56 protein-coding genes and 1 pseudogene (1 of these 57 running past the window's edge) are annotated in these 57,053 nt (G+C 54.5%); 30 read left to right on the forward strand and 27 right to left on the reverse strand.

The genetic code is table 11. The features are described from left to right. The 3 genes and pseudogenes from TH25_RS25120 to TH25_RS19785 form a co-directional block, all read left to right on the forward strand. Positions 1–374 (forward strand): annotated as a pseudogene (locus TH25_RS25120) (methyl-accepting chemotaxis protein); the annotation flags it as partial. Between the two features lie 182 nt (positions 375–556). Continuing rightward, positions 557–1,528 (forward strand): SPFH domain-containing protein, encoded by a 972-nt coding sequence (locus TH25_RS19780; protein ID WP_114090027.1) that lies wholly within the window; start codon positions 557–559, stop codon positions 1,526–1,528. 82 nt (positions 1,529–1,610) lie between these two features. Continuing rightward, positions 1,611–2,090 (forward strand): NfeD family protein, encoded by a 480-nt coding sequence (locus TH25_RS19785; protein ID WP_147253055.1) that lies wholly within the window; start codon positions 1,611–1,613, stop codon positions 2,088–2,090. 13 nt (positions 2,091–2,103) lie between these two features. Here the strand turns inward: TH25_RS19785 and TH25_RS19790 are convergent, their stop codons facing one another. From TH25_RS19790 to TH25_RS19815, 6 genes are all read right to left on the reverse strand, one after another. Then, entirely contained in the window at positions 2,104–3,003 is a 900-nt protein-coding gene (locus TH25_RS19790) for an SDH family Clp fold serine proteinase (protein ID WP_114090029.1), read from the reverse strand. 28 nt (positions 3,004–3,031) lie between these two features. Continuing rightward, entirely contained in the window at positions 3,032–3,235 is a 204-nt protein-coding gene (locus tag TH25_RS19795; RefSeq protein ID WP_114090030.1) for a hypothetical protein, read from the reverse strand. A 224-nt stretch (positions 3,236–3,459) separates the two neighbouring features. Next, on the reverse strand, positions 3,460–4,185 hold the full coding sequence (locus tag TH25_RS19800) for an LrgB family protein (RefSeq protein ID WP_114090031.1): 726 nt from the start codon (positions 4,183–4,185) through the stop codon (positions 3,460–3,462). Further along, on the reverse strand, positions 4,185–4,562 hold the full coding sequence (locus TH25_RS19805; RefSeq protein WP_114090032.1) for a CidA/LrgA family protein: 378 nt from the start codon (positions 4,560–4,562) through the stop codon (positions 4,185–4,187). The genes TH25_RS19800 and TH25_RS19805 overlap by 1 nt, the downstream gene beginning before the upstream one ends. Positions 4,563–4,725: 163 nt before the next feature. Further along, positions 4,726–5,061, reverse strand: coding sequence for an arsenate reductase (glutaredoxin) (gene arsC / locus TH25_RS19810; protein ID WP_114090033.1), 336 nt, complete (start codon positions 5,059–5,061; stop codon positions 4,726–4,728). A gap of 58 nt (positions 5,062–5,119) precedes the next feature. Then, positions 5,120–5,851 (reverse strand): regulatory protein RecX, encoded by a 732-nt coding sequence (locus TH25_RS19815; RefSeq protein ID WP_258549236.1) that lies wholly within the window; start codon positions 5,849–5,851, stop codon positions 5,120–5,122. A gap of 84 nt (positions 5,852–5,935) precedes the next feature. Here TH25_RS19815 and TH25_RS19820 point away from each other — a divergent pair, with 84 nt between their 5' ends. The 6 genes from TH25_RS19820 to TH25_RS19845 all read left to right on the forward strand — a co-directional run bounded on the left by TH25_RS19820 (position 5,936) and on the right by TH25_RS19845 (position 12,076). Beyond that, the gene (locus TH25_RS19820; RefSeq protein WP_258549237.1) at positions 5,936–6,730 is read left to right on the forward strand and encodes an ABC transporter permease; all 795 of its coding nucleotides are present in this window, start codon (positions 5,936–5,938) and stop codon (positions 6,728–6,730) included. A 218-nt stretch (positions 6,731–6,948) separates the two neighbouring features. Then, a complete protein-coding gene (locus TH25_RS19825; protein WP_309471291.1) occupies positions 6,949–8,121 on the forward strand; it encodes an aspartate aminotransferase family protein in 1,173 nt (390 codons plus the stop codon). Positions 8,122–8,132: 11 nt separating this feature from the next. Beyond that, entirely contained in the window at positions 8,133–9,050 is a 918-nt protein-coding gene (argF, locus tag TH25_RS19830; protein WP_114090036.1) for an ornithine carbamoyltransferase, read from the forward strand. Between the two features lie 94 nt (positions 9,051–9,144). Beyond that, positions 9,145–10,125, forward strand: coding sequence for an Hsp33 family molecular chaperone HslO (gene hslO, locus TH25_RS19835; RefSeq protein WP_114090037.1), 981 nt, complete (start codon positions 9,145–9,147; stop codon positions 10,123–10,125). 137 nt (positions 10,126–10,262) lie between these two features. Next, complete coding sequence (locus TH25_RS19840) at positions 10,263–10,859, forward strand: hypothetical protein (protein ID WP_114090038.1); 597 nt, start codon at positions 10,263–10,265, stop codon at positions 10,857–10,859. Between the two features lie 104 nt (positions 10,860–10,963). After that, positions 10,964–12,076: a helix-turn-helix transcriptional regulator gene (locus TH25_RS19845; RefSeq protein ID WP_114090039.1), complete on the forward strand. Its 1,113-nt coding sequence runs from the start codon at positions 10,964–10,966 to the stop codon at positions 12,074–12,076. On the opposite strand, the gene TH25_RS19850 is transcribed toward TH25_RS19845, so the two are convergent. The 4 genes from TH25_RS19850 to acs form a co-directional block, all read right to left on the reverse strand. After that, positions 12,039–13,103: an alpha/beta hydrolase family protein gene (locus TH25_RS19850; RefSeq protein WP_114090040.1), complete on the reverse strand. Its 1,065-nt coding sequence runs from the start codon at positions 13,101–13,103 to the stop codon at positions 12,039–12,041. The two genes, TH25_RS19845 and TH25_RS19850, sit on opposite strands and share 38 nt — an antisense overlap. Positions 13,104–13,270: 167 nt before the next feature. Next, entirely contained in the window at positions 13,271–14,125 is an 855-nt protein-coding gene (locus tag TH25_RS19855; RefSeq protein WP_114090041.1) for a universal stress protein, read from the reverse strand. 17 nt (positions 14,126–14,142) lie between these two features. Then, the gene (locus tag TH25_RS19860) at positions 14,143–15,633 is read right to left on the reverse strand and encodes a SulP family inorganic anion transporter (RefSeq protein ID WP_114090042.1); all 1,491 of its coding nucleotides are present in this window, start codon (positions 15,631–15,633) and stop codon (positions 14,143–14,145) included. 376 nt (positions 15,634–16,009) lie between these two features. Continuing rightward, on the reverse strand, positions 16,010–17,953 hold the full coding sequence (acs, locus tag TH25_RS19870; RefSeq protein WP_114090044.1) for an acetate--CoA ligase: 1,944 nt from the start codon (positions 17,951–17,953) through the stop codon (positions 16,010–16,012). A gap of 482 nt (positions 17,954–18,435) precedes the next feature. On the opposite strand from acs, the gene TH25_RS19875 reads away from it, so the two are divergent. The 3 genes from TH25_RS19875 (at position 18,436) to def (ending at position 21,494) form a co-directional block, all read left to right on the forward strand. Continuing rightward, the gene (locus tag TH25_RS19875) at positions 18,436–19,227 is read left to right on the forward strand and encodes a glutamate racemase (RefSeq protein ID WP_114090045.1); all 792 of its coding nucleotides are present in this window, start codon (positions 18,436–18,438) and stop codon (positions 19,225–19,227) included. 89 nt (positions 19,228–19,316) lie between these two features. Beyond that, a complete protein-coding gene (locus TH25_RS19880; RefSeq protein ID WP_114090046.1) occupies positions 19,317–20,816 on the forward strand; it encodes a DNA recombination protein RmuC in 1,500 nt (499 codons plus the stop codon). 159 nt (positions 20,817–20,975) lie between these two features. Next, a complete protein-coding gene (def, locus tag TH25_RS19885) occupies positions 20,976–21,494 on the forward strand; it encodes a peptide deformylase (RefSeq protein WP_114090047.1) in 519 nt (172 codons plus the stop codon). Positions 21,495–21,602: 108 nt separating this feature from the next. Here def and TH25_RS19890 read toward each other — a convergent pair whose 3' ends face one another. Continuing rightward, the gene (locus TH25_RS19890; RefSeq protein WP_114090048.1) at positions 21,603–21,920 is read right to left on the reverse strand and encodes an XRE family transcriptional regulator; all 318 of its coding nucleotides are present in this window, start codon (positions 21,918–21,920) and stop codon (positions 21,603–21,605) included. Positions 21,921–21,965: 45 nt separating this feature from the next. Next, complete coding sequence (locus tag TH25_RS19895) at positions 21,966–22,310, reverse strand: type II toxin-antitoxin system RelE/ParE family toxin (RefSeq protein ID WP_114090049.1); 345 nt, start codon at positions 22,308–22,310, stop codon at positions 21,966–21,968. Between the two features lie 211 nt (positions 22,311–22,521). Between TH25_RS19895 and fmt the strand changes: the two genes are divergently transcribed. Further along, positions 22,522–23,454 (forward strand): methionyl-tRNA formyltransferase, encoded by a 933-nt coding sequence (gene fmt, locus TH25_RS19900; RefSeq protein WP_114090050.1) that lies wholly within the window; start codon positions 22,522–22,524, stop codon positions 23,452–23,454. Positions 23,455–23,523: 69 nt separating this feature from the next. After that, on the forward strand, positions 23,524–24,042 hold the full coding sequence (locus TH25_RS19905) for a GNAT family N-acetyltransferase (RefSeq protein WP_114090051.1): 519 nt from the start codon (positions 23,524–23,526) through the stop codon (positions 24,040–24,042). A gap of 33 nt (positions 24,043–24,075) precedes the next feature. Here the strand turns inward: TH25_RS19905 and TH25_RS19910 are convergent, their stop codons facing one another. Beyond that, positions 24,076–25,080, reverse strand: coding sequence for a LysR family transcriptional regulator (locus tag TH25_RS19910; protein WP_258549238.1), 1,005 nt, complete (start codon positions 25,078–25,080; stop codon positions 24,076–24,078). A gap of 154 nt (positions 25,081–25,234) precedes the next feature. On the opposite strand from TH25_RS19910, the gene TH25_RS19915 reads away from it, so the two are divergent. After that, positions 25,235–25,420: a hypothetical protein gene (locus tag TH25_RS19915; RefSeq protein ID WP_114090052.1), complete on the forward strand. Its 186-nt coding sequence runs from the start codon at positions 25,235–25,237 to the stop codon at positions 25,418–25,420. Positions 25,421–25,599: 179 nt separating this feature from the next. Here TH25_RS19915 and TH25_RS19920 read toward each other — a convergent pair whose 3' ends face one another. The 4 genes from TH25_RS19920 to TH25_RS19935 form a co-directional block, all read right to left on the reverse strand. Continuing rightward, positions 25,600–26,880 carry an MFS transporter gene (locus tag TH25_RS19920; RefSeq protein ID WP_258549239.1) on the reverse strand — a complete coding sequence of 427 codons (1,281 nt, stop codon included), beginning with the start codon at positions 26,878–26,880 and terminating at the stop codon, positions 25,600–25,602. 164 nt (positions 26,881–27,044) lie between these two features. Next, entirely contained in the window at positions 27,045–27,452 is a 408-nt protein-coding gene (locus TH25_RS19925; protein ID WP_114090054.1) for a DUF1850 domain-containing protein, read from the reverse strand. 4 nt (positions 27,453–27,456) lie between these two features. Continuing rightward, a complete protein-coding gene (locus tag TH25_RS19930) occupies positions 27,457–29,568 on the reverse strand; it encodes a TRAP transporter permease (RefSeq protein ID WP_114090055.1) in 2,112 nt (703 codons plus the stop codon). Between the two features lie 150 nt (positions 29,569–29,718). Continuing rightward, complete coding sequence (locus TH25_RS19935) at positions 29,719–30,678, reverse strand: TAXI family TRAP transporter solute-binding subunit (protein WP_114090056.1); 960 nt, start codon at positions 30,676–30,678, stop codon at positions 29,719–29,721. Between the two features lie 306 nt (positions 30,679–30,984). Here TH25_RS19935 and TH25_RS19940 point away from each other — a divergent pair, with 306 nt between their 5' ends. The 9 genes from TH25_RS19940 (at position 30,985) to TH25_RS19980 (ending at position 39,617) form a co-directional block, all read left to right on the forward strand. After that, on the forward strand, positions 30,985–31,725 hold the full coding sequence (locus TH25_RS19940) for a response regulator transcription factor (protein WP_114090057.1): 741 nt from the start codon (positions 30,985–30,987) through the stop codon (positions 31,723–31,725). Positions 31,726–31,784: 59 nt separating this feature from the next. Then, a complete protein-coding gene (locus TH25_RS19945) occupies positions 31,785–33,461 on the forward strand; it encodes a sensor histidine kinase (RefSeq protein WP_258549240.1) in 1,677 nt (558 codons plus the stop codon). A gap of 89 nt (positions 33,462–33,550) precedes the next feature. Then, a complete protein-coding gene (locus tag TH25_RS19950) occupies positions 33,551–33,997 on the forward strand; it encodes an HPr kinase/phosphorylase (RefSeq protein ID WP_181847731.1) in 447 nt (148 codons plus the stop codon). Beyond that, positions 33,994–34,983: an RNase adapter RapZ gene (gene rapZ, locus TH25_RS19955; RefSeq protein WP_258549241.1), complete on the forward strand. Its 990-nt coding sequence runs from the start codon at positions 33,994–33,996 to the stop codon at positions 34,981–34,983. Before TH25_RS19950 ends, rapZ begins: the two co-directional genes overlap by 4 nt. Before the next feature lie 13 nt (positions 34,984–34,996). Then, positions 34,997–35,401, forward strand: a complete 405-nt coding sequence (locus tag TH25_RS19960; RefSeq protein WP_073957045.1) for a PTS sugar transporter subunit IIA — start codon at positions 34,997–34,999, stop codon at positions 35,399–35,401. Between the two features lie 56 nt (positions 35,402–35,457). Then, the gene (locus TH25_RS19965) at positions 35,458–35,733 is read left to right on the forward strand and encodes an HPr family phosphocarrier protein (protein WP_114090059.1); all 276 of its coding nucleotides are present in this window, start codon (positions 35,458–35,460) and stop codon (positions 35,731–35,733) included. A 24-nt stretch (positions 35,734–35,757) separates the two neighbouring features. Further along, entirely contained in the window at positions 35,758–37,554 is a 1,797-nt protein-coding gene (ptsP, locus tag TH25_RS19970; protein ID WP_258549242.1) for a phosphoenolpyruvate--protein phosphotransferase, read from the forward strand. Positions 37,555–37,832: 278 nt separating this feature from the next. Continuing rightward, positions 37,833–39,128, forward strand: coding sequence for an adenosylhomocysteinase (gene ahcY, locus TH25_RS19975; RefSeq protein WP_114090097.1), 1,296 nt, complete (start codon positions 37,833–37,835; stop codon positions 39,126–39,128). A 126-nt stretch (positions 39,129–39,254) separates the two neighbouring features. Next, the gene (locus tag TH25_RS19980) at positions 39,255–39,617 is read left to right on the forward strand and encodes a 5-carboxymethyl-2-hydroxymuconate Delta-isomerase (protein WP_114090061.1); all 363 of its coding nucleotides are present in this window, start codon (positions 39,255–39,257) and stop codon (positions 39,615–39,617) included. Positions 39,618–39,626: 9 nt separating this feature from the next. On the opposite strand, the gene TH25_RS19985 is transcribed toward TH25_RS19980, so the two are convergent. Further along, on the reverse strand, positions 39,627–40,310 hold the full coding sequence (locus TH25_RS19985; RefSeq protein WP_114090062.1) for a metallophosphoesterase family protein: 684 nt from the start codon (positions 40,308–40,310) through the stop codon (positions 39,627–39,629). Between the two features lie 3 nt (positions 40,311–40,313). Beyond that, complete coding sequence (locus TH25_RS19990; RefSeq protein ID WP_114090063.1) at positions 40,314–41,153, reverse strand: DMT family transporter; 840 nt, start codon at positions 41,151–41,153, stop codon at positions 40,314–40,316. 94 nt (positions 41,154–41,247) lie between these two features. On the opposite strand from TH25_RS19990, the gene TH25_RS19995 reads away from it, so the two are divergent. Further along, positions 41,248–42,213 carry a LysR family transcriptional regulator gene (locus TH25_RS19995; RefSeq protein ID WP_114090064.1) on the forward strand — a complete coding sequence of 322 codons (966 nt, stop codon included), beginning with the start codon at positions 41,248–41,250 and terminating at the stop codon, positions 42,211–42,213. Here the strand turns inward: TH25_RS19995 and TH25_RS20000 are convergent. Further along, on the reverse strand, positions 42,152–43,180 hold the full coding sequence (locus tag TH25_RS20000) for a DUF294 nucleotidyltransferase-like domain-containing protein (protein WP_220151465.1): 1,029 nt from the start codon (positions 43,178–43,180) through the stop codon (positions 42,152–42,154). The two genes, TH25_RS19995 and TH25_RS20000, sit on opposite strands and share 62 nt — an antisense overlap. 175 nt (positions 43,181–43,355) lie before the next feature. Between TH25_RS20000 and TH25_RS20005 the strand changes: the two genes are divergently transcribed. Beyond that, positions 43,356–43,916, forward strand: coding sequence for a hypothetical protein (locus TH25_RS20005; protein WP_114090065.1), 561 nt, complete (start codon positions 43,356–43,358; stop codon positions 43,914–43,916). A 166-nt stretch (positions 43,917–44,082) separates the two neighbouring features. Here the strand turns inward: TH25_RS20005 and TH25_RS20010 are convergent, their stop codons facing one another. Beyond that, positions 44,083–45,285 carry an MFS transporter gene (locus tag TH25_RS20010; RefSeq protein WP_114090066.1) on the reverse strand — a complete coding sequence of 401 codons (1,203 nt, stop codon included), beginning with the start codon at positions 45,283–45,285 and terminating at the stop codon, positions 44,083–44,085. A gap of 93 nt (positions 45,286–45,378) precedes the next feature. Here TH25_RS20010 and TH25_RS20015 point away from each other — a divergent pair, with 93 nt between their 5' ends. The 3 genes from TH25_RS20015 (at position 45,379) to TH25_RS20025 (ending at position 48,312) form a co-directional block, all read left to right on the forward strand. Next, positions 45,379–45,942, forward strand: a complete 564-nt coding sequence (locus tag TH25_RS20015) for a TetR/AcrR family transcriptional regulator (RefSeq protein ID WP_114090067.1) — start codon at positions 45,379–45,381, stop codon at positions 45,940–45,942. 165 nt (positions 45,943–46,107) lie between these two features. Further along, complete coding sequence (locus TH25_RS20020; protein WP_114090068.1) at positions 46,108–47,676, forward strand: hypothetical protein; 1,569 nt, start codon at positions 46,108–46,110, stop codon at positions 47,674–47,676. A 57-nt stretch (positions 47,677–47,733) separates the two neighbouring features. Next, on the forward strand, positions 47,734–48,312 hold the full coding sequence (locus TH25_RS20025; RefSeq protein WP_220151466.1) for a GNAT family N-acetyltransferase: 579 nt from the start codon (positions 47,734–47,736) through the stop codon (positions 48,310–48,312). A 13-nt stretch (positions 48,313–48,325) separates the two neighbouring features. Here the strand turns inward: TH25_RS20025 and TH25_RS20030 are convergent, their stop codons facing one another. The 3 genes from TH25_RS20030 to TH25_RS20040 all read right to left on the reverse strand — a co-directional run bounded on the left by TH25_RS20030 (position 48,326) and on the right by TH25_RS20040 (position 51,782). After that, positions 48,326–49,666, reverse strand: coding sequence for a TrkH family potassium uptake protein (locus TH25_RS20030; RefSeq protein WP_114090069.1), 1,341 nt, complete (start codon positions 49,664–49,666; stop codon positions 48,326–48,328). A 45-nt stretch (positions 49,667–49,711) separates the two neighbouring features. Then, on the reverse strand, positions 49,712–50,383 hold the full coding sequence (locus tag TH25_RS20035; protein WP_114090070.1) for a potassium channel family protein: 672 nt from the start codon (positions 50,381–50,383) through the stop codon (positions 49,712–49,714). A 157-nt stretch (positions 50,384–50,540) separates the two neighbouring features. Further along, the gene (locus tag TH25_RS20040; RefSeq protein WP_114090071.1) at positions 50,541–51,782 is read right to left on the reverse strand and encodes an HD domain-containing protein; all 1,242 of its coding nucleotides are present in this window, start codon (positions 51,780–51,782) and stop codon (positions 50,541–50,543) included. A 466-nt stretch (positions 51,783–52,248) separates the two neighbouring features. Between TH25_RS20040 and TH25_RS20045 the strand changes: the two genes are divergently transcribed. After that, positions 52,249–54,810 carry a PAS domain-containing sensor histidine kinase gene (locus TH25_RS20045; RefSeq protein ID WP_258549243.1) on the forward strand — a complete coding sequence of 854 codons (2,562 nt, stop codon included), beginning with the start codon at positions 52,249–52,251 and terminating at the stop codon, positions 54,808–54,810. Positions 54,811–54,880: 70 nt separating this feature from the next. Here TH25_RS20045 and TH25_RS20050 read toward each other — a convergent pair whose 3' ends face one another. The 3 genes from TH25_RS20050 to TH25_RS20060 all read right to left on the reverse strand — a co-directional run. Continuing rightward, complete coding sequence (locus tag TH25_RS20050) at positions 54,881–55,846, reverse strand: 2-hydroxyacid dehydrogenase (RefSeq protein ID WP_114090073.1); 966 nt, start codon at positions 55,844–55,846, stop codon at positions 54,881–54,883. A gap of 136 nt (positions 55,847–55,982) precedes the next feature. Beyond that, positions 55,983–56,558, reverse strand: coding sequence for a hypothetical protein (locus TH25_RS20055; RefSeq protein WP_114090074.1), 576 nt, complete (start codon positions 56,556–56,558; stop codon positions 55,983–55,985). A 218-nt stretch (positions 56,559–56,776) separates the two neighbouring features. Then, a protein-coding gene (locus TH25_RS20060) for a DUF4139 domain-containing protein (RefSeq protein WP_114090075.1) crosses the window boundary here: on the reverse strand, positions 56,777–57,053 show its end. Its footprint extends 1,196 nt past the window's final position; the window shows 277 of its 1,473 coding nt (coding positions 1,197–1,473); its start codon lies off the right edge, out of view — the gene reads right to left on this strand; it ends in the stop codon at positions 56,777–56,779.

A 57,053-nucleotide genomic window follows, 5' to 3' on the forward strand; every position in this document is an offset into this window, starting at 1 on the left:
ACGCGATAGGTTTTTGCGGGTGTCCAGATGAAATTGCCCAGCAGATTGGCTCGATCCAAAGCGAAACACATTTAACGGTCGAGGCGATTGAAAAGGTGACACGGACCATTTCCTCGATCAGCGGCATTACTGATGGCATTGCATCGGCGGTTGCCGAACAGAATGCCGCCGTGAACGAAATTGCCTCAAGTGCGCAAAATGCCTCAAGCGGAACAACCGAAGTTGTTAATACGATTGATGATGTGTTGCATGCCGTAAGCGATGGCGGTACAGCGGCAGGTGAACTTGAACAGTCGATGACAGAGCTTTCGGGCCGTATTGAAACGCTTCAAGGCAAGGTGTCGGCCTTTTTGGTGCGGCTGCGCAAAGAATAGAAATTCTGGTGCGGCGGTTTGTTGCCGGGTCGGTGGCATTATGCTACCGGCCCTTTTTTGGGTTTACGGCTTTGTGAAAACAGCCCTGACCGCACCGATTGGCAAATAACAGTTGTGGATGGTGTTGCACGGTTCTATTGCTGTTTGGAAGGTCGGCGTAACCATTGCAGGGACATATCCATATGCCATTTGATTTTCCGATTTTTGCCGGTGTCGTGGCGATATTGGCGGTTTTCATTGTTTTGCAGGCGGTGAAAATCGTGCCGCAGGGCTATCAATATACCCTGGAACGGTTTGGCCGCTATACCCGTAGTCTGAAACCCGGCCTGCATATCATCGTGCCATTGATCGACCGTATCGGGCGTAAAATGAACATGATGGAAAGTGTTCTTGATGTGCCCTCGCAGGAAGTGATCACGTCGGACAATGCGATGGTGACGGTGGATGGTGTGGTGTTTTATCAGGTAATTGATGCCGCCCGTGCCGCCTATGAGGTCAACCGCCTTGAAGTGGCGATCCTTAACCTGTCGATGACCAATGTGCGTACCGTGGTCGGGTCGATGGATCTTGATCATTTGCTTTCGCAGCGCGACCAGATCAATGAACGCCTGTTATCGGTGGTCGATAGCGCAACCGACCCCTGGGGCCTTAAAATTACCCGTGTCGAGATCAAGGATATTTCCCCGCCGAATGACCTTGTGGAATCGATGGGCCGCCAGATGAAGGCGGAACGTGAAAAACGCGCCCAGATCCTGGAAGCCCAGGGGGCCCGCGAAGCCGCCATTTTGCGGGCCGAAGGTGAAAAACAGTCCAAGATTCTCGAGGCCGAAGGCCGCCGCGAAGCAGCCTTTCGCGATGCGGAAGCCCGTGAACGGGCAGCCCAGGCCGAAGCCGAAGCCACGATGGTGGTATCGAAGGCCATTGCCGAAGGCGACATTAACGCGATTAACTATTTCGTCGCGCAGAAATATGTCGACTCCCTTGGTGATATTGCCAGCAGTTCCAACAGCAAACTTGTTTTCATGCCGCTTGATGCGTCCGGCGTTGTCGGGTCCATTGGCGGTGTTGCCGAACTGATCCGTAATCTTGGCGGGGAGGGCAAGGGAGGCGGTGGAACAACAGCGGGCCGAAAAGGACCGTGGAGCAACGGCTGATGGCTGTGCCGGATTGGGTGTATCATTACGGCATGGCCGTGCCGTTTGATGTGATGCTGTGAATTTTGAAAGGCCGGATGACGTGGATTTTCTGTTTTCAGCAGGCATGACCTATTGGCACTGGTGGAGCCTGGCAGCGGTGTTGCTGGTGCTGGAAATAACCGCACCGGGGGTTTTCTTTTTGTGGCTGGCCTTTGCGGCGGCCCTTACCGGCTTTGCCAAACTGTTTTTTGCCGGTTTGAGCCTTGAAATCCAGTTGCTGGTGTTTGCCCTGTGCGGTGTGGTGGCAACCTTTGCCGGGCGGCGGTGGCTGGTACGCAGGACTGGCCAGGGCCCCGATGACGAACAGGTCGAAGACCTGGCCTTAAACCAGCGCGAAGCCCAGTTGCGTGGCCGCATCATTACCCTGCCCCATGATGTTTCGGGGGGTGAAACCCGCGTGATGCTGGATGGTACAACCTGGCGGCTGCATGTGGAACAGCCGCTTCCGGCCGGGCAGAAAGTGCGTATTACAGCGATTAAAGGCACGGTTTTGCAGGGTGAAACGGTGGAAAAAGCATAGTCTTTCGTCTGAATTATGCCGTGCTTCTTATTAATTGAATGGCAGCAATTCTGTTCTGGTTTTCAATTATTTTTATTGCATTTGAATTGGCCAAGGTGTGCATGTAAGAGTGATGCACTGTCAGAACTAAATCTTGAAATTCTTGATCATCTTCCAACTGTGTGACATTTAACCCCATATCTTGGGCATCTTTTAGATGTATATGGCGCTCGTGTGTTTTAGTGTCATTATGATTGTTCAGCTTTTTTACAATTTCTTCGGATATTTTTTCTGCTTCGGGACTGTCTTTAAACATTCCTGTTGAAAGCCATTCTTGAACTACCGTAGAAGAGAGGTCAATAGCGTGCTGGCACTCGGTTAGAAAAGTGGGATGATATTTCCCGACTATTGTTTGCCATAATGGGATTGATGCAGGATTTTTTTGAATTCCTTCAATAGCTTCTTTGAACTCTTGTAAAACACCGTGGGCTGGTATGCCGTTAAATTGTGGGTCAATCGGGCCAAGGTTAGATTGTTTTCCCATAATTATTTCTTTGCAGGAACAGGCAATCATGGTACCAGCAGACATGGCAATTTGAGGGATAATGGCGCGTATATTTGTCCCGAAAATACTTCTCAAATAATTGACTATTGATTCAGTCGCAGCAATGTTACCTCCGGGTGTATGAAGTATTAGGTCCAATCCAATACTTTTGTCTAGCCCGTGTATTGTTGCCATCAGACCATTTTTGTCATCGTCGTTTATGCTTGATTGGTACGATCCTGGTTTTTGAAGCCAGCCAGAATAATAGCAAATAACATTTCTTCCAGTTTTTTCATGTAGGCTGTTTATGTACTTCCTACGAACTTGGTCTAATGGGTTTGGGGGAGTGCATCCATTAATTTCACTTAAAACTTCATTCCAACTAGGCATACATCTCCCCCATTTTCTTCTTTGAAATTTAATATTCGTAGTATTTTTCTTTGTTTATTTGGGTCTTGTGACCAAAAGGGACAGCATTAGAATGGGATGAATGTACGACGCTGTGATTGTTCAGCATTGAACATTTCTCAAATTTTTTTGCAAATTCTTCGGCTCCTTTGTATTCTTTGGGTGTGCCTGTGGATAAGCCCATCAACCTAAAGCCCTCTTGAAAATCTTCCATCTCAAGCCCTCCTACTGCGAAATAAAATCAACATATAGTTCCTTTTTATTGCGCTATACTACATGTTGTGTTTTTTTTGAGATTTTCCCATTTTTTAAGATTTGATGTAAAAAATCTTTTCTAAAAAATAATACTTTTTATAAAAGATTGCAATATTTTTCCTGTCTTATGTGTTTTCCTTGAAATAGAGAATTAAGTGTTTGATCTGACTCGTTATTTGCGCCTTACCTAAACAGCCAGTGCCACAAAAACGGCACGGTCAGGGCGGTGGCGATGGTGTTTAACCCCATCGACAGGCCGGAAAAGGCCCCGGCGGTGTGGTTCACCTGAAAGGCGCGCGCCGTGCCAATGCCATGCGCGCCAACCCCCATTGCAAAGCCGCGCGCCCGCCAGTCGGTCAGGCCGATAATATTCATGACAGCCGGGCCAAGGGTTGCCCCGACAATGCCGGTGACGATCACACATACTGCCGTTAAGGCCGGAACACCGCCAATTTCCCTGGCAATGCCCATTGCGACGGGGGTTGTCACGGATTTTGGCGCAAGGGATGCCAGGGTTTCCATGCTTGCCCCCAGGAAATAGGCGATTGTGATGGTACTGGCTGTTGCCATGAGCGAGCCAAACAGAACCCCGAAGATAATAACCGGCAGGGCCCGTTTCAGGGTTTCAAGCTGGCGAAACAGCGGCACGGCAAGGGCAACGGTGGCCGGGCCCAACAGGAAGTGAACAAATTGCGCCCCGTCGAAATAAACCGAATAGGGGGTTTTGGTGACATGCAGGATGGCGGCGATGATGGCAATGGCGATCACCACCGGATTGCAAACCGGGTTGCGGTTGCTTTTCTGATACAGCCAAAAGCCGATGCTATAGGCCACCAGCGTGATGGTCAGCCCGGTGAGCGGTTTGGTGGAAAGATAGACCCATAATTGTGTCAGATCTGCCGGTTGCATTATTTCGCCCCTTCATCGCGGGTGCTGCCTGCGTCGGCGGGGGCCTTTGGCAGCAGTTTGGACATTAAAAATGCGGTGGCGGCGATGGTCAGCAGGGTTGAAATCACCAGCGACGCCAAAATCGGCAGCCAGTCGCTTTTGACCCGGTCAATTTGCGTAATCACCCCGACACCGGCGGGTACAAATAACAGCGAAAAATGGATCAAAAGGTTATCGGCGGCATCTGTCAGTTCCTTGGGCGGTTTGCGTTTGACCAGCAGGCCGATAAACAGCAAACCCAGACCGATCACCGGGCCGGGCACAGGCAGGCTGAACAGTTCGGATAAAACTTCGCCAAAAAGCTGGCAAACAAGGATCAGGGCGAATGCGGCAATCATATTGGCCTCCCGACGGGTCGTTTTTTGTGATCGCGGTCACGTTTGGTGATCTCTTACTGTGACATACCCTGCTTTGCCGCCGATAACTTTTATTAATTATGAAAAACGCCCGTGCATGTTTGGCACAGGCGTTTTTTAGGCACAGTCGGCGAGGTGACAGGGCTTACAAAATTGCCAGAACATCCTCGGGCGGGCGGCCAAGGGCGGCCTTGTTGCCATTGATGACGATGGGTCTTTCGATGGCGCGGGGATGGGCGCACAGGGCGCTTATCAGGTCATCCCCGGTTAAATCGGCAATGCCTTCCTCGCGGGCTTCCTTCTTGCGCATGATCTGTTCCGGGCTTTTACCCAGCTTTGTCAGAATATCGCTCAGTTCGGCCACACTGGGCGGCGTGTTCAGATACTCGATGATGGTGGGCGTGATCCCCTTTTCCTCGATCAGGGCCAGGGTCTGACGCGATTTGGAACAGCGTGGATTGTGATAAATGGTGACGCTCATGGAAAGGTCCTGTGTTTGGGGCGGTTCGTCAAACCCGTATGCGGGTGAAGATGGCAGGTTACAGGCCATCGATGATTTGCAAAAGGTCTTCAAGCTCGTCGGCATCGGCATCGATAATGCGCAGCGCAATATCATAGGAAAAACCCTGCCGGGCGAGGGCGGCCAGGTCCTTGTCGCGTTTTTCATCGCGCTGGTCGGGGCGGCGAAACGGACCAAGGCGACGGCGCCGGGCATAGGCTGCGGCTGCGGCCCGGTTCGGGTCGGTGCCGCGCATATTATTGCGGGCCGCGTCATCGGCCTCGCTGCGCAAGGTGACGATGGTATCGTCCACCAGATGCGATGAAATGCCGCGTGCATTCAAATCCGCCCCGATCACCCGCAGGGCCTTGCCCTTGCGCATCATGGACCGCGCCCGGCCCAAGGCATAGGCCTCGTCATTGATGAAGCCCGCCTTTTCGCAGGCATTCAAAACGCTTTTCATCCAGTCTTCGGCTTCTTGCGGGTCGGTGCCATATTCGGCAATGGAAAGCCGGATTTTACCGCGCATCAGTTTTTCCAGCCGGGCACGTGACGCGGTAAAACGTTCCAGATACCAGGTGGCATAATTCATTAAATAGTCCCGCGTCACCCGGCGCGGTTTTTTCGGCCCCTGCTGTGCCATGTCTTTTTTGTCACGGCCTTTTGTTCTGCGCTGTTTTGCCGGGGAACCGGCAAAATCCCGGGCCGGGTCGTTGGCATCACCGGCTGGTATTTCAGGGGCGCTTTGGGATGAAAGTTTTGCGTCTGACATAATCTCTTTGTCGGCCGGGCTTGCGTTTAAGGGGTAACTGTCCCTATTTTACCGGCAATTGTCTGTAAATTTCGAGGAAAACCAATGCAAGAGCTTGCTCCGCGTCCGATGGGCGCGATTAACTGGCTCGGCCTGTGGACGCTTTATGCCAAGGAAGTGCGACGTTTTTTGAACGTGCATCTTCAAACTGTTGGCGCGCCGGTCGTAACCAGTCTTCTGTTTCTGGCGGTGTTCCTTCTGGCCCTGGGACGGGCTGTTGAAACCGTCAATGGTGTCTCTTTTGCCACGTTTCTGGCACCGGGTCTGGTCATGATGACGATGGCGCAGAACTCCTTTGCCAATACCTCCAGCTCGATTCTGATTTCCAAGGTACAGGGGAATATTGTCGATGTTTTGATGCCGCCGCTATCCGCCCTTGAATTGGTGGCCGGTTTTGCCCTTGGGGCGGTGACACGCGGTATTATGGTGGGCGTTGCCACCATCATTGCAATGGCCTTTTTTGTCGATGTGCAAATCCATAATATCTGGGCCATTCTTTATTTTGGCGTTTCCGCGTCGCTCATGCTCTCGCTGTTGGGTATTGCCGGGGGTGTGTGGTCTGAAAAGTTCGATCATATCGCCGTTGTGACCAACTTTGTCATTACGCCGTTATCGTTTCTGTCGGGCACGTTTTACAGTGCCGAACATCTGCCCGAAGCAGGCCGGGTCCTGGCGCATTTCAATCCGTTTTTCTACATGATTGACGGGTTCCGTTATGGCTTTATCGGTATTTCTGATGGTTCGGTGATGACCGGTGTGTTTGTGCTGTTGGGGGTGAATATCTTTTTATCGATCCTGTGTTATCGCATGATCAAAACCGGCTATAAACTGAAAGCCTGACTTGGCTGTAAACCATCAATTCCAGCATTAAATTCGGTTTTCGGGCAGCATTCCATATTGGATGCTGCCCCATTTATTTGTGCGCTGCATCGAAAACCGTATTTTGCCGCATTGACAGAGGGCGGGAATCTCTTGATACTCCGCAGCTTTCCGGTATTCTGCCGGTGCTGACCATGTGGTCAGAAATGGAATTTTACCCTTAATCGAGGAATTGAACTGTGATTACACCCGTCATGCCGACTTATGCGCGGGCCGATTTGGCCTTTGAGAAAGGTGAAGGACCTTATCTCTATGCGCAGGACGGTCGACGATTCCTTGATTTCGGGTCCGGTGTTGCCGTGAACTGCCTGGGTCATGCGCATCCGCACCTGATTGCCGCCCTGACCGAGCAGGCGGGCAAGGTCTGGCATACATCGAATCTGTATCGGGTTCCGGGCCAGGAAAAACTGGCAAAGCGGCTGGTTGAACATACCTTTGCCGATACCGTGTTTTTCTGCAATTCCGGTGCGGAAGCCAATGAAGCGGGCCTTAAAATGCTGCGCCGCTATCAATATGTCAGCGGCAATGCCGAAAAGAACCGCATTCTGGTGGCGAGCAATGCCTTTCATGGCAGAACCATTGGCACCCTGACGGCCGGGGCCAGCGACAAATACCGCGAAGGTTTTGGCCCGATGCCCGAAGGGTTTGACCGGGTGGCATTTGGCAATTTGAACGAATTGCGCAACGCCATTACCGAAAAAACCGCCGGTATCCTGGTGGAGCCGGTTCAGGGTGAAGGCGGTATTATGCCCGCCCCCGAAGGTTATCTTGAAGGGCTGCGCCAGGCGGCGGATGAATATGGCCTGCTGGTGATGTTTGACGAAATCCAGACCGGTATTGGCCGGACCGGCAAGCTGTTTGCCTATGAATGGACCGATATGGTGCCGGATATTATTTCGTCGGCCAAGGGGCTTGGCGGGGGATTCCCCGTTGGCGCACTTCTGGCCAATGAAAAGGCGGCAGCGGCCTTAACGCCGGGCATGCACGGGTCCACCTTTGGGGGGAACCCGCTGGCAATGGCGGCGGCCAATGCGGTGCTGGACGAAGTTTTAAAGCCGGGATTTTTTGATAATGTTCTGGCCATGAGCAAATTGCTGCGTAATGGGCTGGCTGCACTTTCTGCCAAACATCCGGGCTTCATTGAAGAAGTGCGTGGCAAAGGTCTGCTTTTGGGCATGAAGATGGTCCCGAACAATGGTGATGTGGTGGCAAAACTGCGCGAACAGAACCTGCTGACCGTTCCGGCAGGGGACAATGTTGTGCGTCTGCTGCCGCCGCTGAACATCACAAAAACCCAGGTAGACGAGGCGCTGGCGGCAATTGATGCCGCTGCGGCTGCCTTTACCTCGTAAGGAATGAATTAATGACGGATATCAGACATTTTCTGGATATCGAGGGCATGTCTGCCGAGGCATTGCACGATATCCTTTCATTGGGAGACAATGAAAAGGCGGGCAAGGCCCCCTTTGGTGCCAAACCGCTGGCCGGTAAAACCCTGGCGCTGATTTTTGAAAAACCCTCGACGCGAACCCGCGTGTCGTTTGAAGTGGGCATGCGCCAGTTGGGCGGTGATGTGGTGGTGCTTGATGCCGCCAGCAGCCAGCTTGGCCGGGGCGAAACCATTGCCGATACCGCGCGTGTTCTCTCGCGCTATGTCGATGCCATTATGATTCGCACCACCGATGAATCCAAATTGCTGGAACTGGCGGAATATGCCACCGTTCCGGTGATCAACGGGTTGACCGATCAAAGCCATCCCTGCCAGATCATGGCGGATCTGATGACGGTGCGCGAACATAAAGGCAAGCTGGAAGGGCTTAAATTTGCCTGGGTTGGCGATGGCAACAATGTTTCGACATCGATGATTCATGCGACGTCGAAATTTGGCTTCTCGCTCGATATGGCCTGCCCGGTGGGCTTTCGCCCGCAACAGGGCCTGATCGAGGCCGCCAATGCCGCCGGTGGCAAAGTCCGCCTGGCTGAATTTGACGATGCCCTTTCGGGTGCTGATGTGGTTGTGACCGATTGCTGGGTATCGATGGGCGACAAGGATGCCGATGCCCGCATGAAGGCCCTGGCCCCCTATCAGGTCAATGCCGCCGCAATGGCAAAGGCCAACAAGGATGCGCTGTTCATGCACTGCCTGCCCGCCCACCGTAACGAAGAAGTCACCGACGAGGTGATTGACGGGCCGCAGTCGGTTGTTTTTGATGAAGCCGAAAATCGCCTGCATGCGCAGAAAGGCATTCTGCTATACTGTTTTAATGGCTTGCCTGCATAAAATTTCTGCCTAGATTAGGGCCAGATTTTGGGGCGAACAGCAATGTTCGCCCCTTTGGCATTTGAAATGAACTTTCAACCATCGGAAGCTGATCATGCAAGTTGCTGTCGATTTTTGTCAGCCCTTTACGCTGGAACATTCCAATATCCGGGGCCGCTTTACGCGCCTGGGGCCGACAGTGCAAACCATTGTCGGGCAACATAATTATCCGCCGCTGGCAAATGACCTGCTGGCTGAAATCATTGCGCTGGCGGTTTTGCTGTCTTCGGCCCTGAAATATGACGGGCTGTTTACGCTGCAAACATCGTCAGACGGGCCGATCAGCATGCTGGTGGTCGATGTGGATAGCGATGGCAATGTCCGTGCCTGCCTGCGGGTGGATGAAGACCGCCTGAACGCCATGATTGCGGCCGAAGAGGGCGGCGAGGATGCCCTGCGCGGCAACGTGCACAAGCTGATGGGGCATGGTCATATCGCTTTCACGGTTGATCAGGGCGATGATCATGAACGTTATCAGGGCATTGTTTCGCTGGAAGGGGAAACCCTGTCGGAATGTGCGGAAGCGTATTTTCGCCAGTCCGAACAGCTTGAAACCGCGTTCAAGATCGAGGTGCATCGTGGTGAAACCGACCGTGACTGGTGGGTGGGCGGCATGTTTGTCCAGCGTTTGCCTGGCAGTGCGTCGGGCGATGCCCTCACCCCGGAACAGGATGCCGAATGGCAGGATAACTGGCGGCGCGCCAAAATATTGATGGACAGTGCCACCGAAAATGAACTGGTCGATATTTCCCTGGGCGCGCATGATTTGATCTGGCGGTTGTTCCATGACGAAGAACCGCGTGTGTTTGAACAAAACCAGTTGCAGTTCAAATGCCGCTGTTCGCGCCAGAAAATCGAAGGGGCGCTGGCGGCCTATCCACTCGATGAATTGCTGGCCATGCGCGAGGCGCACACCGGCGAGGTTGGCGTAACCTGTCAGTTCTGCAATACGCATTACGGCTTTAACGAGGCTGATTTGCGGTTTCTCAAGGCGGGCGACGCCACAGCGGATGATGCGGCAACGGACGGAGCCTGAAATCCGATAAGCCTTTGATGTGGCTAAGGTCGTCACAGGCTTGCCTTAATCCTTGTGCATCGTCACCATGACAGTTGGCAGAACCGGGGATCGTCCCCGGTTCCTTTTGTGATGATTATATTCGGGAGAACGGGGTCATGATGGGGTTGTCTTTGCGTGGCGTCAGCCTGGCAGTGGCAGGGGGTATGGCACTATTGGTGGCGGCCTGTACAACGGCACCGGTGCAAACATTTCCGGATGTTACGTGGCGTCATCTTTCTCCGATTGAATTTTCGGCAGGGCCGATTGAAAAAGTTGCGGCTTATGGCGTGCCTGCCGCCAATGATTTGCAGCCCGATTTGCCTTTTAATCTGGGCCGTATGGCCATGAAATGGCCCGACGATCGCCTTGAAACGGCAGGGACCAGCGATATTTTACGCTATAGTGTTACCGATGCGTCTATCACGACCGAGGATTTGAAAACGACGGGCGGTATCTCGGGCATGTTCACCGATGACCAGTCCCAGAAGGTGGATTTGAAGGTGGGGGCGAAACTGGAACTGCTTACCCAGGACGGTACCCAAAAAGCCGAGGTATCCGCCGTTGTTGAACGTAGTCGCACGCTTTCGGAATCGATGTCGGTTGCGGAACGTGAAAAAGCGATTTATGACGAAACCGCTGCCCTGTTGATGGATCTGGATCGTGAACTTGATAAGCAGATCCATCAGAATATGGGACGTTATGTTTTGAATTAACCGGTCACGGGGCACATCGCCCGTGATATGCTGCCGTGCTGTGGATAGCCCTGTGATGCCAGGGGGATGCCTGATACCATTGCCGGCACAACGGGAACAGGTCGATGATTGCGCTGCCCCTGCCATTTGTTGTTGCCCTGGTTTTGGGGATTTATGCCTTGCGGCTGTGCACGCGCTGGCGGATGGACCCGCGCGTGCGACGCCCGGTATTATTTGCCTTTTCCTGTGCGGTTCTGCTGTTGTCTGTCGGGTTGCGCTGGCAGTTCGACAGTGCTTTTTTCCGCTTCCTGCAACCGGTTGTGGCATCCATGTTGCCGGTTATTGCCTGGTTTTGTTTTGCCCGTTTTGATGGCCCGCTGATTACAGTGCCGCGCCTGGCGCTGCATGGCCTGTTTGTGGTGCTGGTTTTTCTGTGTTCGCTCACATGGCCCTATTGGCACCCGCCGATTGATTTTTTGCTCTGCGGGCAGTTTCTGGTTTATGGCGGGCTGCTGTTGCGTCGCGCGATTGCCGGGGACGCGTCGTTTTACGGGGATATTTGCATTGGCGATATCGGGGCGGCCCGCAAGATTGTCGCCGTGGTCGGAGGCATGCTGGTTCTGTCGGCCCTGATTGATGCCGCCATTGCCCTGGATTTTGCCTGGCAACGGGGCCTGCATGCCCGTGAAATTGTTGCCAGTGGCAATACGGTGATGCTGGCCCTTTGTGTGTTTTTGCTGGTGCGTCTTGGGAACTATGTCGCACCAGAGGATCAAACCGCGATGGTAACGGATCAGGTGTCGGTCCCTGTGCGACACCAGCAGCGCGTTGCCGAGGGGGAATCTGACCGGGAAATTGCGGCTGCGATTGACCAGGTGATGCAAAGCCGCAAGCTCTATCGTGATCCCGATTTGACACTGGACCGTCTGGCGCGCCGGGCGGTTATCCCGGCACGCACGATTTCACTGGCGATCAATCGTTATTACGGTCGCAATATTTCCTGCATTATTAATGAATATCGCATTGCCGAGGCGATGTATTTATTGGCCGATACCACCAAAACCGTCACCGACATCCAGTTTGATTGCGGCTTTCACAGCAAATCAAACTTTAACCGGGAATTTCGCCGGGTGGCGGGCATGAGCCCGCGTGATTACCGCAGCCAAAATGCCAATATACCCGCCAGATGGATTACCCCGTTTAATGCCGGGCCAGAAACGCCAGAACCTGTTGCGTGATTTCCTGATGAATTTGCCGGCGGTCGCCCTTGAGGCCATCTTTGCAAATGATGCCATCGCCGGGTTTTTCGGCTTCAAGCAGGTTAATGGCGTTGGGCTTGCATGTTTGTAAAAAGCTGAAATGGGCGGCGTTTTCCTGCACGGTCAAGGTACGATATTTGGCCGGTAAATGATCAAACAGATAGCGTGATTCAAGCTTTGCCGGGAGTTTGGGATTGGGACTGCCTGCTGCGATGACCAGGGTTGGAATGGTGATGTGCGCGAGGCTATCGTTGCTAAAGCCGCGTGCCAGGCCAAGATCCAGCGAGATCACCCGTTTGATGCGCGGATCGCGTAAATCCTGTTTCAGTTTGCGACGATCCGTTGCGGTTTTGCCAACCGCAAAGTCGCGGACGACGTCGCAAGCGGCCAATTCGGGGTGATGCTGGCAATCTTGCGCCATTTTGTCGGCATCCATGCGCGCACCTGCCAGTTCCATAACGGTCCATCCGCCCAGTGAATGCCCGATGGCTGAAATGTCAGACGTATCAATATGCGCACCCCATTGGGTATTCCGCTCCAGCGCGGTAATAAGGTGCGAAATATCGGCAGGGCGCTGCCACAAGCGGGCCCCTTTAACCGGTTCAAGGTCGCGGCTGGTGGTGCCGGGATGGTTGATGGCGGCGACAATATATCCGGCCTGAACCAGCGAAGTTGCCAGCCAGATCTGGTTGCGCCAGTTGCCGCCAAAACCGTGCGACAGCACAACAAGGGGATGCGGTGGCGCATCGGTGGCGGCATCCATAATGACTTCCTCGCCAACAAAGGCGGCATTATCCGCGATCAGGGTCGCTGCTGTGTGGCTTCCATTTTCGGTTGGATACCAGATTGCTCCCGATAGTGCCCGGCCCTGGTCACTGGCCGGAATTTCCAGTTTTTGAAACCCGGTTTTATGGCGGGGCTGGTCAGCGTGTGCCTGGGTGCAGGATAGGGCAGATATGCCCAGGATTAGCAGGGCGAGAAAAGGGATTTGGGAATGGTGTAACATAAAAGCAGGACCTTTGACTGGTGGAGGTGAAGTCCTTTTGTGCGCCAGACTGCCAGATTGCGCGTCCTTGATCGCGATCAAGGTCCTTTTGGGGGCGATAAAAAGCAAAAAGGCGCACAAACCAGAACGGTCGTGCGCCTTTTGCGGAAGTGTTCAGGGACTACGAATTAGCGAAACAGCATCACCGGCACATGGCAGGACCGCACCATTTCGGTGGTGGTGCTGCCGATAATCAGGTTGCGAATGCGCGAATGTCCATAAGCCCCCATTACCAGAAGATCGAACTTGTCGTTTTCGATGCGGGTTTTGATCACGGTTTCGGCATCGCCCTTTTCCGTGGCACTTTCGGCCTTGATCCCGGCACTATTCAGGATGGCAACCGCATCTTCCAGCGACTGGCGGGCATCTTTGTGAAGCTCGCCCGCTGCCAGAAGCAGGCAGGACAGGCCGCTAAACAGCTTGCTTTGCGCGATGTGATTAACGGCCTTCATCACACTGGGGCCGCCATCAAAGGCGATGACGAATTTTTCAATCGGTTTAAAGGCACGCGATGTGACCAGAACCGGTTTGGTTGCCCCGCGGACCACACGCTCCAGGTTCGACCCCAAATGGTTTTTGGCAAAATCGGCCGCTTCGCCGCGTTTGCCAATAATGATCAGATCGGCATCCTGCTCGAATTCCTCGATGGTTTCGATCAAATCGCCGTGGCGGAGTTTGGTATCGACCTCAATCGCACTGTGTTCGCGGATATGCTCGCTGGCCTCGGTCAGCAGCAAGCGGCCATGTTGCAGGGCCAGTTTGCTTTTTTGCGCATCAAGGTCGGCCAGTTCCTGCAACAGCGCACTGCGCGCGCCCAGTTTCAGGTTGCCGGAAAAATCGGCCTGTTCGCCTGTGGCATGGCGGCGGCCGAGCACATGCACCAGCGATAACGACGCATCAATGCGCTCGGCAATCCAGGCGGCGTGGTCACACACGCTGTTGGAATAGATTGAACCGTCAATCAGGGCGATAAGCTTGGTCATGATGGTTGCGTCCTTCCCTAGTGGCCTGCAAGGCGTTCAAACGCGCCTGGCTTGTCATGGATGGCAAGTTTGTCCACGATTGTTTCGCTTGCTTCATTGAGGCCGATCAATTCAACCTCTGCCCCTTCGCGGCGGAATTTCATCACCACCATGTCCAGCGCCGAAACGCTGGAAATATCCCAGATATGGGCGTGGGTGACATCGATAATGACTTTATCAAGGGCCTCGCGGAAGTCAAAAGCCCTGGAAAAACGTTCGACCGAGGCAAAGAAGATTTGCCCTTCGACATGATAGGTGCGGGTGGCGCCATCAGCCGAAAGTTCGCTGCGCACCCGGAAGATTTGCGAGATTTTCCAGGCAAAGAAAATACCCGACAGCAAAACACCGACCAGAACGCCAATCGCCAGGTTATGGGTCGCCACCACAACCACCACGGTTGCCAGCATCACGACGGAAGAGCTGCGCGGATGTGTTTTCAGGCTTTTGATCGAGGACCAGCTAAAAGTGCCGATCGAAACCATGATCATGATGGCAACCAGGGCGGCCATCGGAATGATGCGGACAAAATCGCCCAGAACCACCACCAGGATCAGCAGGAAGATACCCGCCAGCAGGGTGGAAAGGCGGGTACGACCACCCGATTTGATGTTGATCACCGACTGGCCGATCATGGCGCAACCGGCCATGCCGCCGATAAAACCGGTGAAAAAGTTGGCAATGCCCTGGCCGTAACATTCGCGAATACGGTTGGAGGATGTATCGGTTAAATCATCGACGATGGAGGCCGTCATCAGCGATTCCAAAAGACCGACAGCAGCCACCCCGGCGGAATAGGGCAGAATGATCATCAAGGTATCGAGGTTGAACGGCACATTGGGAATGCCAAAGGCCGGGAAGGCATCGGGCAAGGCGCCCATATCGCCAACGGTATGGAAATCGGCATCAATGAACAGCGAGGCGGTGGTCAGCACGACAATGGAGACCAGCGGCGAAGGAATGGCCTTGGTAAGGCGCGGGAACAGATAAATGATGGCAAGGCCCCCGGCCACCATCACATATGTCACCCAGGGCACATTGATCAGTTCGGGCAACTGGGCCATGAAAATCAGGATCGCAAGCGCGTTGACAAAACCGGTCATCACGGATTTGGAGACAAACTGCATTAAATTGCCCAGCCGCAGCAGCCCTGCCAGCATTTGCAGGATACCGGCCAGCACCGTGGCGGCCAGCAGATAATCCAGCCCGTGTTCGCGCACAAGCGAGCCCATCAAAACGGCGGTAGCGGCAGTTGCGGCCGAAATCATGCCGGGGCGGCCGCCAAAAATGGCGGTAATCACGGCAATAGAGAATGACGCATACAGGCCAACCTTGGGGTCAACCCCGGCAATGATGGAAAAGGCGATGGCCTCGGGAATCAGGGCCAGACCCACAACCATTGCGGATAATACGTCATTGCGAATATTGCCCAGCCACTCGGCGCGCAATTTCGGAAGAAAATCGGTGTTCACAGGAATATCTCCAGTCGTCCCCCGCCCCGCGTCGATAAGCGCGGGTCGTCTTGTAACGGAATTTGCGAAAATCCGGAATGATCGGTTGATCAGGTGCCGTCATGCCCAGAACAGAAAAGGCGCCGGGCATAAACTTCCGTCGCACTTGCTGGGCAGTCATCAAACGGGCGGCATCCTACATCGAACCAAAATCCATAATTATTCAAATCACATGCTGCATCGCAGCGGCTTGTACCTACCCCAATTTCGCCCAAAACACAACCTTGCCGGCCTTTCCCTTGCCGGTGACAAGCATGAAACAGATATGAAAAGGGCGGCATCGCAAAACGATGCCGCCCTTTGTGAAAGGATGGTGAAACCGTGACGAAAACCGGGATTAACGGTTTTGGCGGTTATCGATCAGGTCATTGACCACACCCGGATCGGCGAGGGTGGAAGTATCGCCAAGCTGGTCATATTCGTTTGCCGCGATCTTGCGCAGGATACGGCGCATGATTTTGCCCGAACGGGTTTTCGGCAGGCCCGGCGACCATTGCAGGTAATCGGGGCTGGCAATCGGGCCAATTTCCTTGCGCACCCATTTTACCAGTTCGGCCCGCAATTCATCACTCGGTTCTTCATCGGCGTTCAGGGTGACATAGGCATAAATGCCCTGGCCCTTAATGTCGTGCGGAACACCGACAACGGCGGCCTCGGCTACTTTCGGGTGGGCAACCAGCGCGCTTTCAACTTCGGCGGTGCCCATGCGATGGCCCGAAACGTTGATCACGTCATCGACACGGCCGGTGATCCAGTAATAGCCATCTTCATCACGGCGTGCGCCATCCCCGGTGGTGTATACCCCGGCAAAGGTCGAGAAATAGGTCTGGATGAAGCGTTCATGATCGCCATAAACCGTGCGCATCTGGCCCGGCCAGCTATATTTGATCACCAGGCTGCCTTCGGTTGCCCCTTCCAGTTCGTTGCCTTCATGGTCCAAAAGGGCCGGTTCAACACCAAAGAAGGGCAGGGTGGCGGAACCCGGTTTCAAATCGGTCGCACCGGGCAATGGCGAAATCAGGATGCCGCCGGTTTCGGTCTGCCACCAGGTATCAACAATCGGGCATTTCCGCTTGCCCACATGCTCGTGATACCATTCCCAGGCTTCCGGGTTGATCGGCTCACCCACCGAGCCGAGAATGCGTAGCGAGGACAGGTCGGCTTTTTCCACCCATTCGGCCCCTTCGCGCATCAGGGCACGAATGGCGGTGGGGGCGGTATAGAAAATATTGACCTTGTGCTTTTCGCACACCTTCCAGAAACGCGAGGCATCCGGGTAGCTGGGCACACCTTCAAACATCAGGGTGGTGGCCCCGTTTGCCAGCGGTCCATACACGATATAGCTGTGGCCCGTGACCCAGCCCACATCGGCCGTGCACCAGTAAACATCGCCTTCATGGTAATCAAAGACGTACTGATGCGTCATGGACGCATAAACCAGATAGCCGCCCGATGTATGCAAAACGCCCTTGGGTTTGCCGGTGGAGCCGGATGTGTAAAGCACAAAAAGCGGGTCTTCGGCATTAACCTCGGTCGGGGGGCAGTCCGGCGATGCGGCATCGCAAATGTCCTGGTACCAGACATCGCGGGCATCGTTCCAGGGAATGTCCTTGCCGGTATGTTTGACCACCACCAGCTTTTCAACCGATTTGACACCGGCATGGGACAGGGCCTCGTCGGCATTGCGTTTCAGGGCAACGCCACGGCCACCCCGCAGGCCTTCGTCAGCAGTGATCACGACCTTTGCGCCGCAATCCTCGATCCGGCCCGCCAGGGCCTCGGGCGAGAAACCGCCAAACACGATGGAATGGATGGCACCGATGCGTGCGCAGGCCAGCATGGAAACGGCGGCGGCCGGGATCATCGGCAGATAAATGACAACACGGTCGCCCTTGTTCACACCCAGCGATTTCAGGGCATTGGCAAAACGCGAAACCCGTTCATGCAGGTCTTTATAGGTAATGTGTTCGGAAACCGACGGGTCATCGCCTTCAAAAATGATGGCGGTCTGGTCGCCGCGCTTTTCAAGGTGGCGGTCCAGACAGTTGGCCGACACGTTCAGCGTGCCGTCTTCATACCATTTGATATAAAGATTGTGCGGATCATAGCTGACATTTTTGACCTTGGTGAAAGGCTTGATCCAGTCAATGCGTTTGCCATGTTCGCCCCAGAAACCTTCCGGATCCTCGACCGATTGTTTGTACATGGCATCGTATTTGGCCTTGTCGATCAAAGCACCTTTGGCGATTTCATCGGAGACGGGATAAACGTTCGCAGACATTGTTAAGCCTCTTGTTCGTTTCCTGTTGTCTATGCGTTCACACCGCATACCCGCCCGCAAAGACCAGGGTATGTGCACCGGTGTGAAAATTCGGTGCGGTTCAGTTTCCCGCCTGGCTGTGCCTGAAGGCTTTTCGGTGCGAAAAGCCGGTCAAACGAGACCTGTCGCGTGCGCCCTATGCTAGTGCGCAGAACATATTCAGGGAATACAACTTAAGACGGGGGCCGCAAGACAGCGAAGCTGCCTTAAGCTCGGGAATAAGATTGTGATGACGCCGTTTGGATGGACGCCAGGAGCGTTTTGCATCCGTTGGCGGTTGTTGTTTTTAAAAAGCCGCTTCCTGAATAGATGCTTGAAGCATAGTCATAATTTTCCGGTTTCGCCAGTGGCACAGGCAAAATTGGCATTATTTTCCTTTTCCTGTCGCAAATCGTATGTGCTCTGCGTTAAACCACAGATCGTCTCGTAAACAGGGTTTGATCATGATACCGGAACTTGTTGCGCCGGTTGCCGTATTTGATGCGGGAATCGGCAGTTATTCAATTGTTGCGAAGATTCGCGAAAAATGGCCGCAAAAGGATATCGTGTATTTTGCCGACCGCGCCAGTTTTCCCTATGGTCGCAAAAATGCGGCAGCGTTGCTGGCGGTCATGCGCCAGACCATTGATTATTTGAATGATTTTAACCCGTCGGGCATTGTTATTGCGTCCAATGCCCCCTCGATCATGGTGTTAAACGATGTGCAAGACCTGACATCAACACCGGTGAGCGGGGTTTTGCCACCCGTGCAGGCCGCTATTGCGGCATCGGCGAGCGGGCATGTTGCGGTGATGGGGGTGGCATCGTTAATTGATAGCGACATGTTTGCACAGTTTGTGGCGCCATTTGCCGGGCAGGCGACGGTGACGGGCTTTAACGCATCGGGCGCGATTGACCATGTTGAAAATGGTGATTTCCTGTTTAAACCTGATGAAACCCGCGCCACCGTTGAAAAACTGATGGCTGATATTTTGACCGTCGACCCGGAAATTGATGTGCTGACCCTTTCAAGCACCCATTTGCCGTGGCTGCGTCGATATTTCGAGGAAGCAGTCCCGAATTGCACCTTCCTGGACCCGGCTGATGACGTGGTAAATGCCCTTGATATTGGCCCGATGGGCAAGGGCATTACCTATGGCGTGGCAACCGAAGCCCCCGGTTTTGAAATTGCCGAATTTGAAAAGATGTTGCGCCAGATCGGCGTGGATTTGCCCATTCATAAAGCCGTCTTTTGACGGCTTTATCGGCCCTGCTGTTTGCGTGGCTGGATTTATAAGAACAAAACAGATACAACCGAATTGTCCTGTAATCAGATGGTGTGAATATGGATCCGGTTTCTTTGGCCGTTGGCGGTGTTGTAGTTTTGGTGGTGTCGCTGGTTTTCAGTGCGCAACTGGTCAAACGGGCGCGGGAATCCGCCCGGGCGGAAGCGGAATCGCATCAGGCGCTATTGGCGGCCCAGCTTGAACAGGCCGAAGCCACCCGCCGGGATTTGGCAAGTGAACTGGCGCAACTGCGCGACCGGTTTGATGTGGTTTCTGAAAAACGTGCCATTGCCGAAACCACGGCCAACCGGGTACCGGGGCTGGAAACAGAAATTCGTGAATTGCGCACATCGCTGGAACATTGGCGGGAAAAAGGGGCGGAGCTGGAAACCGCGCTCGAAAAGGAACGCGAAGCTGCCGAGGAAAAGCTTCAGATGCTCGATGATGCGCGGGTCAAGCTGCTTGATAGTTTCAAGGCGCTGTCATCGGATGCCCTGAAGGTCAATAACGACGAATTCATGAAAATGGCCCGCGAAAGTTTCTCGCGCCTGCAGGAAGGGGCCAAGGGCGACCTTGAAAAACGCCAGCAGGCGATTGATGGCCTGGTGAAGCCGATCAAAGAGCGGCTGGAGGCCTTTGACGTCAAGGTCAATGAACTTGAAAATTCCCGCAAGCAGGCATATGGCGAGTTGCGTGAACAGGTGGGCTCGCTGGTGGTATCCCAGCAGCGCCTGTCGCGCGAAACGCAAACGCTAAGTTCCGCGCTGCGCTCCAGCTCGTCGGTATCGGGCAAGTGGGGTGAATTGCAGCTTAAACGCATTGTCGAACTGGCCGGGATGCTCAACCATTGTGACTTTGAAGAACAGTTTCACCTGAAAACCGACGAGGGCGATCAGAAGCCCGATATGGTCATTCATTTGCCCGGCGGCAAAAACATTGTCGTGGATGCCAAGGCCCCGACATCGGCCTATCTTGAGGCGATTGAGGAAAAATATGACGATGACCGCCGCGAAGCCCTGATGGGGACCTATGTGACCAATGTGCGCAAGGTGATTGCCGGTCTTTCCAAGAAATCTTACTGGAAGTCTGTCAATTCACCAGAATTTGTTGTGTTGTTTTTGCCAGGTGAAAGCTTTTTTTCCGCCGCGCTGGAGCGTGACCCCAGCCTGATCGAGGACAGTTTCCGCGACGGGGTGATTTTGGCAACACCCACAACCTTGCTGGGCCTGCTTAAGGCGGTGGCCTATGGCTGGCGGCAGGAGGCCCTGGCTGATAATGCTCGCGAGATCAGCGAAATTGGTCAGCAATTGTTTGACCGGCTTGGCACGCTTGCCAAAAACTTTACCGCAATGGGCAAGTCGCTGGAAGGGACGGTCAAGCATTACAACAAAACGCTGGGATCGCTTGAAAGTTCGGTGCTGGTATCGGCCAAGCGATTGAAGGAAAAGCAGATTGTAGCCGATGACCGCGAGATTGACCAGCCCGCCCAGTCCGAAACCCATGTGCGCCAGCTTAGCAAGCCGGAACTGACCGCCCATATGCTTGAAGACAAGAGCTAACGCCAATCGGGCGGTTGGGCGACGGATTTCTTGACTCCCTCAACGTGCGGTCTTATCTCCAAGGCCAACTTATATTATATTGAAATCCTTCCAGCCGTGTTCCTGTGCCTTGCGCGGGCCGGTTTGGACGGTTTCCTGTTTTGACCCGGAAAATCTGACATGGCCTTGCGCGAAATTCTTATCGTTCCTGATCCCCGTTTAAAACAGGAATGCGAACCGGTATCCGAGGTGAATGACGAGATTCGCCAGATTCTGGATGATATGCTCGAAACCATGTATGACGCGCCGGGCATTGGCCTCGCCGGTCCGCAGATTGGCGTGATGAAACGGGTCATTGTGCTTGATGTTTCCGATGACAAGGAAAAACCTGCGCCGATGAAAATGGTCAACCCGGAAATCATCTGGGAGTCCGAGGATGTCTCGGTTTATCAGGAAGGCTGCCTGTCGATCCCGGAGCAATATGCCGATGTCGAACGCCCGGTCGAAGTCGGCGTGCGTTACCTTGATGAAAATGGCAAAGAACATGAAATCGAGGCCGATGGCCTGCTGGCAACCTGCATCCAGCATGAAATTGATCATCTCGATGGTGTGCTGTTTACCGATTATCTGAGTGCGCTGAAACGCAATATGATCCTGAAAAAGGTCATGAAATTGCAGAAGGCCAAGAAATCGGCCTGATCCTTCAGGCACTGTCCGGCAGAATACCGGTGTGTATCTGGAGAGGGAAAAAACCCCGAAGTTGATGTTCAACTTTCGGGGGCAGTTCAAGTTGCAGGGACGTCTTTGTCAGCTATCGGATAAAGATTTGAGACGTAGTGGTGTTTTGTGTTCGGGAAACTTGACTGTAAGCTCCAGTTCTCCACCGCAGGCTTCGACGAAATTCCGTAAAGTCGAGAGATACATATCAGTCTGGCGTTCCATCTTGGAAACGGAGGCCTGTTGAATGTTCAAGTGCCTGGCAATGTCATTTTGCACCAAGCCTCTTAGTTTTCTTAGTTTTTCAAGATTGCTGACTTCTTCCAGGAATGCGTCAGCGCGGGATTCGATGAGCTCGCGGCGTTCTTCGGGGAGCTTCTGTAAAATCTCACCCAGTTTGCGTGCCATTGTCTTTACTTCCTCGGTGTCTCAGTTTGTGCAGTGCTGCATAAACTATGATGATAAATAGTTGTCATAACGTTGATCGGCTGTTGCGATCAATTTTTTGTAAAATCTGTTCTGATTGGTACCGGTCTTGTTGCCTGCTACCAGAATTATGGCGTTGCGTTGTGGATCAAACGCGAATGCAACTCGCCATGTGCCGCCTTGATAACTGAAGCGGAGCTCTTTCATGTTCGAGTGTTTTGAGCCATTCAGTGTGTCTACATAAGGTCGTCCGATGTTTGGTCCACCAATTTCAAGTGCGCGGGCCTTGGACAGAATCTCGTTTTGCATATCTTCATCGAATTGGGTGGCGAACTCGTGATCGAACTCGTCACAGAAAATGACTGTCCACATTTGCAATGCCTTAAGAAAAATAGAGTTTTTAAAATATATAGCTATGCTCGAAATATGATGTCATAGCCTTTAACGAATATAGCCTTTGATGAATTATTCGTCAAGGGCTATATTAAAGTGTAAATTTAGGCATGGCTTGTTATTTCGGCGAGATAGCGCCAAATTGCCGTAAAATACTCCGACAAACACGACGATGAATGGACCACCCGTTATGACGAAATTGCGAATCGCCTTTATGGGAACACCGGATTTTGCCCTGGTAGCACTCAAGGAATTGGTGAAGGCAGGTCATGACGTGGTGTGTGTCTATTCCCAGCCGCCGCGCCCTGCTGGCCGCGGGCATAAGGAAACGCCAACCCCGGTTCACGCCTGGGCTGCCGATCAGGGGATCGAGGTGCGTACCCCCGTTTCATTAAAATCCGATGCCGAAAAGCAGGCCTTTGCCGATTTGAACCTGGATATTGCGGTGGTCGCGGCCTATGGCCTTATTTTGCCAAAGGCGATTTTGGATGCGCCTAAAATGGGCTGTTTGAACATTCACGCATCCCTGTTGCCGCGCTGGCGCGGGGCAGCGCCGATTCAGCGTGCCATTCTGGCGGGGGATGCCAAAACCGGTGTCACCATCATGCAAATGGATGTTGGGCTGGATACCGGCGATATGTTGTTGATGGATGAAATTGCCATTACGCCGGAAACCTATGCCAGCGGCCTGCATGATGATCTGGCCGATATGGGTGGACGATTGATTGTCGAGGCGCTTGAAAAACTGCCTGCTGGGCAACTAACGGCTATTCCCCAGCCAGAAGCGGGCGTGACCTATGCTGCCAAATTGGAAAAAACCGAGGGTAAGCTGGATTTTTCTGATGATGCCGCCCTGCTGGAACGCAAAATCCGCGCCTTTACGCCCTGGCCCGGGGCCTATTTTGATTTGGGCAAGGAACGCATCAAGGTGCAGGCGGCCCTGCACATCGTCGATGTCAATGGTCAGCCTGGCGAGATTTTGGATGACCAACTGACCATTGCGTGTGGCAGCGGTGGTGCCCTGCGCCCGACCCGCATTCAGCGCCCCGGCAAGGCGGCGATGGATACCGATGCGGTTTTGCGCGGTTATGACAAACTGGCAAAAGGCGTTATCGTTTCCTGATATTTCCCGCTATCGTGGCGGCATAGCCCCAATTTGCCAACGGCAACCAGTAGCCCCCAGGAATGATCCATGACGGAAATTCGCCTTGCCACCAATCATGATGGTGATCAGATCGGTGATTTGATTGCAAAAGTATTTGCCGAATATCCCGGCTGTGTTTTTGACCGGGCGGCAGAATTTCCCGAATTGGACGCGATTGCCGATGATTTCGCCCCGCATGGTGCCATCTGGGTGGCGGAAAATGCTGACGGGCGGATTATTGGCAGCCTGGGGATAAAGCTTTCCGCTGATCAAACGGTGGCGGAACTGCACAAGGTTTATCTGGATAAATCCAGCCGCGGGCAGGGCCTTGCCCAGCAGCTATTGGCGGTTGGATGTGACTGGCTTTCGGCACATTATCCCGCCTGCGCGGAACTGGTCTTGTGGACAGACAGTCGTTCTGTCGCAGCACAATATTTTTATCGCAAATGTGGCTTTGCCCAAACCGACCTGACCCGAGAATTGCATGATCTTAGTCATTCAATTGAATGGCAATTCCGGGCGGATGTGGCATCCATTTCGGCTTTCGTGAATGGCAAAACAGCCTGACCGTTAAGATCAGGCTGTTGGGGCCGGAATAATCTAGTTGTTTTGCCCTTTGGCGGCGGCTTCGGGGTTCAGTGCTTTTTGGTTGGTTTGTGCCGGGCGGCCATCTTCGCGGCGCACCGAGCGGGCATCGCGCATGCCCAGTTCCCACGGCGGGACCGGGGTGAATTTTTCGGCCAGAAAGTCCACAAAGGCGCGGACCTTGGGCGACAGGTGCCGTTTATGCGGATACACTGCCGAAATCCAGGCGCGGTCATGAATAAAATCGGTCAGAACCGGGGTTAAGCGACCCGCACGGATGTCTTCATGGACCAGATATTCCGCCAGGCGGGCCATGCCCAGCCCGGCGACAACGGCGGCATGAAGCGCATCGCCGTCATTGGCCGAAAAGCTGCCTTGCGCGCGAAAGGACATGTGGCCTTCGGGTGTTTCAAAATGCCAGTCATTGAAACTTTCGCGGGATGACAGATGCAAACAGTTATGGTTCACCAGATCCTGCGGCTTGCGCGGAATGCCGTTTTTCTCCAGATAATCCGGCGAGGCGACAATAAAACGCCGGTTGACGGCATATTTACGGGCAATCAGCGATGAATCCTCAAGTTCGGACAGGCGAATGGCAAGGTCGTAGCCATCATTGACCAGGTCGGTAAATTTATCATCGAGCCTCAGTTCCACCCGCACATCCGGATACATATTGAGGAATTCCGGGATCAGTGGCACCACCTGGTATTTGGTAAAGGCGACCGATGCGTTAATGCGCAAGGTCCCACGCGGGGCGGCATAAAGCTGGGTAACAACTTCTTCAGCCTCTTCGATTTCATTGAGAATGGTGCGTGCCCGTTCATAAAAGGCGCGGCCTTCCTCTGTCAGGCTGAGCTGGCGGGTGGTACGCATCAGCAAACGCGCGCCCAAGCGGTCTTCTAACCGCGAGATATATTTTGATACCGCAGATGGGGACAGGCGCAAGGCCCGTGCTGCTGCTGAAAAGCTGCCTTCTTCAACAGCATAGACAAAGATTTCCATTTCCGCAGCGCGATCCATCGGCGTTTCCTCAGATCAAGTTGGTTATTTGTGATCATTTTTCATAAGTAATGTGCATATTGAGGTAATTCCCCTTCGCAGTAAAGAGAATTAGATTGTTTTTCAGACGAGGCGGCGATGGTGCCGCAGAAAACGAAATTCAAGGAGGTCCGCTATGAGGACGTTTGCTGACATCAAATTGCTGAGCATTGAAACCAGCGAGATCGAAGCTGGCGTGCGCAAGGGCCAGCAGCTTCGTGCTGAATATATCAGCAGCTTTTTCCGTAACCTTTTCAAAGGTTCCGATGACAAAGCCGGTCGCACCGCGACCCCGGCAGGCACTGTTGGTGGCGCAGCCTGATTTTATCAGAACTAAGCCGTGAGCGCGCCCTTCGCGCTCCGGTATCTACCCGAGTTTTACTGTAGCGTCCTTCCTCCCAAGTTATGACGCTGTTTTCCCGACTGGCCCGGACACTTTTGTGTTCCGGGCCGTTTTTTTGCGCAAAGCACAAATGCACCCGGTTTTATGCTGTGGTCGTTTCAAGACTGTGAAACCGGCCTTATATGCGGTGGCTGGTAAAATCCCGGTCGTTCCGCCAGCCACGAGAGCAGGGTTGCCACGGCCATGCCGATTACGGTTGCCAGTAATATGGTCGGTAATGCGACTTGCGCGGCAAATAGCCAGCCATAAATGGGCGGCCCCGCCGAAGATGCCAGGACCATAATCGCCGTCAGGCTGGAGCGGACAGAGCCGATTTCGCTGATCGGGACCAGATCGGGGACAATGGCGGTGCGGAGCGTGGTGGCGCTACCGGTGGTAAACCCTGCCAGGGCCATATAAACGGGGATCATCTGGCCGGTTTCGGCCACTGTCAGCACACCAACCCCGGCCATGAGCGGTAGCAAATGCCAGGGAAACAGCCGTCGTGCCCCGAATTTGTCAATCAGCGGACCGCTGCCAAAGGCCCCGATCACCGATGTGATCGCAAACAGGGTAAAACCGGCGGCAAACCAGCCCAGATCAATGGATTTCTGGCTGGCAATGATGGCCTGATGAAAAAACAGTGCGGTCAGCACCAGAGGCTGCCCGGCCAGCATGGGAATGGTCAGCCAGATATAAACCGACTTGAAAAGCCGTGGATGCGGGCTGGTTTTATTGGCCGGTGCGGTGTCGTCGGTGGGGCTATTGTGCTGCGATTTGGCGGATGTTTCTGCAGTCTTCTGCGCGGTTGTATCATCTGCCGGAACAGCCCGAAAACGGGCATTGCCCCGCACCAGCCAGCAGGCCAGCGGTAGCATTACGCCCAAAATGACAATACCCGCGCCGATAAAGGCCGTGCGCCAGCCAAGGGCGGCAATCAGGCCCAGGAAAAGGGCGGGCATGATGGCCTCGGCCATTGGAAAACCAAAGGCGGCAATGGCGAGTGCGCGGCCCCGGCTGCGATCAAAATAGCGGGCAATGCTGGTCATGCTGACATGGCTCATTAAGCCTTGCCCGCCAAAACGCAGAATAAACAGTCCGGCAATCAGAACGTAAATATTTTCCGCGCCCGATGTGACAAAACAGCCAATTGCCAGAAAAACCATCACCAGCAGGCTGTAACGCAGCATGTCGATCCGGTCGATCATGCGGCCGACAAAGGGCAGGGCACAGGCGCTGGCAATGGTGATGCCGGCATAAATGTTGGCAAACCCGGTTTCGCTGATGCCCAGGCTTTGTGAAATGAAGGGAACAAATAACGCGATTAAAAATGTCTGGCCAAAGGCCGAGCCAAAACTGTGCAAAGCCCCAAACGCCAACGGGCGTGGTGACTGCCGCAAAAGGTGGAAAAACTCCATTTTAAAACTTACTGGTTTGAGTGTGATAAATAATTCAAATTGTATCGATTCAAATTATCGTCGTCTACTGCCCAACAGAGTAATGTTCACGCATCTGATAGCGGAATGTTCCGATAGTACCTTGTAAAAGGCTGTTCTGTTAGACCTTAGCCGTGATTTTGCGTTGTCACAGTGCCTTGTGGTCCCTCCACATCGCAGGGCCGGACACTGATCGCGGCTTGCGCCTGCTCACCCAGATCGAGGCAGTCCTTCATTTGCGGGCTGCACACATGCCAGCCGCCGCCTGTCGCCCCGGATGCAGCCAGGTTGAGTTCCGGTAGCGCACCAAGATGCGGGGTGTAAACCCACCAGTCATTTTTCAAAATCGCGTCGGGCGGGGGTTCCATACCGGCCCCGCCGCCCTTCACACGGGCTTCTACAATTTTAAGCCCGTCTGGCACGATGTGATAATCCTCCTGCCAGCCGGTATGCTCAACCGAGTGCATCCACGACAATGTAAAGGCCGTGATGGCGAGGCTGATGGTTTTGCCGGCTGTCAGGATGCAAAGGCCCATGTGATCAGGCCCCTGCCGTTTCTTTGATTTTGCGCAGACGCAGCCAGTGCATGACAACAAACAGCGCAAACAGCGCAAAGCCCATTAAATCGGTGATCGAGTAAGCGGCAATCAGGCTAAAGGCGGCTGCGACGGCAATCAGCCGTTCCGGGATCGTCAGGCGAATGTTTAGCGCCCCGATCACTGCCATGCCCCACAGACCAATGGCAATCGCCGTTTTAACAAAAATATAGGCAACCGCCGGAATATAGCCAATTTCATCGGCCATTGGCCCGCCATCCTGAAGCATCAAGGCCGGGGTATAAACCGACATGAAGGGAATCAGGAACCCGGCCGCCGCCACCTTGACCGCCTCGAACGAGATTTTAAGCCCGCTTGCCCGCGCAATCGGCGCGGCGGCAAAACAGGCCAGGGCCACCGGCGGTGTCAGATCGGCCAAAATGCCGAAATAGAACACAAACATGTGGCTGACAATCAGCGGCACACCGAGTTGCAAAAGCGCCGGACCGGCAATCGAGGAGGTGATGATATAGTTGGGAATGGTGGGAATACCCATGCCCAGAATGATGCAGGTGATCATGGTCAGGATCAGGGAAAGAAACAGACTTTGAGACCCGACATGAACAATGAAGGCCCCAAAGGTATTGGCAACCCCGGTTAAGGTCATGGTGCCGATAATGATGCCGACCACGGCACAGGCCACCCCGACGGGCAGGGCGGTTTTTGCGCCTTCGGCCAGAGAATCCCGGCAGACCAGCAGGGTTTCACGCCCGCCTTTGGAAATGGCATTCCAGGCCATCAGGATCAGGATGGCACCGGCAATGACATGAATGCCAAATTCCAGAAACGCCGCCGAAATCACCCCAAGGGCGATCCAGAAAAGGGTGCGGATGATGCCCTTGGGCAGGCCCAGAACAATCGAGCTTCCCAAAATCAGCAAGACCGTGAGCGACAGGCCAACGGTCCCGGCAAAAAGCGGGGTATAGCCGCTAAATAGCAGGTAAACCAGCACGGCCAGCGGCAAGATCAGATACCAGCCCTTGCGAATGGCGGCCCGCGGTGAGGGCAGTTCGGATTTGTCCATGCCCGAAAGGCCATATTTGCCCGCTTCCAGATGCACCATCCAGAAGACAGAGGCAAAATAGAGAATGGCGGGAATAAGCGCGGCCTTGACCACCTCGTAATATTCTACACCCAGCGTTTCGGCCATGATAAAGGCCACAGCCCCCATCACCGGGGGCATTAATTGCCCGCCCATGCTGGAGGTGGATTCAACACCCCCGGCAAAGGCCGGGCGATAGCCAAACCGTTTCATCAACGGAATGGTGAACTGGCCGGTTGTCACCACATTGGCAACGCCAGAGCCCGAAATGGTGCCCATCAGACCCGATGAAATGACCGAAACCTTGGCAGGTCCACCGCGCGCATGACCAACAAGCCCCATCGAGACATCGGTAAAAAGCTGGATCATCCCGGCCTTTTCCAGAAAGGCGCCAAACAGGATGAACAGAAAGATGTAGGTCGAGGAAACATAAATCGGAATGCCGTAAATGCCCTCGGTGCCATAGGTCATATGGTCGATGACCTGGGTAAAATCATAGCCCCGGTGATTAAGCGGCGAGGGCAGATATTGCCCCAACAGGCAATAGGCCAGAAAACAGGCGGCAATAATTGGCAGGGCCGGGCCCATCAGCACATAGGCCCCGGCAAAAACGCCAATCAGGGCGACAATGCCAAAAACAATGTCGATATTGTTCGGGTCGCCGGCGCGCAGGATCAGGTCGTTATATTCTACCCATTGATACCCGGCAACGGCAACGCCTGACAGGCCGACAATCCAGGCTAGGGTTTTCACCGGCAGGCTGGCCTTGCGACCAATCGCGATCAGCGGGAAAATCAGCAGGATCAAAAAGCCGACATGGATGGCGCGTGTCACCTGGCTGGGAAAGTCAATCAGGTGGGCTGCCGTCGAAATCTGGAAGGCGGAAAAGATAAAGGCGATCCAGAACAGCAAGCGCCCCTCAAAGGTGGGTGCAAAGCTGTCAACCAGCGGGTCGTGAACCGCCAGATCAGGGGAATCGGCTGGTACGTGATGGGCAGATTGGTCTTGCGACATTTAGTTAGGGTCCCCGGCAAGGTCGGCATCAGGCAGGTTGGAAAGATTTATGGGTGGGCAAAAAGCAAACCCGGCCGGGATGATGAGACCCCGACCGGTAAAAGGGCACAGTCAGTTCTGTTTAATGGCGGAACTGACTGTCAGGGACACTTACATGATGCCTTTTTCTTTGTAGTATTTTTCCGCACCCGGATGAATCGGCAGTGGCATGCCTTTGACGGCATTTTCCAGCTTGATCGCCTTGGCCGCATTGTGGGCGGCTTCCAGGGTCGGCAGGTTTTCAAAAAGCTGTTTGGTCATCTGATAGGCGATTTCGTCGGAAACGCCGGAATGGGACACCAGGAAGTTGACGATGGCAACGGTCGGGACATCTGCCGACTGGCCTTCATAGGTGCCCGAGGGAATGGTGCCGGCAATATAGGGGGCGCCAAGTTTTTCGGCGATATCCGCCGGGACCGACACAATGGTCACATCCATCGAGGATGACAGATCCTTGAGCGAGGCAACGCCCAGACCTGCTGATTGCAGGGTGGCGTCAAGCTGGCGGTTTTTCATCAGTTCGACAGATTCGGCAAAGGGCAGATATTCCACTTTGCCCAAATCATCATAGGACATGCCAGCCGCATCAAAAATCTTGCGGGCATTCAGTTCGGTGCCCGATTTGGGGGCGCCAACTGAAACGCTTTTGCCTTTCAGGTCGGCCAGCGATTTGATGCCGGATTCCTTGGAGGCCACGATTTGAATATAGTTCGGATAAATCGCGGCAATGCCCCGCAATTTATCGAGCGGCTTTTTGAAACCGGCTTCCTTGTCCCCTTCCCAGGCCAGTTTTACCGAATCGCCCAGCGCAAAGCCGATTTCACCCCGGCCCGCCTGCAGCAGGTTCAGGTTTTCAACCGATGCCTTGGTGGATTGTACCTGGGTGCGCGCACCTTCGATTTTCTCGCCATAAATATTGGCAAGGGCCGCGCCCAGCGGATAATAGACCCCCGACGTACCGCCGGTCAGAACATTGATAAATTCATCGGCCTTGGCAAGTGATGCGCTGCCAAAGCTCAGTGCTATCGCCATTGCCCCGGCAAGTACGGATTTCGCACGAATGGATGTCATCTTGTCTTCCTCCCTTGAAGAAATATATGCGTCTGCGCCCGGCTGCCGCCTTGGTTGCGGTTCTTTGTTCGCGCTGTCGTTACGGCAGCTTAGGGGACTTCCAAAGAATAGGCTAGCCTATAACTATGGCATATAGGCATATTGAGGTACCAAAATATGTTTGGCAATGTATCTGCTGCAATGCAAAGGTGATTTATAGGGACGAAAAAATCTCAAAGATGCCGCATCTGGTTATTTTTTCGCCACAAAGCAGTGTTTTTTGTATAGTCCACGTTAAGTAGTTCAATTTTTGAAACGAGGATCCAGGTGAGTAAGATTGCGCTTGTGGACGACGACCGGAATATCCTGACATCGGTTTCGATGGCCCTGGAAGAAGAAGGCTATGACGTCAGCACCTATTCCGACGGCTCCGAAGCCCTGCACGCCCTGACAAAGGACGAGCCCGATCTGGCCGTTCTCGACATCAAGATGCCGCGTATGGACGGGCTGGAACTTTTGACCCATTTGCGCAAAAAAACCCAGATGCCGGTCATTTTCCTGACTTCCAAGGATGACGAGGTGGATGAACTGACGGGTTTGCGTCTGGGGGCGGATGACTATATCAAAAAGCCGTTTTCCCAGCGTTTGCTGATTGAACGCATCCGCACATTGCTGCGCCGTGCGGAAATTATCCGTGCCGGGGGCGTCCGCCCGACCGGGTCGGACGATGTGATCCAGCGTGGTGATCTGGTTCTGGACCCGTCGCGTCACATGTGCAGCTGGAAAGGCCAGCATGTGAACCTGACCGTGACCGAATTTTTGCTGATTCAGGCCCTGGCAAAGCATCCGGGACATGTCAAGAACCGCGACCAGTTGATTGACGCGGCTTATGGTGAACATATTTATGTCGATGACCGTACCATCGACAGCCATATCAAGCGTTTGCGCAAAAAGTTCCGTGAAACCGACAAGGAATTCAAGGAAATCGAAACGCTTTATGGTGTCGGCTACCGTTATCGTGATACGGCGGCTGCGGCCGTGGCTCCCGGTAGCGTTGTTACGGATTAATCAGGGCTTTGATTAACACCCCGGCATGTCGCAACATGCCGGGATAATTTACGGTTTTTATGAGCGATCAAGCTGTTACGGCATCCCCGCAGGGAGAAAACCAGTCCGATTCCCGCGCCAGCGAGACGCGATCGGTGCGTCTTGAGGAACGGCATGGCCTGTTTTCTCCGCTGACATGGCGCATTTTGGCGGTGAATGCACTGGCCCTGTTTGTGCTGGTGGCGGGAATTTTGTATCTGGGCCGCTATAAACAGGAACTGATCCATTCCGAACTGGAGGCCATGGCCGTTCAGGCGGAAATGTATGCTGCCGCCCTGTCTACAGCCGCTGTGGGCCGGGGCGATGATGCCACCGAGCGCGTGAAACTCGAAACCGCGCGTGAAATGGTGCGTCGCCTGGTGGGCATTACCGGCGCGCGCGCCCGGCTTTTTGGTGCCAATGGACAACTGATTGCCGATAGCCGCAATATCCAGTCCTTCGGGGCCGGTGCCGTCCAAACCGAAGAATTGCCCGCCCCCGGCGATGATGACGAACTTGCCGAGATTATGCGCAATCTGACCGAAGGGGTGTTGTCCCTGTTTGAAGGCGACCAGCCCCTGCCGCTTTATGTGGACCCGCCGATTGCCAGCGCATCGGATTACCCCGAAGTACGTGCCGCCCTTGCCGGTTATTCGCGCGGGGTGGTGCGTGTGGACAGTCGCGGGCGCAGGGTTTTGTCGGTTTCGGTGCCGGTGCAGCGGTTCAAGCAGGTGCTGGCCTCGATCATGCTGACCAAAAATGGCGATGCGATCGAATCCGCCCTGCATGCGGTACGGCTCGATATTCTGAAAATCTTTGTTTTTGCCTTTGGCATTACGGTGTTGTTGTCAATTTACCTGGCCGGGGTGATTACCCGCCCGCTTAACCGGCTTGCCCGGGCGGCCGAACGGGTACGGCGCAGCAAAAATCGCCAATTCACCATTCCCGACCTGTCGGACCGCAATGACGAAATTGGCGATCTGTCGGGCACGTTGCGTGCCATGACGGAAACCCTGTGGGACCGCATGGACGCGATTGAACGTTTTGCTGCCGATGTTGCCCATGAAATCAAAAATCCGCTGACATCGCTGCGCAGTGCCGTGGAGACCGCAACCCGCCTGAAAGACCCGGAGCGCCAGCGCCGCCTGATGGAAATCATTGCCGAAGACGTGCAGCGCCTGGATCGTTTGATTAGTGATATTTCCGATTATTCGCGCATGGATGCCGAATTGTCGCGTGCGGAAACCGAAGAGGTTGATTTGCGCATTTTGCTGCAAACCCTCTCCGAACTTTATAATGCAGGGGAAGGCGGCCCGCCGGTGAAGGTTACTGCACCGGAAAACCTGGTCGTTCCCGCCCTTGAAAGCCGCCTGGTACAGGTGTTCCGCAATCTGATTTCCAACGCGCTGACCTTTAGCCCCGAACATGGCGAAGTGCGAGTGCGGGCCTGGCGCGACAAAAACCAGGCCGTCATCACCATCGAGGATGACGGGCCGGGTATCCCGGCGGGCAAGGAAGAGGCGATCTTTAACCGCTTTTATACCGAACGTCCGTCTAGCGAGAAATTTGGCCAGCATTCCGGGCTGGGCCTGTCGATTTCGCAGCGAATCGTTGCGGCGCATAACGGGCATCTCAGTGCGTCGAATCGCACGGTGGAAGGCGAGGTCAAAGGGGCGGTCTTTACCGTGCGTCTGCCGATGGAAACCGCGAGCCGCTAACCGGCAAGGCCTTTTTTGTGCAGTGCAGGCATTTTCGCGCAATTCCCCGTTTGACAAGCCGCGCTGTGCCGCGCATCGTTTCGTCCGATATGACACAGCTTCACGCAAATTGTGTCGCATTTGACGGGCAGGGTGTTTTACTGCGGGGTCCGTCAGGTAGCGGCAAGTCGGACCTGTCCCTGCGCCTGGTTTCGCGCGGGGCACAACTTGTTTCCGACGACCGCACCGATATTTTCATCCAGGATGGTAAATTGCAGGCCACAGCGCCCGAAACCCTGATCGGTATGATCGAGGTGCGCGGGATAGGTATTGTTGCGGGGCTGGCGCAGTGTTCCCAGGCGGAAATTCGCGTGATTGTCGATCTGGTCGAACCGGGCGCACATGATATAATCGCGCGTATGCCCGAACCGGCGACGGAAACGCTGCACGGTGTTAATGTGCCGCTATGGAAGTTCTTTGCCTTTGAAAACAGCGCCCCTGACAAGATTGAAACGGTTTTGGCCCTGGCAACCGGGAAGATGCGGATTGTATCATGACTGACCAGCCCCAAAAGCCCGTAATGTCGGCAATGCCCCGGGACGACGCGATTGTGCCTGCTGACCGCATGGTGGGGAAAGACCCCGGCGCTGAAACGGAAAATGCCCGTCTGGTGCTGGTTACGGGGGTGTCCGGGGCCGGTCGTACCACCAGCCTGAAAATACTGGAAGATTTCGGCTATGACGCGGTGGATAATTTGCCGCTGCGTTTGCTGCCCAATTTGTTGAGCGGGGATGCCGAAATAAAGGTGCCGGTGGCCATTGGCCTGGATATTCGCACCCGCGATTTTGGCGTGGACCAGTTTGGCGAGATTATCGCCTCTCTGCGCGCACAACCGGGACTGGATGTGACGGTGGTGTTTGTCGATGCCGATAGCGAGGTTTTGCAGCGCCGCTTTACCGAAACACGCCGCCCGCATCCCCTGACCCAGGACCGCCCCCTGGTGGATGCCATTGCCCATGAAAAGCGCCTGATGGCACCGATTGCCGCCATTGCGGATATGCAAATTGATACATCCCGCCTGAAGGCCACCGAACTTCGCAAAATATTGCAGGATCATTTCGCCAGCCCCACATCAGGACAGATGGCGATTTTTATTAAAAGCTTTTCGTTTCGTCAGGGGGTACCTGGTGAAGCGGATCTGGTTTTTGATGTGCGCTTTTTGCGCAATCCGCATTATGATCCCGACCTTCGCGATCTTACCGGCATGAACCCGCTGGTAGGAGACTATATCGCCCGGGACCGGGATTTTGCCGGTTTTATGGATCGGCTCAAGGCCCTGATCGGGCCGGTACTGCCCCGCTATGCCGAAGAAGGCAAAAGCTATCTGACCATTGCGGTCGGTTGTACTGGCGGGAAACACAGGTCCGTGTATATTGCGCGCCTGCTTAATGACTGGATCGCAACACTGGGATATGACGTTCATCTCAGTCATCGTGACAAACCGGCAGAGCCGGATCAAACCAGGCCGGGGGAAATGATTTGATGGAGAAAACTGCATGATCGGGATGGTGCTTGTCACCCACGGCGATCTCGCAAGGGAATTTGTCGCTGCTTTGGAACATGTTGTTGGCGCACAGGACAAGATTGCGGCTGTGTGCATCGGACCGGATGACGACATGGAACAGCGTCGTGCGGATATTCTGGCCGCTGTGGAAAATGTCGATTCCGGGCAAGGGGTGGTGCTGTTGACCGACATGTTCGGGGGCACGCCGTCGAACCTGGCCATCTCCATTATGGAACAGGCCCATGTCGAGGTGATTGCCGGTGTGAACCTGCCCTTGCTGATCAAGCTGGCATCGGTGCGGGTGGATGGCAGCCTGGCCCAGGCGGTGAATGCCGCCCAGGATGCGGGACGCAAATATATTAACGTCGCTTCGCGTTTGTTAAGCGGTGAAGAATAAGAACATTAAAGGCGTGGCAGGCAGGAAATGCTGTCCTTCTGCCAACGGGGAACAGAATGTCGCAAACTGAAAAGCGTATTGTCACCATCGTCAATCAGCGTGGATTACACGCGCGGGCGGCGGCAAAATTTGTTAAACTCGCAGGCGAATTTGAATCCCGCGTTATGGTGCGCAATCGCGGTACCGAGGTTTCGGGGGTCTCGATTATGGGGCTGATGATGCTTGCCGCCTCGACCGGCACCGAAATTGAAATCGAGGCGACCGGCAGCGATTGCCAGCAGGCCATCTCGGCATTAAGTGAACTGGTTGAAGCCAAGTTCCACGAAGAATAACGGTAAAAACCGATCAGGAAACGTTTGCAAGTTACACCGCAGCAGACAGACCAGAGCAAGGACGCCTTGGTAACGGGTCGGCGCATGATTGCCGGCCTGGGGGCATCGGGCGGCATTGTCATTGGCCGTGCCTTTGTTTTGGATCGCCAATATATCCATGTGATCCGCCAGACCATTCCGGCAGACCGCATCGAGGAAGAAGTCAGTGCCCTGCATCGCGGGGTGGATGACAGTATCGAACAGCTTCGCCGTTTAAAATCGCAATCCGGGGCACTGGAGGCATCGGCATCCGACGAGCTGGGCTTTTTGCTCGATGCCTATATCCAGATGCTGACCCAGTCGCGTCTGTTGCGCGGGGCCGAAGAACGCATTCGCCAGCAAAAAATGAATGCGGTCTGGGCGGTCAGTGACGTAATCGACAGCATTGCCGCCCAGTTTAGCGGTATCAAGGACCGTTACATTGCCGCGCGGGCGGCTGATATTCGCGAGGTGGGCCTGCGCCTGATGCGCTGCCTGATTGGCGAAACCGACCGCGCACTCGACAATACCCCCAGCGGTGCCATCCTGATTGCCGAAGAACTCAGCCCGGCGGATATGGCCCGGCTGCAACCGGGCAATGTGGGGGCCTTTGTGACCGCCATTGGCGGGGCGGAGGGGCATACTGCCATTATGGCGCGTGCGCTGGGCATTCCGGCGGTGTTAGGCGCGGCCGATATTATTCGCGGTCTTTCGGGCGGTGATACGGTTATTGTCGATGGTATCCGCGGCGAAGTCATTTTGCGGCCCACCGACGCCGATTTGACATTATATGGCAAACGCCGGGAAGAATGGCTGGCGGCGCGCGCCAAACTGTTAAGCCAGCGCGACCTGCCGTCGGAAACGCGTGACAAGGTGCAGATTGACCTGCATGCCAATATCGAACTGCCCGTCGAGGTTTCGACGGTTTTGCAAAACGGGGCATCGGGCATCGGGCTGTTGCGCAGCGAATTCATGTTCATGAATAAAAGCTACCTGCCCGATGAAGAAGAGCAATATCAGGAACTGGCAGGTATTGTCAGCCAGATGAAGGATTTGCCCGTTACCATCCGCACCCTTGATATTGGCGGCGAAAAGCTGGCGGTGGCCCTGCAAAATGAAATGGGCAGTGGCCCCAACCCGGCCCTTGGCCTGCGTGGGGTGCGGTTGTCGCTGCGGCGTGAAGATTTGCTTGAGGCCCAGTTGGCCGCCATTTTGCGTGCTTCTCTGCATGGGCGGGTGCGGGTGCTGGTGCCAATGGTGGTGACGGTGGCCGAAATGGTCCGGGTGCGCCAGGTGTATCATCGTGTGGCTGACCGGCTGCGCGATCAGGGGCATAATATCCCGCCAGAATTGCCGCCCTTAGGGGCGATGATCGAAATCCCCGCAGCCGCGCTCAGCATTGATGCCCTGGCCCGGGAATGTGATTTTTTTGCCATCGGCACCAATGATTTGACCCAGTATACCCTGGCAATTGACCGTAGTGATGATCAGGTCGCACAATCCTATGATCCGCTGCATCCTGCCATTTTGCGCCTGATTCACGAGGTCTCAAAGGCATCAAAGCGTAATAATATCCCCCTGAGCGTGTGTGGCGAAATGGCCGGTGATCCGCGCTATACCCCGCTGTTTTTGGGCATGGGATTGCGCAATCTGTCGATGTCGCCTGGCAGTCTTTTGCCAGTCAAGCAGCGTTTGCGCCGCCTTGACAGCCGCACATCGGAATATCAGACCCGGCAAATCCTCGATCAGTGGGATCCGGCCCGCATTGCCGTGATGCTGGATGATTTCAACGATCTTGCCTGATCGGCGTTTGCCGCCGCCGGGGACAGGGAATTTCGGCTTCTTTGCTTAAAATGTGACGTGCATGGTGAAATCCTGCCAGCCCGTGCCGATATGTGCGGCAGGCAAGTTTGTGCGTGATGCAAGAAAATGCTTGATGCCGATATAAACATATCTTTATATATAGGCATGCGCGGTGGCGTTATGGGCCACAGCTAAAAGTTTAACGGCGGTTTCATATCCTTTTTCGGCAGGGTCCGGCAAAGGATATGGAAGCGCCATATCTTATTGATGGAGACGACATGTCGAACTTTACCGATTACAAGGTCGCGGATATTTCCCTGGCCGATTGGGGCCGCAAGGAAATTGCGATTGCCGAAACCGAAATGCCGGGCCTGATGGCACTGCGCGAAGAATTCGGCGCTGCCAAGCCGCTGGCCGGTGCCCGCATTGCCGGTTGCCTGCACATGACCATCCAGACCGCCGTTCTGATGGAAACCCTGATTGCCCTGGGTGCCACGGTGCGCTGGTCGTCGTGCAACATTTTCTCGACTCAGGATCAGGCTGCTGCGGCTATGGCGGCGGCTGAAATCCCGACTTTCGCCTGGAAAGGTGAAACCGAGGAAGAATTCTGGTGGTGCATCGAGCAGACCATCGAAGGGCCGGATGGCTGGAAGCCGAACCTGATTCTGGACGATGGCGGCGACCTGACCCAGTTGATCCACGAAAAATACCCGGAACTGCTGGCCGACATTAAGGGCCTTTCCGAAGAAACCACCACTGGTGTTCATCGCCTGTATGAAATGGCGAAAAAAGGCACGCTGAAGGTTCCGGCCATCAATGTGAATGATTCGGTTACCAAATCGAAATTCGACAACCTGTATGGCTGCCGCGAAAGCCTTGTTGACGGCATCAAGCGCGCAACCGACGTGATGGTTGCCGGTAAAATTGCCGTTGTTGCCGGTTATGGTGATGTGGGTAAAGGGTCGGCTGCATCGCTGCGCAGCCAGGGTGCCCGCGTTCTGGTGACGGAAATTGACCCGATCTGCGCGCTGCAGGCCGCAATGGAAGGCTATGAAGTCACCACGATGGAAGATGCCGCCCCATTTGGCGACATTTTTGTCACCACCACCGGTAATATCGACATCATCACGCTCGACCATATGCGTGCGATGAAGGACCGTGCCATTGTTTGTAATATCGGCCATTTTGATTCTGAAATTCAGATCAATTCGCTGCGCAATTACAAATGGGAAAACGTCAAGCCGCAGGTTGACGAAGTTGAATTCCCCGATGGCAAACGCCTGATCGTTCTGGCCGAAGGCCGCCTTGTCAACCTTGGCTGTGCAACCGGTCACCCCAGCTTTGTGATGTCAGCCTCCTTCACCAACCAGGTGCTGGCCCAGATCGAACTGTGGAAAAACCACGCCAATTACGAAAACCAGGTTTATGTCCTGCCCAAACATCTTGATGAAAAGGTTGCAGCCCTGCATCTGGACCGTCTGGGTGTGAAGCTGACCAAGCTGACCGCTGCCCAGGCTGAATATATTGCCGTGCCGCAGGCGGGTCCGTTCAAACCGGATCACTACCGTTACTAATTCTGCCTTTTGGCATGAATGATAAAACCGGCCCGTATCTGTTGCGGGCCGGTTTTTTGTTTGCAGGGCGTGGTTTTCGCGCTACCGAAGAAGCCCCCTGACATGCTGCAAATATGGAAAAGTAACATGCCGCAAATCGAAATCGAATATTCCGCCGTTCTGCCTGTTGCCGATGCGTTGCCGGAACTGGCGCTGGCACTGCACCATGCCCTGGCACCGATTGCCGATACCGAGGTCGCCAGCTTTAAAACCCGCCTGTCGCCCTTATCCGGACTGGTTATTGGCGATGGCGCGGCGCAAAACGCGATGGTGCATGTGGATGTGCGCCTGCTTTCGGGCCGCACGGACGCGGTCAAACAGGCCGTCGGGCAAAAGGTGCAGGAATTGTTATTGGCCCACCTCAAGGACCGGGTTGGCGGCTTTTCGGTTCAGTTCACCACCGAAATTCATGACCTGGACCGCGCCAATTATCACAAGGCGGTTGTTTGACCCGTGGGGTCACATCTGCCCATTTTGACGGGAATCGGGCCGGGGAAGCGTGAATGTTTTCCCCGCCGGGCCAAGATTGTGCACGGGTGTTGTACCAATTACACCGGTTTGGCCCCAGGCGGCATGAATATGCCCACACAGATGCAGGCGTGGCTGTTTTTTCATGATGGCGGCATAAATGGCGTGGCTTCCGGCATGAAAACCGTTTGCCTGTTGGTCGGCAATGCCATGTGGCGGGGCATGGGTGATCAGCACGGCATTTTCCGGGCAGGATGATAGCATCAAATCTGCTGTGTCTTCATCAAGCGCGCGGTTCCAGCCTTCGGTATTCGAGGGTGGGCATTCATATCCCAGTCCGAAAAATTCTTGTCCATACAGGGTGGTGCTGGTGCCATGCAGCACATGGATATTGGTTTGACCGGCGCAATGCCGTTTTAAATCATCCAGATCATCATGATTCCCGGCAATGATGATGAAGGGGCAGGTCAGGGCGGCAAAAACCGGCATGAAGCGGTTCAACCCGGTGCCTTTTTGTCCGAAATCCCCTGCGCCAATGACAATATCGGCCTGTTGAGCCTGGCTGATCAGGTTTTCTGCCGCTTTGTGGTTCAGGTGCAGATCGCTAAAGGCCAGAATATCCAGAACATGCCGGGACCTGGGATGTTGGTGTAGGGTGTTTCTATCGGTTGTCATGGCTTAGTGCCCCAGTCGTGAGAGAACAACGCCACTTGCGATCAGCGACACCGCCAACATGCGGTGGCGGGTAATTTCCTCTTTTAAAACGAACCGCGCAATCACGATGGCAAACAGAATGCTGCTTTCGCGCAGGGCCGAAACCAGTGCAATCGGGGCTTGCGTGCAGGCCCATATGACAATGGCATAGGCACAAAAGGACCCGGTTCCGCCAATAAGGGTATGAACCGGCGACACCGTGCGCAATGCGCCAATCAGGCCGGGTTGGAACAGCGCGACATAGGCCAGCATCAGGGTGGCGTTTAAAATGGACAGCCAACTGTAAAAACCAAGTGCGGAACCGGATATGCGTGCGCCGGTCCCGTCTACCAAGCTGTAGCCCATAATGAAACAGCCCGTGCCAAAGGCCAGCAGGAAGGAGTGGATATTCTGGCTTTTCCAGGCCGATTGCGCCTGCATGGCAATGCCCGTGGCAATAATGGCAATGGCTGCAAGTTCGATGCCACTAAGCGACACATCGAGAAAAACCAGCGAGATAATCGTGATCAGCACCGGCGACAGGCCGCGCGCCAGCGGGTAGATTTGTGAAAGGTCGCCGTGCATGTAGCTGCGCATTAAAAACAACTGATACCCAAGATGCAAAAACCCGCCGAAAGCCAAATAACCCAGGCTGGCCATATCGGGGGCGGGCGACAGCAGCACACCGATGACGGCGATGGGTATATGGGCCATCATGATTGAAAAGGTCGCAAGATCCTTGCGGGCAGACCCTTTGATAAAGCTGTTCCAGCCTGCATGAAGCAGGGCAGAACATAAAACGGCAAAAAATATGGCAGGCGACATTGTTCCCCCTTTCGCGAACAGAACAGGAGAATTGCACCCTTTTGAAAGAAGGAATAATTTGTATTTCTATGTTTATTCGTAAGGAAATGTTGCGATGGATACCCGGTTTCTGGAAAGCGTGATTATTGTTGCCGAGCAGGGTTCGGTCGCGGCGGCGGCACGCCAGCAGGGGTTGACGGCGGCGGCCATATCACAGCGGTTAAAAACGCTGGAAACCGAGCTGGGGGTGGTGTTGTTTCGCCGCAATGGCAAAACCGTGCAACCGACGGCGGAATGTTCACGTTTGTTGCCCCATGCCCGTAAAATGGTGGGTGAAGCATCGTTGCTGGCGGGTACACTAGCGGGAGACAGTCTTTCAGGAACATTGAAAATAGGCGCCATTTCAACGGTCATGACCAGCCTTCTGCCCCTGACGCTTAAGCATTTGCGCAAGATGGCGCCCTTGCTGGTGCCCGAAATTTACCCGGGTACGTCGGTTAATCTGCATGATCGCATCAGTCGCCAGGAACTGGACCTGATTGTCGCCAGCGCCCCGCCCTTTGAGCGGTCCAAATCGCTCGAAGCGCGTAATTTGCGCGTTGAACTGCTGATGTTACTGACGCCTTCCAGCATCACGTCACGGGACGTGACCGATCTGGACTCCATTGCCAGCATTTTTGCGCAAATGCCCTATATTCGTTATGATCCGTCTTCGTGGGGAGGACGCGCGGCAGAGCAGTTTTTGGCCCGCCACAATATTGCATCGCATCTTTTGTGTACTATTGATTCACAGGAAACAATGGCGCGAATGGTGCATGAAGGGCTGGGAGTATCGCTGGTGCCCCGCTGGATGCGGGTTTATGAAACCGGACTGAATATTAACTGGCATCGTGTGGCCGGGGATGATTTTAACCGCAATATTGACCTGGTTTACCCAGGCGTTTCGCCTAAATCACGGCTAATTGACGCTTTCTGTCAGGCGATTATCGATATTCATGACCGGTTATCGTCCGGTGTTTCTACATCAACAGGGCTTCGTGGATCGGATGATCCGGGTCATAGCGGTGTTTTAAAAGATTGATCAACTCGCGCGAGAATTGCTTGCCATCATCGAGCAGTTTCCTCAATTCCGGGTGGTGGCGGTCATTCTGGTCAATTTTTTCCAGTCGCTGGCGTGTTTCCGGATCATTTAATGCTGCCAGGAAATGATCATAAAGTTCAAGTGCGGCGTTGCTTTGGTCGCCAAACACGGTTTGCAACCGGATAATAGGCGGGAGTTGCAGCAATTCGGCCAGTTTGGCGCGTTTGCCTTCAAAGTCAAACCCGGCTGTTTCGGCAGCGGCAATGATGCCGCCGAAATACAGCATCTTGCGCGAAAAAACCAGTTTCAGGCGGCGCGGCGCCCAAGCCTTGGCGTGGCCTTCGCGGGTTTTGATTTCAAAATCAACGCTAATGGTGCGGTAATAGCGAATGACATCATTGACCAGAAACCGGGCAATTGAGTCGCGCGTGACATTTTCGGTGACGTAATTGGCGATCAGTTCGTTAAAAAAGGCCTGCTTGGCCGGTTCGTTATACAGCCATTCGCATTCCAGCAAAAACAGCAACCGGCGCGTGGTAATCGAATTGGTATCGCCATCCAGGCCAATGCGGTTCACCAGTTCCTCGGCCGGGACATAGGCCGAAAAGGGGCCGCCAATGGCGGGTTTTTTGGCAACCATTGCGCTTAGAATTTCGCCAACGGCCTTATAGGGGGCCAGTTTGCGGTCGGCTTCGCGGCCAATCAGGAAATAATCCAGGTCTGACTGGTCCGATGCCTCGTGTCGGCCAAACGACCCGGTGACAACCACACAAAACGCACTGCCATGCAAATGCGCTGCCAGAGCCTCGCGCATGTCTTGCAGGTGGCGGGCGGAATAGTCCTGGTTTTGGCGAATACAGTCTGGCAGCACAACCGATTCCGTATTGTTTTGACTGGTTTTACTTTTGATATTATTGGCATAACCCGGTGCAATAAAAAACCGGCATTTCAGGCTGTTTTTGCGCATTTTTACGTAAAACAGCCATATTTTGGTGGCAGATTCTGGTCCCTGAACCGGTTAGCCAAAAACAAATCCCGAAATAATACAAACAGGGGGCTTTGGCTGACGGGTGACACGAAAGACCGGTAAGGCACACGGTCAGGGTTGGTTGAGGGATTCTGCGAGCAAAGGAGTGCCTGTGATGATTTTGCACCCCAAAGTGCAGCTTCGCAAATGGATGATGATGGTGCCCCTGATGGGCGGTTTGGCGACCTTATGGACGCCTGCCCAGGCCAAAGCCGAGGCCACCTTTAACGAAATGTCGGCGGCGGAAATTCGCGATCATATCGAAAACAAACATCCCGCCGCCTATTATATTCTGGCGCAAAAGCTGTTTAACGAAGCACAGCGCCAGGAAGCGGTTTTCTGGTTTTATGCCGGGCAGTTGCGCTATCGCGTTTATCTGACCTGCCATCCCGATTTGCCGCCAGATGGCGACCCGGCCCTGTTTGGGGCCTTAAGCGAGCAAATCGGCCGTCCCCTGAATCTGTATGCTTTTGGCGATGTACCGGCTCTGACCGCAACCCTTCGGCGTGTGCTTGATTGGGACCGGAAAACGCCCAATGGCTACACGCCCAAGGATGAATGTGCCGATGCGATAAAGCTGCAACGCGCCGGGCTGGATGACTTGCGACAGACGGTCGCTGACGGGGCCGAAGACATTCGCAAGACCCGGCAGGAAAATGGCCTGCCAAACCGTTAGAATCCAAGGATTTTAACGTTTCATTCACAATTTAACCCCGATTTTATCCACCGAAAAAAGGCTTGTTTTCCGGTATTTTGCACAATTTATCCACAGGGTTTTCCACCCGCCAGTGGGTAGAAGGGGGTAAAAAGGCTGTTTGGGAAGGGGGCCCCTGATTGGTAAATCAGGGGCAGGACGGGGCCTTGCGACGGCGAATTTGTCCAACAAGCGCGATGGCGGCAAGAACCATCAATACCATGCCATATCCGTTTGCCGTATTTACCAAACCAATGATCCGCACCATTGTGCCGGCCAGCAGGGCGGGAAGGCTAAAGGCAAGATAGGACATGATGTAAAAGGCCGCCATAAGACCGGCGCGCTGATGCGGGGCAGCAAGCGGCATCAGCGTGCGGACGGATCCCAGAAAGCTGGCCCCAAATCCAAGCCCGGCCACCAGAAAACCGGCAAAAACCAGCCACAGCATGGCGCTGTTGATTGCCAGTAAAATAAGGCCCACCCCCGTTGCCTGGGTGATGGTGCCAAAGCGCAAAACGGTTTCGGGGTTTTGGTGGCGCAATGTCACAACCGAGGCGGTGCCCGCCAGGGTGAGAAGGGCAACCGCGATCCCGCCATTGAGGGCCGATGTTGCCCCGGTGGCTGCGGCAATAAGCGATGGTGCCAGTGACAGGGTAAATCCGCCCAGTGCCCAGCAGGCAATATTGGCCGGAGCAATTTCCAGCAGGGCCGGGCGGGCGACAACGGGCACGGCAATGCGTGGCAACAGCGATTTTAATACACCGTGCTGGCGCCTGGCGGTTTCGGGCAAGCCCCAGATGATCAAGGCCTGCAAACCGATCAGGGCGGCAAGGCATTCGTAAATCAGATGCAGCGGCATTGGCGCATATTCGACCAGAATACTGGCAATCAGCCCGCCTGCCGCCATGCCGATCAGGGGTGAAATGCTGTTGGCAAGCGGGCCTTTGTGATGGTCGCTGTCAAACAGGGCGGCCGCAAGTACGCTTGTGGCAATGCCCGTGGCAAGACCCTGGATGATACGGGCCAACAGCAAATCAGCCACCGAACCTGCCGTTATGAACAGCCCCATCGAGACAAGTTCGAGGATAAGGGCGGCAAAGATCACCGGTTTTCGACCGATATGGTCGGAAAGAGAGCCGAAAATCAGCAGTGAAACCAGCAGCGTGAAGGGATAAACGGCAAAAATCAGCGTCAGCATGGTGGCGGAGAAATGCCAGCTTTGCTGGTAAAGATGATAGAGCGGCGTCGGGGCTGCCGAGGCGGCAAGGAAGGTCATTAAAACCAGCGATAAAAACCACCTGACGGCGGAAACCGATGTTCCGCCGATTGCCGGGGGATGTTGGGTGGGCATCGGAATGAGTCCTTAAAAGCGAATAATTTGCGTTAAGTGCAGTGTGATATAAAACATCGCTTAACGCAAATTATTTGTGTTAAGGTGATTTTCATGACGATTCACAAAGGCATACGCACTGGCGGGCGCAGCGCCCGGGTCCAGCAATCCATCCATGAAGCGGTTAAGCTGCTTTTGGAGTCCCATGACCGTGCAGATGTGACGGTGCCAATGGTTGCCCAGCAGGCCGGGGTCACGCCCTCGACGATTTACCGGCGCTGGGGGGATTTGGCGACATTGCTGGCCGACGTTGCCCTGGAAAGGTTTGAGCCCGATGACAAGCTGCCTGATACTGGCAGTTTCCCGGGCGACCTTATGGCCTATGCCGAACAGTATCTTGATGAAATGAGTTCCAGCCTTGGACGGTCGATGTTGCGTGATGTCGCCGCATCCGATGACAGCCAGTGTGCCGGGCGCTGTGCCGATATCATTACAACGCGCCTGACCATCCTGACAGACCGCGCACAAGCCCGGGGCGAGGATTACCCGCCCCCTGATCAGGTTGTGGATCGGGTTTTTGCCCCGATGGTGTATCGCATTATTTTTTCCAAAACCGCGCCGGATGTTGACTATGTCCGCCAGCTTGTTGATCAGTGCCTTTCGGAGAAATCAGCCTGATCCTGCCGATGCGGGGGAACGGAGTATGGCCGCAGTGCAGTTTTGTTTTTCAGATGCTTGACCAACCCGGAGTTACGGTTTTCAATTGTTCCAGTTTTGTTTGGGGCATTTGGGTAAAGCGGGCTTGCAGGGGTGCGGTGCCGGTTTTGCCCGACAGGGGGCATTATGGAAAAATCAGTATTTGCAGGGCTGCTTTTGGGGGCGGTGATGGTGCTTGGGGGATGTGAAATCACCCAGCAGGATGCCCATCAAAGCCTGGTTGAGGAAATTCGCTACCGGGGGAATAACCCCTATATCAAGGATGCAGAGCTAAAAGAGCTGGAAAAAAGAATCCAGACCATTGCCGTGGCACCCGATACGCAGGGTGCGCCCTACGAAGCGCAATTCAACCCGCGCAATCAGGCGATTCTGGATAATTTCAATGATCAATATGATCATGCGGCCATGATGCGGGATATAAATTTGGCCCGCACCGGGTTTGAAGCGGCGGTCGCGGCCCGGTATCCGCGTATTGGTGTGACAACCGATTGTGATATTGCCGATAAAAACGCGTTTTTCATCAATATCGAGGATCAGCCCAACCGTTTTGACTGGCAATTTATGCAGGGTGATTGTCAAAACGGTTTGGCACACGGGGTGGCGCGCGCCGCAGCCCGTAACCCCGATGCCGAATTTGTTGGCAGGTTCGACAACGGCATCATGCTTGATGGTGTCTTTACAACCACCCTGCCAGATGGTGTGCGGCTGATCCAGATTGGCGGTATTCCTTATGAAGGCCGCATCGCCCGTTTATTGACCAGCAAGTTCGATGCAAACGGCTTTCAGTGGCACCGCTATGGTGATTTCAACATCGAAAACAGTTTTGATGGCTTTGGCATCAATATCTGGGGATATACCAACAAGATGGTTGTTTATGCCGCGGGCCATTTCGCCAATAAAAAGCTGAACGGTTTTTCGGCCAAACAGGCTTTGCGTGATGTTGAGGATGCCAAGGTCTGGATGACATGGATGGGCATGTATGTGGATGACCAGTTAAACGGTTTGGGGGCCTGGACCAATGGCCTGAACCGTATCCAGGTCGGACAATGGAAAGACGGCAGTTTGCACGGCATCGTTTATGGTCAGTTTGCGTCCTATTACGGGGACCATCACGAATTTTATGTGGGCCGCTACGAAAACGGAAACCGTCAGGGTGCGTTTCAGGTTCTGGCACAAAACAGCTTTGCCGAGGAAGAAGTTGTCGAGCACTATCAGAACGGAAATTATGTGGATAATTCCGAAGATGATTTTGATTTTGGTCAGCTTTTTGTTGCGGCAACCGGGGCGGCGATTATTGGGGGGGCGGATATTCCCGATGCGGCCAAACTCGATATAGGAACGGCCTTTATTGCCGATGTCATGGGGGATACCGGCGGGACAAACATGCAGTCCCTGCAAAATACCTATCAACAACAAAAACCAAAGGGAAATGGCACGCTTGGGGCTGCCGGGACCACGACAAATGTTGCCGGGACGGGGGATAAACCGGCAGGTGATTTAAACACCTATAACGCGCAGATCACATGTGAACAAACCGGCATTACCCGGACCATTCCGGTACCCTATCGTACGGAAGCGTGCCGCATTGCCGCCATTGATTTTGCCCAGACCTTTGCCTGTAACAAACTGGACCAGGAGCGTGTCACCCGCAACTGCCAGTCGGCTTGCGGGCATCCGCAATGTTTGCAACAGTAACGGGCGATTTGGGGAAATCGCCCCTGGATGTGTTAATGTGGGGGTTATTGGAACCTTGTGAGCGATCGTGATTTGGAAAACCTCCCGGCAAACTATGATGCAAGTGCCCAGAATCCGTCTTTTGTCCGTCTTGGAAAGGGGATGTGGAAAACATCGCGGCTTAGGTTGCGTGCTCCGCAAGAGGATGATTTTGCGTTTTTGCAGGACATGTTTTCCCGCCCGGAACTGACCCGTCACCGCCCGGACCCAACGCCCGATGATGAAACCGCCAGCCGGGAAAGACTAACCCGGGATATGGCGCATTGGGCGGAATATGGTTTTGGCCGATGGGCGGTTTTGCAGGGTGGGCAGCGCATTGGTTTTGGCGGTGTTGCCCAGTCGCAATATTACGACGGTCTTAATCTTTTCTATCATTTGCATCCCGATTATTGGGGGCATGGTTATGCCATTGAAATTGCCAGGGCGGCCGTTTCTTTTGCCCGCGATGAATTGCGTGCGCCGCTGATTATCGGGCTGGCCCGGTCGGTCAATGCCGCGTCACAACGGGTGCTGGTGCGCGCCGGGCTGGTTTACCAGCGCGAGGTGATGTTGCATGGTGCCCTCACCGGTCTGTTCGAGTTGCGTACCGGGCAATAGGCTGTTTATTTCATCAGCCCAGATAAACATGGCTGGACGGATAGCGAATACGCGGCGGGACCCGTGTTGCGAGGAAAAAGCCCAGGGTCAGTGGTCCGACCCGGCCAACAAACATGGTGAAAATGATGACCGCACGGCCAAGGTCATTGAGTTCCGGGGTAATGCCGCGTGACAGGCCGACCGTGCCAAAGGCGGACGCGACCTCGAACAGCATGTCGAGAAAATCGCCGTCATGGGCGATGGTCAATAAAAACAGCGACATTGCCACCACCAGCATGCTGATCATGGTCAGGGCCAGAACCTTGAGCACTTCTTCCAGGCCAATGGAGCGGCCAAAGGCATGAAGTTGCTGGCGGCGTTTGAAAAACGCGAGTGTTGCGAGCAGCAGCACAATAAAGGTTGTGACCTTGATGCCCCCGGCGGTCGAGGTGCTGCCACCCCCGATCAACATCAACAGGATGAAGATCAGCGTGGTGCTGTCGTGCATGCCGGCAATATTGGTGGTGTTAAAACCGGCGGTGCGGGTTGTGGTGCCCTGAAACCAACTGACTTGCAGTTTATCGAAAATACCGGGGATATGACCCAGCGTGGCGGGATTATTCCATTCCAGTGCGGCAAAGGAAAAAACAGACCATATAATCAGGGCGGCACTGCCGGTAAGCATCAGTTTGCTGTGCAGGGAAAATTTTTGCCAGCGGCGGACATAATAAAGATCGGACAGTACACTAAATCCGACACCGCCAAGCAGCAACAGGCCGGGGATGGTCAGGTTGATGATCGGGTTGGTGGCGTAACGGGTCAGACTGTCGGGAAACAGGGAAAATCCGGCATTGTTAAAGGCCGAGACAGCGTGAAAAAGCGCGAGCCAGATGCCTTCGGCCCAACCGGCATCGGGAATAAAAACAAAGCAGAGCAGGATGGCGCCAATCAGTTCGCACAGCAGTACTACGCGCAAAATGATTTTGACCAGTTGCAGCAAATCCCCAACGGATGTCTGGTTTAAATCCTCGCGCAGATAGGTGCGATGGGGAATATCAATGGGCAGGCCGAGTACTGACAGAACAAGGGCGGCAAAGGTCATTAAACCCAGCCCGCCAAGCTGGATCAGGACCAGAACGACGATCTGGCCAAACAGGGTGAAGTGGCTGCCGACATCCACCACTGACAGGCCCGTCACCGTCACGGCGGATGTGGCGGTAAACAGGGCATCCGACCAGGTCAAGGGTTGGGAAACATCGGGCAATTTCAACAGGCAGGTGCCTGTAATAATCAGGATGGCATAGGTTGCCGCCAGCACCGCCGGGGGAGGAATGCTGAATTTCCGGGTTGAAATTTGCGGCAGCGAAATTTTCATGGGCAGGCCAGTTTACCTGTTGAGGCGTCGGTTGAAAGCAAAAACCTACAGGGTATCACCAAACAGGCGCAATTCGCTGCGGCGGCCCAGAACCATCATTTTATCATCTTTTTTAAGCGCAACATCATCTTCGCAGCCCAGATAGTCGCTGCCGCGCATCACGCCTAGGCAGCGGGTGTTGTATTTTTCGCCCAGGTGAAGGTCGCCCAGGGTTTTGCCCTCCAGCTCTTCGGGGATGTTGATATTGATGACGTGGAAATTGTTGCCCAGGCTAAGATAGTCGCGCACCACCGGGTTATGCAGCATTTGCGCAATATGCTGACCCATTTCCTGTTCGGGCAGGATCACCCGGTCCGCCCCCATTTTGCTGAGGATGCGGTGATGTGTTTTGCTCAGCGCCTTGACCCATACTGTTTTGATGCCCAGCAATTTGACATTCATGGTGCACAGGATATTGGCTTCCAGGTCTTCGCCAATGGCAACCACGGCGACGTCATAATGGTTGGCCCCGGCCTGTTTCAAGGCTTCGTCATCCCGGCCATCGGCAATGACGGCCTCGGCAATGGTATTGGCAAGGTCGCTGACATTTTTTTCATTGATGTCAATGCCAAGCACCCGGTTGCCAAAGCGGGCCAGTTCGGTGGCGATGGTGCCGCCAAAAGTACCCAGGCCAATAATGACAAAGCTGCGTTTAATCTTGTCGCTGGTTTGTGCCATTGAAACAAAGATCCTGAATGAAAGTACGGGCTGTTGTGGGTTATTACGGGCTTTGGGCGGCCATTTGGGCGCTGTTATAGAAATGCGGTTTTCAGGCCTTTACGAAGAACGCGGTTATATATTGCCTTGTTCCGGCAGGATGTTGACGAAAGGCCGGTCAGTCAAACAGGCTGGCGGCAGCCGCCTGCTGTGCCGGATCCGCCAGATTGCCCACACGGCGCAGGAAGCTGTTTTTTTCTTCGTAATAGCGTTTGCCAAGGTCGGCAAAGCTGTTTACGGCGACGTCTTTATTGATGTGAAATTCGCGTTTTGGCACCTTGGTGGCCTGATCGACCAGATCGGGGCGGTCATTGTCAATGACATCGGCAACACCATCCAGTTCGATGCGGTTTTTAAGGCTGTAAAGGAATTTGCGAAAGGCGGGGTGGCGGCGCAAAAAGGCAGGCTCGGTCAACAGAAAGTCGTTGGCGGCAAAATCCGGTGCATTATCAACAACAAACTCGCGGCATAGATGGTCGGTGGCAAAGCACATCGGGCCAAAAATAAAATTGCGATAAATGTCTTCCTTAAGCTGCCAGAACTTATCCAGGCGCTGGAGGGACTCATCATCCAGCTTGACCGCGGCTTCCAGCAACAGGCGCGGATGGCAATGCACATAATGCGGATGCACATAGGTTTTGGTGCGGCTGATGCCTTCGAGCGTGTCAATATTGACCGGGCCGGTAAACAGGCTGGCATGCGGGTGGTCGGATTTTTTGGATAAAATCGCAATCACGGCATCGGGGTCCACATTGTGCTTTTCCAGCAAATGCCGGACTGACAGGTCCAGATCAACCTCGCCCAATATGATTTTGTTGGTCAGTTGATGGTGGTTAAGGTTAAAGCGCCGGGCAAATTCCGGTTCAAGCGTATGGGAAAACGGGCCATGACCAATATCGTGCAGCAGGGCGGCAGCCCCCAGAAGGTCGCGATCCGAATCGCTTAGCCCCATCAGACGGCAATATTGCTGGGATAGCAGGGCAACACCAATGCTGTGGTCATAGCGCGAATGGCGGATATTGGCCGGTTTTCCATTGGGGTGAAACAGATAGTCGATCGCCCCCAAAAATGAAATTTCGCGCAACCGTTCAAAGGCGTGTGATGCGATCAGACGTTTGTGCAACGGTCGGTCAAAGGCGGAGCTGATCTGCGCGCGTTTGAAATGATAGCTATATTGCGGGGCGGTGGGGAAAAGCTGATTCCATTCGCGGATGTCTTCGGCGTTAAAGTCGCTGTCAAACAGGTCCTTCATGATCGGTGCAGCAGGCGTTTGGGCGTGTGTCAGGGAATCCTTGTTTGGCACCGCGGGCTTTGCGGCGGTGCTGGGTGCAAAAAGATCCAACTGCGGTTTGACACTCATTCTGATACTAGCTGCGTCGATTTCTGGTCACGGTAAAGGCACTGGCAGACATAGCCCGATTTCCCCCTTATGTCATTGCGGATTTTCCCAAAATCATCGAAACTGCCCCAGGGCCGGGACCTGTTAATATGTTGGCAATCTTTGTTCATCTTCAGCCGACATTCGCTATAAACCTGCATGCAGCCACAGTTCTGTCAGGATATTATGGCAATGTTATTGTTTGTTGGTCGGGCAATGTGATGAACAACAGGTAAGAAAGTAACGTGTAACGTCAAGTGATTTGCCAGAAAGACAGTTTTTGGAAATGGAATGTGACGGGGGTTTGGCCGTTAAATCGGGCGTGACAGCAGCCTGGCAGATACGGGAACCGGCCCGGTAAAATGGTTTTTCGGCCACGCGCAAGCGCATAAATATAAATGGATGATTGGTTGTAAAATAGGTGGCAGGGGTTAGGTCTATATACCGGGTGGCTGGTTCGTGGTTTCGTTGTAACGGGGCGAAACGCGCATGTTCTGTTGCACCTGGCGGGTGGCGGTTGGGCCTGTTTTTGGCCTGCCATACGGCCCTGTCGGGTATTTTTTACCCCGTCCTTGCTGTTGCGCAGTCGCAAGATACTGCTTTTCAGGCTGCACCGGAAGTTACCGTGCCCGGCGATGGCATTTTTACCGCAATCGGTAATCTGGGAACCCGGGATTTAACCGTGATCGGGCTGGCAACGCTGGGCGGGGCGGCGATTGCCGGGGCAATTGGCTGGCGGCTTGCCGTGCGGATGCGCCGCCATCTTGACGAGGCAGAAGACCTCGAATCGCAGATGGAAGATACCGCCATCCTGTTTACCCAACTGTTTTATGCCGCCCCGGACCCGGTTTATTACTGGGCGCATAAGGGATTTGCCGATGGCGGCAGCCCGGCCTTGCTGCGCTGTTTTAATTTGGGCAGCGATGCGCGCTTTCCCGACCTGCTTGAACAATTGCGCGAGGAAGATGCCAAAACCCTGCAGGACCGGGTGCGCACCCTGAAATCCGGCCATGACCGTTTTTCCATTTGGATCACAACACTTGATGGCCGCAAATTCCATGTCACGGGCACGGTGGCCCGGCGGGATCACAAGTCAGCCGTGCTGGGCCACGCGGTGTGGTTTCGCGATGAAACCCGCCATGCCCGCGAACGCGAAAGCCAGATTGGCGATTTTGCCGCTCTTCGGCAGGATGTCTCCAGCCTGCGTCATGTGATGGATGAACTGCCCTTTCCCGTATGGCGTCGTGATGGCGATTTGAACCTGATTGACTGTAATGCCGCCTATATTGACGCGGTGGAGCAAAATTCCCTTGCCGAAGTGATCGAGGCGGGCAGCGAGCTTGGCGCGGGTGTTATTCAGGATCAGGGGCGCGCCCTTGCCGCATCGGCTCTGCGCAATGGCGAAACCGTGACCCGCGATTACCATGTGGTCGTTCAGGGCGACCGTCGCTTGCTGCGCATTAGCGAATCGCCGGTTTTGCAAAACGATGATGTGAGTGGTCTGGTCGGATTTGCCATTGATTGCACAGCACTTGAGGAAAAACAGGCTGAATTGTCGCGTCATGTGCGGGCCCACGGCGAAGTATTGGAAAATCTGGGCACGGCGATTGCCATTTTTGGCGGCAATAAACGGCTGATTTTCTTTAATGCCGCCTTTGCGTCGCTGTGGAGCCTGGATGAAGAATGGCTTTTGACCGAACCGGCCCTGGAAGATTTGCTGCGCCGGTTGCGCGATGAACGCAAATTGCCCGAAGTCACCGATTTTGGCCAGTATCGTGATCAGGAAAATCAGCGTTTTACCGATTTGCTTAAACCGGTCGAAGACCTGATGCACCTGCCAAGTGGCGTAACCTTGCGCCGCTTTGTTTCGCCGCATCCGTTTGGCGGATTGATGTTCGCCTACGAGGATGTGACCGACAAGCTGGTCTTGGAAAGCAGCTATAACACCCTGATTGCCGTGCAGCGCGAAACACTGGAAAACCTGCATGAAGCGGTTGGCGTGATAAGTGGTGATGGTCGTCTGCGCCTCTATAATCATGGTTTTGGCGATATGTGGGCGCTTGATGACGTGTTTTTGGCCGCTGCCCCGCATATTTCCGATGTGATTGAGAAATCGCGCGATTTCTGGACCGTGACCGATGACTGGGCGAAGTTTAAAAGCCGCATGGTTGCGCGCATCACCAACCACGAGCCAATGTCGGGCCGCCTGGAGCGCAGTGACGGCAGCATCATCGATTTTGCCATTGTACCGCTGCCTGACGGGGCGGTGATGATGTCCTATCTGGATGTTACCGACAGCATCCGGGTGGAGCGCGCCCTGCGGGAACGGAACGAGGCGCTGCGCACGGCCGACCAGATGAAGTCCGATTTTATCTCGACCGTATCGCGTGAACTGACCCGTCCGCTGGATCATATTAACGGGTTGGCCGATCGGATGTTGCCGCATCTGCATGGCAATGTGTCGCAATCGGTGGAAATTATCCGCACTGAAACGCAAAGCATGCTGGCCTTGGTCGATGACATGCGCGATCTGGCAACCCTGGGCTCCGGTCAGGTTGCGCTGGAACTTGATACCGTTGATCCGAGGCGGTTGCTGCGGTCACTGGAAGCCCTGACGCGGGCGCGGCTGGCGGAACTGAATGTGTCGTTGCGGCTATATTGTTCGCGCAATATTGGCTGGATGGTGGCCGATGAACGCCGCCTGAAGCAGGCTTTGTTCATTCTGGTGACAAATGTTTTGCGCACCGCACCGGAAGGCAGCGAAGTTTCAGTCGTCGCGCGTCGCCGGGGGGACGATATTGATATTACCATCGGCCTGACCGATGAAACCCCGCAACCGATGCTGTTTGAAGGCCTGCGTGACGGTGAACCGGCATCGGCCCGCCGGGCATTGGGGATGGCAATGGTCCGCGCGGTTGTGGAAATTCATGGCGGTCGGGTGAAGATCAGCCGGGATGGCCGTGAAATTTCCTGTATTTTGCCTGCCGGGGAAGAAAGCGATTTGGGATAATCCCGGTCCAACAGGGTCAAATGCAACAAGGCCCCCGTGCCGGATGAAACGGTACGGGGCTTTGATGTTTTCAGTTCGTTTTAACGGCAAAGGGCACGTCTTTGCCCGCCAGGCAGGCATCAATATTATCGAGCGCGCGGCTGCCCATTGCGGTGCGGGTTTCGGCAGTGGCGGACCCCAGATGGGGCAGCAAAAACGTGTTGGGCAAATCGCGATAACCCGGCGCGATATTGGGTTCCCCGGCAAAAACATCCAGCCCGGCCGCCGCAAGCTGGCCCGATTTCAGGGCGGCAATCACATCGCTGTCCTTAACCACATCGCCGCGCGCGGTATTGACCAGGATCGCCCCCTTGGGCAGCTTTGCCAAAAGGTCGGTATTCACCATGCCGCGTGTTTCCGCCGTTGACGGGCAATGTAACGACAGGAACTGGCAATGGGGCAGCAGATCATCAATGCTGTCGTGATAGGTGGCACCATATTCCTGATCGGCAGGCAGGCGTTTGCGGTTGTAATAATGCACCTCCATGTCAAACCCCCGCGCCCGTTTTGCCACGGCCTGGCCAATGCGGCCCATGCCGATAATGCCCAGTTTTTTGCCAGTGACCTGGGTGCCAATCAGGTGGGTGGGGCGCCAGCCGCGCCAGCTTGCGGTGCGTATTTCGGCTTCGCCTTCGCTGACCCGGCGTGCCGCCCCCAGCATTAAAAGCCAGGCAATATCGGCGGTGGCATCGGTTAAAACGCCCGGTGTGTTGCCAATGACAATGCCTTTGCGCGCTGCGGCGGCAAGGTCGATATGGTCGGTGCCAACCGAAAAGGTGGCGATGATTTTGACTGATTTCGGCAGCGCATCAAAAAATGCCGCGTCTATCGGGTCGCCCACCGACACCAGCAGGGCATCCGCCCCGTTTGCCAGGGCCAGGATGGCGTCGCGGTCCAGCGGCGTGTCGCCTTCATTTAATCGCACGTCATAGCTGGCATGGGCGCGGGCTTCAATGTCGGCAGGCAGGCGGCGGGTGATGGCAAGAACCGGTTTCATGATGTCATTCCAGCGACAGGGACAGGGATAGGCAGGGTGATAAAGATGCGCCAAGCCTAACCATCCCGGTGGCGGTATGGCAAGCTGGTAATACCATTTTGTCTGCCGATGGGGTGCCCTTAAAACGATGTCGTTGCTAGAATATCGGGTGCATTGCCAGACGGACGCTCATGACGGTAATGGTCAGGGATAACAGAAAATCCAGCAAAACAATTGCAACTGCCGTCGAAACCGGCACGGCGAGTGTCAGCATGGTGATGTAACCGCCATAGACCATCATGGCAATTACGGCCAACAGGGCAAACCCGCCCGCCCCCAAACCGGGAAATGCCGCGCCCAGAAGCAAGGCCAGCAAATAAACCGCCATTTGCAGGACACTGGCCCAGTTATATACAATGATAAAGGGGATATAACGGATTTTGCGTTCCAGCATGTCGGTGACATGATACATCACCAGCGGAAACGCCACCCATTTGATGACAAAAGAAATGGTTTCCACCAGCAGATAACGCAGAGTGGGAAAGTCAGCGGGAACGGTATCAAGATCGTGCCAGCGCAGTAGGGCAAAAGCCGGGAAGACCAGAACTGCGGCCAGAAATGACCGCCAGAATCCGTCAAGGGTAAAATTAAAATACCCTACGCCACGGGCGTCACCGTGAGCAATGCGCCACGTCCCGTAAAGGGCGCGCAGGGTTTCTTTGGCGATCGACATTGTAAAGACTGGTTTCCGCACTGTTGCCAGCGTGCTGGCGTGAATGAATTGCGCACAACATAGGGTGTTTTAAGCCTGCTTGGAAAGGGGGCCCGCACACAAAATATGAGCTGCCTCACATCCATGAAAAATATTGCCCGTGATTGCCGCGTGCTGAAATAAAATGGCGACCCGTTGGGGCCGCCATGATGTTTTGCCTTTTGGGAAAGCTGTTTGGCTTATTCGTCGCTATGAACGGACCAGCGCAGGGTGGTTTCCTTGCCTGCGGGCAATTTGATCTGCCATTTGACCTGGCCTGCTTCCAGATTCTGGTGCGGATTGCTTTCCTTGATGATTTTCCAGTTTGCCGGAAGCGTTTCCTCGATGGTGACGGTTTCGTCACGCGGGCCGCTGTTTTTAAGATTCCATTCCAGGGTCGCAGCCACCTCATCGGGCAGGTTTTTACGTGCTTTGCGGTCATATTCAACGACATGGCGGCTGCCGGTAATGTCGCTG

The organism is Thalassospira profundimaris, from assembly GCF_003326755.1.
In the GTDB taxonomy this organism is placed as follows: domain Bacteria; phylum Pseudomonadota; class Alphaproteobacteria; order Rhodospirillales; family Thalassospiraceae; genus Thalassospira; species Thalassospira profundimaris_B.

Bases quoted from the DNA above. Each gene is read 5' to 3' on its own strand.
- acs (WP_114090044.1), bottom strand. From the start codon at position 17,953: ATGTCTGCGAACGTTTATCCCGTCTCCGATGAAATCGCCAAAGGTGCT.
- TH25_RS19880 (WP_114090046.1), top strand. From the start codon at position 19,317: ATGGATCCGGTTTCTTTGGCCGTTGGCGGTGTTGTAGTTTTGGTGGTG.
- TH25_RS19875 (WP_114090045.1), top strand. From the start codon at position 18,436: ATGATACCGGAACTTGTTGCGCCGGTTGCCGTATTTGATGCGGGAATC.
- TH25_RS19815 (WP_258549236.1), bottom strand. From the start codon at position 5,851: ATGTCAGACGCAAAACTTTCATCCCAAAGCGCCCCTGAAATACCAGCC.
- TH25_RS20000 (WP_220151465.1), bottom strand. From the start codon at position 43,180: ATGCGCAAAAACAGCCTGAAATGCCGGTTTTTTATTGCACCGGGTTAT.
- ahcY (WP_114090097.1), top strand. From the start codon at position 37,833: ATGTCGAACTTTACCGATTACAAGGTCGCGGATATTTCCCTGGCCGAT.
- def (WP_114090047.1), top strand. From the start codon at position 20,976: ATGGCCTTGCGCGAAATTCTTATCGTTCCTGATCCCCGTTTAAAACAG.
- TH25_RS19855 (WP_114090041.1), bottom strand. From the start codon at position 14,125: ATGACCAAGCTTATCGCCCTGATTGACGGTTCAATCTATTCCAACAGC.
- TH25_RS20055 (WP_114090074.1), bottom strand. From the start codon at position 56,558: ATGTCGATCGCCAAAGAAACCCTGCGCGCCCTTTACGGGACGTGGCGC.
- TH25_RS19845 (WP_114090039.1), top strand. From the start codon at position 10,964: ATGATTGCGCTGCCCCTGCCATTTGTTGTTGCCCTGGTTTTGGGGATT.
- TH25_RS19805 (WP_114090032.1), bottom strand. From the start codon at position 4,562: ATGATTGCCGCATTCGCCCTGATCCTTGTTTGCCAGCTTTTTGGCGAA.
- rapZ (WP_258549241.1), top strand. From the start codon at position 33,994: ATGACTGACCAGCCCCAAAAGCCCGTAATGTCGGCAATGCCCCGGGAC.
- TH25_RS19820 (WP_258549237.1), top strand. From the start codon at position 5,936: ATGCAAGAGCTTGCTCCGCGTCCGATGGGCGCGATTAACTGGCTCGGC.
- TH25_RS20015 (WP_114090067.1), top strand. From the start codon at position 45,379: ATGACGATTCACAAAGGCATACGCACTGGCGGGCGCAGCGCCCGGGTC.
- hslO (WP_114090037.1), top strand. From the start codon at position 9,145: ATGCAAGTTGCTGTCGATTTTTGTCAGCCCTTTACGCTGGAACATTCC.
- TH25_RS20040 (WP_114090071.1), bottom strand. From the start codon at position 51,782: ATGAGTGTCAAACCGCAGTTGGATCTTTTTGCACCCAGCACCGCCGCA.
- TH25_RS19935 (WP_114090056.1), bottom strand. From the start codon at position 30,678: ATGACATCCATTCGTGCGAAATCCGTACTTGCCGGGGCAATGGCGATA.
- TH25_RS19980 (WP_114090061.1), top strand. From the start codon at position 39,255: ATGCCGCAAATCGAAATCGAATATTCCGCCGTTCTGCCTGTTGCCGAT.
- TH25_RS19950 (WP_181847731.1), top strand. From the start codon at position 33,551: ATGACACAGCTTCACGCAAATTGTGTCGCATTTGACGGGCAGGGTGTT.
- TH25_RS19890 (WP_114090048.1), bottom strand. From the start codon at position 21,920: ATGGCACGCAAACTGGGTGAGATTTTACAGAAGCTCCCCGAAGAACGC.
- TH25_RS19930 (WP_114090055.1), bottom strand. From the start codon at position 29,568: ATGTCGCAAGACCAATCTGCCCATCACGTACCAGCCGATTCCCCTGAT.
- TH25_RS19925 (WP_114090054.1), bottom strand. From the start codon at position 27,452: ATGGGCCTTTGCATCCTGACAGCCGGCAAAACCATCAGCCTCGCCATC.
- TH25_RS20035 (WP_114090070.1), bottom strand. From the start codon at position 50,383: ATGGCACAAACCAGCGACAAGATTAAACGCAGCTTTGTCATTATTGGC.
- TH25_RS20050 (WP_114090073.1), bottom strand. From the start codon at position 55,846: ATGAAACCGGTTCTTGCCATCACCCGCCGCCTGCCTGCCGACATTGAA.
- TH25_RS20020 (WP_114090068.1), top strand. From the start codon at position 46,108: ATGGAAAAATCAGTATTTGCAGGGCTGCTTTTGGGGGCGGTGATGGTG.
- TH25_RS19945 (WP_258549240.1), top strand. From the start codon at position 31,785: ATGAGCGATCAAGCTGTTACGGCATCCCCGCAGGGAGAAAACCAGTCC.
- arsC (WP_114090033.1), bottom strand. From the start codon at position 5,061: ATGAGCGTCACCATTTATCACAATCCACGCTGTTCCAAATCGCGTCAG.
- TH25_RS19910 (WP_258549238.1), bottom strand. From the start codon at position 25,080: ATGGATCGCGCTGCGGAAATGGAAATCTTTGTCTATGCTGTTGAAGAA.
- TH25_RS19790 (WP_114090029.1), bottom strand. From the start codon at position 3,003: ATGCCTAGTTGGAATGAAGTTTTAAGTGAAATTAATGGATGCACTCCC.
- TH25_RS19905 (WP_114090051.1), top strand. From the start codon at position 23,524: ATGACGGAAATTCGCCTTGCCACCAATCATGATGGTGATCAGATCGGT.
- TH25_RS19780 (WP_114090027.1), top strand. From the start codon at position 557: ATGCCATTTGATTTTCCGATTTTTGCCGGTGTCGTGGCGATATTGGCG.
- TH25_RS19990 (WP_114090063.1), bottom strand. From the start codon at position 41,153: ATGTCGCCTGCCATATTTTTTGCCGTTTTATGTTCTGCCCTGCTTCAT.
- TH25_RS20005 (WP_114090065.1), top strand. From the start codon at position 43,356: ATGATTTTGCACCCCAAAGTGCAGCTTCGCAAATGGATGATGATGGTG.
- fmt (WP_114090050.1), top strand. From the start codon at position 22,522: ATGACGAAATTGCGAATCGCCTTTATGGGAACACCGGATTTTGCCCTG.
- TH25_RS19840 (WP_114090038.1), top strand. From the start codon at position 10,263: ATGATGGGGTTGTCTTTGCGTGGCGTCAGCCTGGCAGTGGCAGGGGGT.
- argF (WP_114090036.1), top strand. From the start codon at position 8,133: ATGACGGATATCAGACATTTTCTGGATATCGAGGGCATGTCTGCCGAG.
- TH25_RS19895 (WP_114090049.1), bottom strand. From the start codon at position 22,310: ATGTGGACAGTCATTTTCTGTGACGAGTTCGATCACGAGTTCGCCACC.
- TH25_RS19800 (WP_114090031.1), bottom strand. From the start codon at position 4,185: ATGCAACCGGCAGATCTGACACAATTATGGGTCTATCTTTCCACCAAA.
- TH25_RS19995 (WP_114090064.1), top strand. From the start codon at position 41,248: ATGGATACCCGGTTTCTGGAAAGCGTGATTATTGTTGCCGAGCAGGGT.
- TH25_RS19850 (WP_114090040.1), bottom strand. From the start codon at position 13,103: ATGTTACACCATTCCCAAATCCCTTTTCTCGCCCTGCTAATCCTGGGC.
- TH25_RS20010 (WP_114090066.1), bottom strand. From the start codon at position 45,285: ATGCCCACCCAACATCCCCCGGCAATCGGCGGAACATCGGTTTCCGCC.
- TH25_RS19795 (WP_114090030.1), bottom strand. From the start codon at position 3,235: ATGGAAGATTTTCAAGAGGGCTTTAGGTTGATGGGCTTATCCACAGGC.
- TH25_RS20030 (WP_114090069.1), bottom strand. From the start codon at position 49,666: ATGAAAATTTCGCTGCCGCAAATTTCAACCCGGAAATTCAGCATTCCT.
- TH25_RS19915 (WP_114090052.1), top strand. From the start codon at position 25,235: ATGAGGACGTTTGCTGACATCAAATTGCTGAGCATTGAAACCAGCGAG.
- TH25_RS19985 (WP_114090062.1), bottom strand. From the start codon at position 40,310: ATGACAACCGATAGAAACACCCTACACCAACATCCCAGGTCCCGGCAT.
- TH25_RS19960 (WP_073957045.1), top strand. From the start codon at position 34,997: ATGATCGGGATGGTGCTTGTCACCCACGGCGATCTCGCAAGGGAATTT.
- TH25_RS19965 (WP_114090059.1), top strand. From the start codon at position 35,458: ATGTCGCAAACTGAAAAGCGTATTGTCACCATCGTCAATCAGCGTGGA.